This window comes from Streptomyces sp. NPDC003248 (genome assembly GCF_055563235.1).
Map to the genome: position 1 here is coordinate 55,824 of NZ_JBVHDT010000019.1, position 56,368 is coordinate 112,191.

At 74.2% G+C, this 56,368-nt stretch carries 45 protein-coding genes, 2 tRNA genes and 2 pseudogenes (1 of these 49 running past the window's edge); 17 read left to right on the top strand and 32 right to left on the bottom strand.

All coding sequences use genetic code 11. From position 1 onward, the window contains the following. Window positions 1–27: 27 nt before the first annotated feature. Window positions 28–591, bottom strand: coding sequence for a carboxymuconolactone decarboxylase family protein (locus tag ACZ3KJ_RS31510; protein WP_401694377.1), 564 nt, complete (start codon window positions 589–591; stop codon window positions 28–30). Between the two features lie 242 nt (window positions 592–833). Between ACZ3KJ_RS31510 and ACZ3KJ_RS31515 the strand changes: the two genes are divergently transcribed. Beyond that, window positions 834–1,247 carry a cupin domain-containing protein gene (locus ACZ3KJ_RS31515; protein ID WP_467531975.1) on the top strand — a complete coding sequence of 138 codons (414 nt, stop codon included), beginning with the start codon at window positions 834–836 and terminating at the stop codon, window positions 1,245–1,247. A gap of 1,330 nt (window positions 1,248–2,577) precedes the next feature. Here ACZ3KJ_RS31515 and ACZ3KJ_RS31520 read toward each other — a convergent pair. The 6 genes from ACZ3KJ_RS31520 to ACZ3KJ_RS31545 all read right to left on the bottom strand — a co-directional run bounded on the left by ACZ3KJ_RS31520 (window position 2,578) and on the right by ACZ3KJ_RS31545 (window position 8,220). Then, window positions 2,578–3,906: an MFS transporter gene (locus tag ACZ3KJ_RS31520; RefSeq protein ID WP_467531976.1), complete on the bottom strand. Its 1,329-nt coding sequence runs from the start codon at window positions 3,904–3,906 to the stop codon at window positions 2,578–2,580. A gap of 249 nt (window positions 3,907–4,155) precedes the next feature. Next, window positions 4,156–5,106 carry a catechol 2,3-dioxygenase gene (locus tag ACZ3KJ_RS31525; RefSeq protein WP_389521935.1) on the bottom strand — a complete coding sequence of 317 codons (951 nt, stop codon included), beginning with the start codon at window positions 5,104–5,106 and terminating at the stop codon, window positions 4,156–4,158. After that, window positions 5,103–6,179, bottom strand: coding sequence for a 4-oxalomesaconate tautomerase (locus tag ACZ3KJ_RS31530; RefSeq protein WP_467532070.1), 1,077 nt, complete (start codon window positions 6,177–6,179; stop codon window positions 5,103–5,105). Before ACZ3KJ_RS31530 ends, ACZ3KJ_RS31525 begins: the two co-directional genes overlap by 4 nt. Before the next feature lie 32 nt (window positions 6,180–6,211). Next, entirely contained in the window at window positions 6,212–6,916 is a 705-nt protein-coding gene (locus tag ACZ3KJ_RS31535; RefSeq protein ID WP_467531978.1) for a 4-carboxy-4-hydroxy-2-oxoadipate aldolase/oxaloacetate decarboxylase, read from the bottom strand. Beyond that, the gene (locus tag ACZ3KJ_RS31540; RefSeq protein ID WP_467531980.1) at window positions 6,913–7,326 is read right to left on the bottom strand and encodes a PIG-L family deacetylase; all 414 of its coding nucleotides are present in this window, start codon (window positions 7,324–7,326) and stop codon (window positions 6,913–6,915) included. Before ACZ3KJ_RS31540 ends, ACZ3KJ_RS31535 begins: the two co-directional genes overlap by 4 nt. 243 nt (window positions 7,327–7,569) lie before the next feature. After that, window positions 7,570–8,220 carry a GntR family transcriptional regulator gene (locus ACZ3KJ_RS31545; RefSeq protein WP_467531982.1) on the bottom strand — a complete coding sequence of 217 codons (651 nt, stop codon included), beginning with the start codon at window positions 8,218–8,220 and terminating at the stop codon, window positions 7,570–7,572. Window positions 8,221–8,344: 124 nt separating this feature from the next. Here ACZ3KJ_RS31545 and ACZ3KJ_RS31550 point away from each other — a divergent pair. Together ACZ3KJ_RS31550 and ACZ3KJ_RS31555 are read left to right on the top strand one after the other, a co-directional pair. Beyond that, window positions 8,345–8,608: pseudogene (locus tag ACZ3KJ_RS31550) on the top strand (cupin domain-containing protein); the annotation flags it as partial. Between the two features lie 157 nt (window positions 8,609–8,765). After that, on the top strand, window positions 8,766–9,929 hold the full coding sequence (locus tag ACZ3KJ_RS31555; protein ID WP_467531983.1) for a Gfo/Idh/MocA family protein: 1,164 nt from the start codon (window positions 8,766–8,768) through the stop codon (window positions 9,927–9,929). Window positions 9,930–10,091: 162 nt separating this feature from the next. Here the strand turns inward: ACZ3KJ_RS31555 and ACZ3KJ_RS31560 are convergent, their stop codons facing one another. Next, window positions 10,092–11,126 carry a LacI family DNA-binding transcriptional regulator gene (locus ACZ3KJ_RS31560; protein WP_467531984.1) on the bottom strand — a complete coding sequence of 345 codons (1,035 nt, stop codon included), beginning with the start codon at window positions 11,124–11,126 and terminating at the stop codon, window positions 10,092–10,094. Between the two features lie 172 nt (window positions 11,127–11,298). On the opposite strand from ACZ3KJ_RS31560, the gene ACZ3KJ_RS31565 reads away from it, so the two are divergent. The 3 genes from ACZ3KJ_RS31565 to ACZ3KJ_RS31575 all read left to right on the top strand — a co-directional run bounded on the left by ACZ3KJ_RS31565 (window position 11,299) and on the right by ACZ3KJ_RS31575 (window position 14,631). Next, window positions 11,299–12,462, top strand: coding sequence for a phytanoyl-CoA dioxygenase family protein (locus tag ACZ3KJ_RS31565; RefSeq protein ID WP_467532072.1), 1,164 nt, complete (start codon window positions 11,299–11,301; stop codon window positions 12,460–12,462). A gap of 155 nt (window positions 12,463–12,617) precedes the next feature. After that, on the top strand, window positions 12,618–13,394 hold the full coding sequence (locus tag ACZ3KJ_RS31570) for an SDR family oxidoreductase (protein WP_467531986.1): 777 nt from the start codon (window positions 12,618–12,620) through the stop codon (window positions 13,392–13,394). A 232-nt stretch (window positions 13,395–13,626) separates the two neighbouring features. Beyond that, complete coding sequence (locus ACZ3KJ_RS31575) at window positions 13,627–14,631, top strand: Gfo/Idh/MocA family protein (RefSeq protein WP_467531988.1); 1,005 nt, start codon at window positions 13,627–13,629, stop codon at window positions 14,629–14,631. A gap of 49 nt (window positions 14,632–14,680) precedes the next feature. On the opposite strand, the gene ACZ3KJ_RS31580 is transcribed toward ACZ3KJ_RS31575, so the two are convergent. The 8 genes from ACZ3KJ_RS31580 to ACZ3KJ_RS31615 all read right to left on the bottom strand — a co-directional run bounded on the left by ACZ3KJ_RS31580 (window position 14,681) and on the right by ACZ3KJ_RS31615 (window position 22,889). After that, on the bottom strand, window positions 14,681–15,913 hold the full coding sequence (locus ACZ3KJ_RS31580; protein WP_467531990.1) for a serine hydrolase domain-containing protein: 1,233 nt from the start codon (window positions 15,911–15,913) through the stop codon (window positions 14,681–14,683). Window positions 15,914–16,221: 308 nt separating this feature from the next. After that, window positions 16,222–16,779, bottom strand: coding sequence for a GNAT family N-acetyltransferase (locus ACZ3KJ_RS31585; RefSeq protein WP_467531991.1), 558 nt, complete (start codon window positions 16,777–16,779; stop codon window positions 16,222–16,224). 103 nt (window positions 16,780–16,882) lie between these two features. Continuing rightward, window positions 16,883–17,797 (bottom strand): ATP-binding cassette domain-containing protein, encoded by a 915-nt coding sequence (locus ACZ3KJ_RS31590; RefSeq protein ID WP_467531992.1) that lies wholly within the window; start codon window positions 17,795–17,797, stop codon window positions 16,883–16,885. 5 nt (window positions 17,798–17,802) lie between these two features. Further along, window positions 17,803–18,879: an ABC transporter permease gene (locus tag ACZ3KJ_RS31595; RefSeq protein ID WP_467531994.1), complete on the bottom strand. Its 1,077-nt coding sequence runs from the start codon at window positions 18,877–18,879 to the stop codon at window positions 17,803–17,805. Then, window positions 18,879–19,898, bottom strand: a complete 1,020-nt coding sequence (locus ACZ3KJ_RS31600; protein ID WP_467531995.1) for a sugar ABC transporter substrate-binding protein — start codon at window positions 19,896–19,898, stop codon at window positions 18,879–18,881. Before ACZ3KJ_RS31600 ends, ACZ3KJ_RS31595 begins: the two co-directional genes overlap by 1 nt. A gap of 273 nt (window positions 19,899–20,171) precedes the next feature. After that, window positions 20,172–20,930, bottom strand: coding sequence for an SDR family NAD(P)-dependent oxidoreductase (locus tag ACZ3KJ_RS31605; protein WP_467532074.1), 759 nt, complete (start codon window positions 20,928–20,930; stop codon window positions 20,172–20,174). A gap of 2 nt (window positions 20,931–20,932) precedes the next feature. After that, window positions 20,933–22,111: an acyl-CoA dehydrogenase family protein gene (locus ACZ3KJ_RS31610; protein WP_467531996.1), complete on the bottom strand. Its 1,179-nt coding sequence runs from the start codon at window positions 22,109–22,111 to the stop codon at window positions 20,933–20,935. A gap of 205 nt (window positions 22,112–22,316) precedes the next feature. After that, complete coding sequence (locus ACZ3KJ_RS31615; RefSeq protein WP_467531997.1) at window positions 22,317–22,889, bottom strand: TetR/AcrR family transcriptional regulator; 573 nt, start codon at window positions 22,887–22,889, stop codon at window positions 22,317–22,319. 150 nt (window positions 22,890–23,039) lie between these two features. Between ACZ3KJ_RS31615 and ACZ3KJ_RS31620 the strand changes: the two genes are divergently transcribed. Together ACZ3KJ_RS31620 and ACZ3KJ_RS31625 are read left to right on the top strand one after the other, a co-directional pair. Beyond that, window positions 23,040–23,417 (top strand): trypco2 family protein, encoded by a 378-nt coding sequence (locus tag ACZ3KJ_RS31620; RefSeq protein WP_467531998.1) that lies wholly within the window; start codon window positions 23,040–23,042, stop codon window positions 23,415–23,417. Between the two features lie 31 nt (window positions 23,418–23,448). Beyond that, window positions 23,449–27,066 carry a tetratricopeptide repeat protein gene (locus ACZ3KJ_RS31625; RefSeq protein ID WP_467531999.1) on the top strand — a complete coding sequence of 1,206 codons (3,618 nt, stop codon included), beginning with the start codon at window positions 23,449–23,451 and terminating at the stop codon, window positions 27,064–27,066. A gap of 96 nt (window positions 27,067–27,162) precedes the next feature. Here the strand turns inward: ACZ3KJ_RS31625 and ACZ3KJ_RS31630 are convergent, their stop codons facing one another. The 7 genes from ACZ3KJ_RS31630 to ACZ3KJ_RS31660 form a co-directional block, all read right to left on the bottom strand. After that, window positions 27,163–28,383 (bottom strand): PucR family transcriptional regulator, encoded by a 1,221-nt coding sequence (locus tag ACZ3KJ_RS31630; RefSeq protein ID WP_467532001.1) that lies wholly within the window; start codon window positions 28,381–28,383, stop codon window positions 27,163–27,165. Between the two features lie 49 nt (window positions 28,384–28,432). Beyond that, on the bottom strand, window positions 28,433–29,398 hold the full coding sequence (locus ACZ3KJ_RS31635) for an alpha/beta hydrolase (RefSeq protein ID WP_467532002.1): 966 nt from the start codon (window positions 29,396–29,398) through the stop codon (window positions 28,433–28,435). Between the two features lie 94 nt (window positions 29,399–29,492). Further along, the gene (locus ACZ3KJ_RS31640) at window positions 29,493–31,073 is read right to left on the bottom strand and encodes an acyl-CoA carboxylase subunit beta (RefSeq protein ID WP_467532004.1); all 1,581 of its coding nucleotides are present in this window, start codon (window positions 31,071–31,073) and stop codon (window positions 29,493–29,495) included. Beyond that, the gene (locus tag ACZ3KJ_RS31645; RefSeq protein ID WP_467532005.1) at window positions 31,066–38,010 is read right to left on the bottom strand and encodes an SDR family NAD(P)-dependent oxidoreductase; all 6,945 of its coding nucleotides are present in this window, start codon (window positions 38,008–38,010) and stop codon (window positions 31,066–31,068) included. The genes ACZ3KJ_RS31640 and ACZ3KJ_RS31645 overlap by 8 nt, the downstream gene beginning before the upstream one ends. Then, window positions 38,007–39,794: a fatty acyl-AMP ligase gene (locus ACZ3KJ_RS31650; RefSeq protein ID WP_467532006.1), complete on the bottom strand. Its 1,788-nt coding sequence runs from the start codon at window positions 39,792–39,794 to the stop codon at window positions 38,007–38,009. The genes ACZ3KJ_RS31645 and ACZ3KJ_RS31650 overlap by 4 nt, the downstream gene beginning before the upstream one ends. Window positions 39,795–39,847: 53 nt before the next feature. After that, window positions 39,848–41,209 (bottom strand): MFS transporter, encoded by a 1,362-nt coding sequence (locus tag ACZ3KJ_RS31655; protein WP_467532007.1) that lies wholly within the window; start codon window positions 41,207–41,209, stop codon window positions 39,848–39,850. A 719-nt stretch (window positions 41,210–41,928) separates the two neighbouring features. Further along, window positions 41,929–42,002, bottom strand: a tRNA-Pro gene (locus ACZ3KJ_RS31660). 98 nt (window positions 42,003–42,100) lie between these two features. On the opposite strand from ACZ3KJ_RS31660, the gene ACZ3KJ_RS31665 reads away from it, so the two are divergent. Continuing rightward, the gene (locus ACZ3KJ_RS31665) at window positions 42,101–42,622 is read left to right on the top strand and encodes a DUF309 domain-containing protein (RefSeq protein ID WP_467532008.1); all 522 of its coding nucleotides are present in this window, start codon (window positions 42,101–42,103) and stop codon (window positions 42,620–42,622) included. Window positions 42,623–42,804: 182 nt separating this feature from the next. Further along, a complete protein-coding gene (cobF, locus tag ACZ3KJ_RS31670; protein WP_467532009.1) occupies window positions 42,805–43,578 on the top strand; it encodes a precorrin-6A synthase (deacetylating) in 774 nt (257 codons plus the stop codon). Between the two features lie 45 nt (window positions 43,579–43,623). Here cobF and ACZ3KJ_RS31675 read toward each other — a convergent pair whose 3' ends face one another. Next, window positions 43,624–44,397, bottom strand: a complete 774-nt coding sequence (locus ACZ3KJ_RS31675) for a sulfite exporter TauE/SafE family protein (RefSeq protein WP_467532010.1) — start codon at window positions 44,395–44,397, stop codon at window positions 43,624–43,626. 143 nt (window positions 44,398–44,540) lie between these two features. Beyond that, window positions 44,541–45,728, bottom strand: a complete 1,188-nt coding sequence (locus ACZ3KJ_RS31680) for a thiolase family protein (RefSeq protein WP_467532012.1) — start codon at window positions 45,726–45,728, stop codon at window positions 44,541–44,543. Between the two features lie 170 nt (window positions 45,729–45,898). Between ACZ3KJ_RS31680 and ACZ3KJ_RS31685 the strand changes: the two genes are divergently transcribed. From ACZ3KJ_RS31685 to ACZ3KJ_RS31695, 3 genes are all read left to right on the top strand, one after another. Next, window positions 45,899–46,720 (top strand): alpha/beta hydrolase, encoded by an 822-nt coding sequence (locus ACZ3KJ_RS31685; protein WP_467532014.1) that lies wholly within the window; start codon window positions 45,899–45,901, stop codon window positions 46,718–46,720. Window positions 46,721–47,130: 410 nt separating this feature from the next. Beyond that, the gene (locus ACZ3KJ_RS31690; RefSeq protein ID WP_467532015.1) at window positions 47,131–47,613 is read left to right on the top strand and encodes a Dps family protein; all 483 of its coding nucleotides are present in this window, start codon (window positions 47,131–47,133) and stop codon (window positions 47,611–47,613) included. A gap of 59 nt (window positions 47,614–47,672) precedes the next feature. Further along, on the top strand, window positions 47,673–48,014 hold the full coding sequence (locus ACZ3KJ_RS31695; RefSeq protein ID WP_467532016.1) for a DUF3140 domain-containing protein: 342 nt from the start codon (window positions 47,673–47,675) through the stop codon (window positions 48,012–48,014). A gap of 200 nt (window positions 48,015–48,214) precedes the next feature. Here the strand turns inward: ACZ3KJ_RS31695 and ACZ3KJ_RS31700 are convergent, their stop codons facing one another. Next, window positions 48,215–49,456 carry an amidohydrolase gene (locus tag ACZ3KJ_RS31700; protein WP_467532017.1) on the bottom strand — a complete coding sequence of 414 codons (1,242 nt, stop codon included), beginning with the start codon at window positions 49,454–49,456 and terminating at the stop codon, window positions 48,215–48,217. 64 nt (window positions 49,457–49,520) lie between these two features. Further along, entirely contained in the window at window positions 49,521–50,390 is an 870-nt protein-coding gene (locus ACZ3KJ_RS31705) for a Cof-type HAD-IIB family hydrolase (RefSeq protein ID WP_467532018.1), read from the bottom strand. A gap of 348 nt (window positions 50,391–50,738) precedes the next feature. Here ACZ3KJ_RS31705 and ACZ3KJ_RS31710 point away from each other — a divergent pair, with 348 nt between their 5' ends. The 4 genes from ACZ3KJ_RS31710 to ACZ3KJ_RS31725 are packed head-to-tail and all read left to right on the top strand — an operon-like array spanning window position 50,739 to window position 54,341. Beyond that, complete coding sequence (locus ACZ3KJ_RS31710) at window positions 50,739–52,142, top strand: type I glutamate--ammonia ligase (protein WP_467532019.1); 1,404 nt, start codon at window positions 50,739–50,741, stop codon at window positions 52,140–52,142. 34 nt (window positions 52,143–52,176) lie between these two features. Continuing rightward, window positions 52,177–53,346 carry an amidohydrolase family protein gene (locus ACZ3KJ_RS31715; RefSeq protein WP_467532020.1) on the top strand — a complete coding sequence of 390 codons (1,170 nt, stop codon included), beginning with the start codon at window positions 52,177–52,179 and terminating at the stop codon, window positions 53,344–53,346. 24 nt (window positions 53,347–53,370) lie between these two features. Then, window positions 53,371–53,901: an NUDIX hydrolase family protein gene (locus tag ACZ3KJ_RS31720; RefSeq protein WP_385068863.1), complete on the top strand. Its 531-nt coding sequence runs from the start codon at window positions 53,371–53,373 to the stop codon at window positions 53,899–53,901. Between the two features lie 47 nt (window positions 53,902–53,948). Then, window positions 53,949–54,341, top strand: a complete 393-nt coding sequence (locus ACZ3KJ_RS31725; protein ID WP_467532076.1) for a (2Fe-2S) ferredoxin domain-containing protein — start codon at window positions 53,949–53,951, stop codon at window positions 54,339–54,341. Between the two features lie 127 nt (window positions 54,342–54,468). Here ACZ3KJ_RS31725 and ACZ3KJ_RS31730 read toward each other — a convergent pair. The 5 genes and pseudogenes from ACZ3KJ_RS31730 to ACZ3KJ_RS31750 all read right to left on the bottom strand — a co-directional run. Next, window positions 54,469–54,545, bottom strand: a tRNA-Pro gene (locus ACZ3KJ_RS31730). A 90-nt stretch (window positions 54,546–54,635) separates the two neighbouring features. Further along, window positions 54,636–54,995, bottom strand: a complete 360-nt coding sequence (locus ACZ3KJ_RS31735) for an MmcQ/YjbR family DNA-binding protein (protein ID WP_467532022.1) — start codon at window positions 54,993–54,995, stop codon at window positions 54,636–54,638. Window positions 54,996–55,025: 30 nt separating this feature from the next. Further along, window positions 55,026–55,547: a GNAT family N-acetyltransferase gene (locus ACZ3KJ_RS31740; RefSeq protein WP_467532024.1), complete on the bottom strand. Its 522-nt coding sequence runs from the start codon at window positions 55,545–55,547 to the stop codon at window positions 55,026–55,028. After that, window positions 55,544–56,122, bottom strand: coding sequence for a helix-turn-helix domain-containing protein (locus ACZ3KJ_RS31745; RefSeq protein WP_467532025.1), 579 nt, complete (start codon window positions 56,120–56,122; stop codon window positions 55,544–55,546). Before ACZ3KJ_RS31745 ends, ACZ3KJ_RS31740 begins: the two co-directional genes overlap by 4 nt. Window positions 56,123–56,181: 59 nt before the next feature. Further along, window positions 56,182–56,368 (bottom strand): annotated as a pseudogene (locus ACZ3KJ_RS31750) (LysR substrate-binding domain-containing protein); its annotated part runs 356 nt beyond the window's last position; the annotation flags it as partial.

The following is a 56,368-nucleotide window of genomic DNA, read 5'->3' on the forward strand; positions in this document are numbered from 1 at the left end:
CCGGTGCGTCCGGGTCGGTCAGCGGACTCACGGCTGGGAGGAGTCCGTGGCGGGGGCGACCCGGCCGTAGCCGCGGACGTCCGGGAACGGGGGCTCCTTGTCGGCCTGGAGGTCCACCTGGAAGGTGTTCAGGCACATGCCGAGCATGGTGAAGTTGCCGAGCGCGCCGATGGTGTCCACCAGGCCCTTGGAGCCGAAGTGCTCGTGGGCGCGGGCGAAGGTCTCGTCGGTGACGAAGTGCTCCTCCAGGATCTCCCGGCAGAACTGGTAGAAGGCCTGGTCGGCCTCGTTGTCGAAGACCGCCTCCCGCTTCTCGGCGATCGCCTTGACGGCGGCCTCCGGAATACCGGCCTCGATCGCCTGGTGGACGTGGGCGTTCCAGGAGTACTGCGCGTCCCAGTTGCGGGCGGCCATCAGCAGGGTCAGCTCCCGCAGGTGCTTGGGGAGGCTGCAGTCGAAGCGGGCGAAGGCGCCGAGGGACTCGGCCCGCTCGCACATCTCCGGGCTGTGCAGCCAGACCCGGAAGGGACCGCGGACGGCACCCCGGCGGCCGGCGATGCGGGCGGCCAGCTCCTGCTGCCGCGCGTCCATGTGATTCTCGTCGAGTACGGGGAGCCTCATCTGGCCGATACCTGCCTTTTCTTTCCAGCGCATTACGGGCACGGGTCCGAAAGCCGTGCGGTGCCAGGTGAAGGTACAGCCGTGTCCGAGCGGCTCACCCATCTCGGAGCGCAAGGTAAAGCTGCACGGCGGAGGCCCCCCATTCACGGGACGGCGACCTAACGTCGTTCGACGCAATGCCTTGCGAAGTGGAGAGGAACGAGGAACTCCGGATGACCACCATCATCAAGGTCGCGTCGGTGCCGCTGCTCGACCGCGGCGGCGCCGTGGTGACGACGCCGCTGATCACCACCCCGTCGGCGAACGGGGAGAACCGGATCACCAGCGGGATGAGCGTCTACCCGGTCGGCTCCGGGGCGCCCCTGCACTCCCACAACTGCGACGAGCACGTCACGATCCTCGACGGCGAGGCGGAGGTGTGGGTCGACGGCGAGGTGACCAAGCTGGAGCAGTACGACACGACCTACATCCCCTCCCCCATCCCCCACCTCTTCCGCAACATCGGCGACCGCCCGCTGCGCATCCTGTGGGTGTACTCGTCGGGGCACGTCACCCGCACGTTCACCGAGACGGGGAAGACGGTGGAGCACCTGTCGGCGGAGGACCAGATGGGGTCGGACGACTAGGCGCGGGCCCGTCCGCGTCCGCCCGCGCGGCTTCTCGCCGCCTTCCCGGGCGGGCACGCGCACCGGTCCGCCGGCCGCCGCCGAGGGCGACCGCCGGACGCCCTGCGCCGTGCCGCCGGACGGTCCCGCCGAGCCGGCGGCGGCCCGCCGCGCGCCCTGCCCCGCGGGCCCACCGGCCCCGCCCCCGCACCACCGCCGCCCGCCTCACCGCGGGCGGCTTCGGCATGCCCGGCTGCGGGCCCGCCCCGAACCCGCCCGAACGCCGTCGGTACGACGGCGCAGGGCAGCCGTACGAGCCCCCTGAGGGCGGCAGGCGCGCGACGACGGCCCGCAGCACGCGACGGCCCACCGGACGCGGTCCGGCCGTACGGGCGCGCGGCGGCGGACGCGAAGCGCCTGGCTGTCCGTCCAGGCGTGCCCGAGGCCGGTAGGGCCTGTTGCAAAAGTCCCGCCTGCCCGACGACGCCATGCACGCACTCTCGCCGCACCGGCCCCTGACCCAAGTACATCCAGTACGAGGGCCAGGGGCCGGCACGCCGAGAGCACGCACCTGACGCCGCCAGGCCCGCCCTCCGGGCGGACGACGGGACTTTCGCAACAGGCCCTAACCGGGGCCGGCGGCAGGCGGCAGGCAGCCGGGGCCCGGCGGCAAGCGGCAAGCAGCCAGCAGCCGGGACCCGGCGACAAGCGGCAGGCAACTGGGGCCTGGTGGCGGGCGGCAGGCAACCGGGACCCGGCGGCAAGCGGCAAGCAGCCGGAGCCCGGCAGCGGGCAGCGAGCGGCAAGCAGCAGGCGGCAAGCAGCCGGAGCCGGGCAGCGAGCGGCAGGCGGCAGGCGCCAAGCAGCCGGAGCCCGGCAGCGGGCAGCGAGCGGCAGGCAGCGGGAGCCCGGCAGCGGGCAGCGGGCGGCAAGCAGCGGGCGGGGCGGCGAGCCCGGGGCGTGCTGGTTGCGTCCCGCCGGTCCACAGGGCCCAGGGCACGCTGCCTGCGTCCCGCGGGCCCACAGGGCCCAGGGCGGCCAGGACCACCGCCCGCCGGCACCGGCCCGTCCCGACCAGCCACCGCTCACCGCCCACTGCCCACCGGCCACCGCCCACTGCCCACCGCCCACTGCCCACCGGCCACCGGCCAACGCCCAGGAGACCGGCCCGGGGACCGCGGCCCCCGTCACCGGCACTGGGACCGGGACCGGCACCAGCACCGGCACCGGCGACGGCACCGGCACCGGCACCGGCAACGCCGAACGCCGGCCTCCGCACCTCGCTCGTGCGGTGGCCGGCGTTCGTCCGATCCCCCGGTGGCCGGGCAGCCCCTGACCGCTGCCCGGTCGCTCAGTGTGCGGCCACCAGCTCGTCCTTGCGGTCGTCCTCGCCGGCCGGCTTGGAGCTGCGGAGGGCGGCGATGCCGATGAACACCATGGAGGAGAGACCGGCGATCGCGAACGCGGTGAAGCCCCATTCGCCCTGGCCGGAGGCGAGCAGCTGGCCGCCGAGCCACGGGCCGAAGACGGCGCCGAAGCGGCCCATGCCGGAGGTCCAGCCGACGGCGGTGGCGCGGGTGCCGGGGTTGGAGCGGATGGAGACCGTCGCGTAGATCATGGTCTGGGCGCTGTTGAGGAAGAGGCCCGCGAAGAAGACGACGATCATGGTCACGGTCATCGGCATGTGGACGCTGAGCAGGAAGACGCCGGCGGCGGTCAGCGCGAACCACAGGGCCGAGATGCGCGGGGCGCCGAAGCGGTCGGCGGCGCGGCCGGCGACCAGCATGCCCACGATGCCGCCGAGGTTGAAGACGACCACGAAGGACAGCGCGGAGCCGAGCTCGTAGCCCTCGGCGCGCATCAGGGTGGGCAGCCAGGTGGCGACGCCGTAGACGAGGAGCAGGCCGCCGAAGGAGGCCAGCCAGTACAGCAGGGTCTGGACCCACTCGCCGCCGCGGAAGAGGTTGGCCAGGTTGGTCCAGCGGTCGCCCGCGCCGGCCTTGCCGGACTTGGCGGCGGGCAGCTCGACGTCGTAGCGGGTGGCCAGCTCGCGGGCCTCCTCGGTGCGGCCCTTGGCGACGAGGAAGCTCAGCGACTCGGGCAGGAACTTGGCGAGGACCGGCGCGAACAGCAGCGGCAGCACGCAGACCCAGAACGCGGCGCGCCAGCCGACGGGGTCGATGAGCCACTTGGCGACGTAGGCGGAGAGGATGCCGCCGACGTGGTGGGCGGTCATCAGCAGGCCGATGACGATCGCGCCGCGGCCTCGCGGGGCGTAGTCGGAGACCATGCTGATCGCGGTGGGCAGCAGACCGCCGAGACCGATGCCCGCCACGGTGCGGCCGAGGCCGAAGACGGCGACGCTGTCCGCTATCGCGCACACGGCGGAGGCCAGCGAGAAGACGATCACGCAGACGACCATCAGCTTCTTGCGGCCGATCCGGTCGGCGACGGTGCCCGCGGTCAGCGCGCCGACGAGCATGCCGAAGGTGGCGTAGCTGCCGAGGTCGCCGGCCTGGTCCGGGGTGATGCCGAAGGTCTTCGTCTCCAGCAGGTGCGGCAGCACCGAGCCGTAGATGAACATGTCCAGGCCGTCGAAGAGGACGGCCAGCCAGCACAGACCGACGACCAGAAAGGCCAGTCTGCTGCCGCGGGCGGACAGAGCGGGGGAGGAGGACATCGTCGTTTTCCTCTCGTCCAGGAGGCGTTCCCTGGAGGGGGACTCATGTGGCGGGGTTCCCCCGCTCGATGCGAGGCGAGGGGCGGGGGAGGGGTGACGCGGCTCGTGCGGCTTACCCCGTGTGCGCTAGACGCTAAGGATCCGTTCCCCTGAGTGTCAACGCTTTTGTCAACAATCTTTTCAACGATATGGAACGGAAAGGGGGTGGACCCGCACCGCAGTGCGCGCCCACCCCCCGTGGTGCCGGTGCTAGGCGACCGGCGGGGTGCCGTGGGTGTGGAAGGACTCGATGGTCTTCAGGCCCCAGGCCTGGCCCTTCTTCCGCTCCTCCTCGGTCCACGTGATCAGCGGCCAGTCGGGCGCGAGCACGAGCCGGGTGAGCGGGTTGCACAGCTCGATCCGGTTGCCGCCGGGCTCGTAGACGTACAGGAAGAACGTCTGCTGGATGGCGTGCTTGTGCGGGCCCGTCTCGATGAAGACACCGCTGTCGATGGCGAGGTCGGCGGCGCGCAGGACGTCCTCGCGGGTGTCGGTCGCGAAGGCGATGTGGTGCAGCCGCCCGGCGGAACCGGTCCAGTCGGAGGTGTAGACCACGTCATAGGACTTGTTCGTGAACGTCAGCCAGCGGGCCGCTATCTTGCCGCTGTCGAGCTGGATCTGCTCCGTCGGCCGGGCGCCGAGGACGTTCTGCTGGAACTCGGCGTTGGCGAGGACGTCGGCGGCGAGGAAGTTGATGTGGTCCAGCCGCCGTACGCCCACGCCCCGGTTGGGCTTGGCCTGCGGCTGGTTCTTCAGCGCGGGCCTGAGCTCGTCGGGGGCCCGGTAGTGCTCGCTCTCCCAGTAGAGGGCGTGCTCGTGGCCGTCCGGGTCGGTGGTGACGTAGAGCTTCCCGAGGCCGGGTTCGTCCTCGACCCAGTGGCCGGTGCCGCCGGCCTCCTCGACGGCCTTCACCCGGCGCTGGAGCGCCTCCTCGCTGGAGGTGCGCAGGGCCAGCCGGCCGAGGCCGGGCTGCTCACGGGCGGTGAGGACCAGGCTGTGGTGCTCGTAGTCGTCGAAGGTGCGCAGGTAGACCGTGTCGCCGTCCTGCCCGCAGACGGTGAGCCCCAGGTAGTCGGTGAAGAAGCCGACGCTGGCGTCCAGGTCCGGGGTGAAGAGCTGGGCGTGGCCGATGTGGGCGATGTCGCCGAGCGGCGGAGTCATCGTTGACCTCCTTGGGGGTGCGGGGTGAGCGGCGCCGTTCCGGCGGAGCGGGGGAACACGGTGCCGTCGAAGATCTTGCGGGCCGTGCGGACCACGGCGGTGCGGCGGGCCGAGGGCAGGCCGTCGGCGGTGGCTCCGAGACTACTTTCGATGTCCAGGAACCCAGTGGGATGTTCTATGCGAATTCGGTCACTACCGGGAGTGAGTCGCGCCAGGTCCGCACCGACGCCGCCTTCGATCTGAAGGCCCGCGGCGACACTGGCCGCGCCGAGCACTCCGATCGAGGTGTGGCAACGCACCGGAATGAAGGTACGGGTGGTGACCGCGCCGCCCGCGCGGGGCGCGGCGAGCAGTGTGAGCTTGGGCACGGTGGCGTCCGAGACGTCCCCGAGGCCCATCAGACGGCCCGCCTGGAGCCGGATCGAACGGAGCCGGTCGGCGAGCGCGAGGTCCTCCTCCAGGTCCCGGGGCGACTCGTAGCCGGTGACCTTCAGGGAGGTGGCCGTCATGAGCACGGTCGGCATGCCGTTGTCCACGCAGGTCAACTGGACGCCGTCGATCTCGTCCCGGACGTTGCCGGTCGGCAGCAGCGGGTTCGCGCTCGGCGGGAACTCGATGACCACGGGGGCCGCGGTGCCCGGTACGCCGGAGATCTCGGCGTCCCCGGTGTAGTCCACGCGTCCGCCGGGGGTCGGGAAGGTCGCCGTCGCGAGGTCACCGCTGTTGACCATGCGGATCCGGACGGACGTCTCCTCCTCCCCCGCCGTGACCAGTCCGCGCTCGACGGCGAACGGGCCGACGCCGGCGAGGATGTTGCCGCAGTTCTGGCGGTCGCTCACCTCGGGCCGGTCCACGACCACCTGGAGGAACAGGTAGTCGACGTCGGCGTCCGGGTCGGCCGACGGCGAGACCACGGCGACCTTGCTGGTGAGCGGGTGGGCGCCGCCGAGGCCGTCGATCTGGCGGTCGTCGGGGCTGCCCATGATCCGCAGCAGCAGATCGTCGCGCTCGGCGGGATCGGCGGGCAGGTCGTCGGCGAGGAAGAAGGCGCCCTTGGACGTGCCGCCCCGCATCAGCAGGCAGGGCACCTCCTCGGGCAGGCGGCTCACGACCGCTCTCCCGCGTACTCCTCGTACGTCTTGTACTCGACCCCGAGCCGCTCGAGGGTGCCGCGCAGGCCGTAGCGGTCCAGGCCGAGTTCGCCGTCGATGAACGCGGCGCGGGCCTTGGCCTCCTTGACCTCGCGGGCCTCGGACGCCTCGACGGTGGCGCGGACGCGCTCGCGCGGGACGACCACGACGCCGTCGTCGTCGGCGAGGATCACGTCACCGGCGCGGATCACCTGGCCGTCGATCGCGACCGGGACGTTCACCGAGCCGCCGGTGGCCTTCACCGTGCCCTGCGCGGAGACCGCCCGCGACCAGGCCGGGAAGTCCATCTCGCGCAGTTCCTGCGTGTCGCGGATGCCCGCGTTGATGATCAGTCCGCGGACGCCCCGCTGCTGGAGCGCGGTGGCGAACAGCTCGCCGAACATGCCGTCGGTGGACGGGGAGGTGGTGGTGACGACCAGGATGTCGCCCTCGCCGCACTGCTCGACGGCCGCGTGGATCATGAGGTTGTCGCCGGGCCAGCTGAGCACGGTGACGGCGGTGCCGGCGACCCGTACGCCCTGCTGGATCGGACGGATGTCCGGGCCCAGCAGGCCGGTGCGGCCCATCGCCTCGCTGACGGTGGCCACGCCGTAGCCGGCCAGCGCGTCGACGTCCTTCAGGTCCGCCTTCGGCGGGTTGGTGACGATCACGCCGCTCATGCCGGCTCCTTAACGGTGTGCGAGTGGGGGCGCGGGTGCGCCTCGGCCATGGTCTGGTGCGCCGGGCCCCGGTGGGGGCCGGCGGGGTGCGAGAGCCGGACGCCGCGGCGGGCGGCCAGGCCGGTGTGGTGGTCCCACGGGTGCCGCTGGGCGCGGGCGCCGAGGGGGGCGGCGGCACGCTCGGCCTCGTCCCGGCGGATCACCTTGATCCCCTCGGGCTTCCCGCCCTCGCGCCGCGCCCCGGCGGACTCGCCGCGCTCACCGGAGGTCGGGCACGCGAGGGTGACCTTCTCCCCCCGGGCGGCCGTCACGGCGAAGGCGCCGCCCGCGCGCCCCACGCCGTCCCCGGCGGGCGCGGCGGTGACGACGAGGGCCGACCGTGGGGGGGCGGGCCCGTTGGCCTGGGTCATTGCTGAAATCTCCTTGGTGACAGGTGGGCGCCCGCCTCGGACGGCTCGAGGGCTGCTGCGCACGTCGGCCCGCTCGGCCGGCCGGCGACGGCTCCGCCGGCTGCGGCTCCGCGATCACGGGTCCGCGATCACGACTCCGTCCGCCGCCGCGGCTGTGCGGCCCTGCGGCGTCGTGACGGCGGCTCCGCGGCCGCGGCTCCATGACGGCAGCCGTGCCGGCTGCGGCTGCACCGACCGCGGCTCTCAGTCGAGCAGCGCCTCGATCACGCTGGTGAGGTGGGCACGGACGGCCGTCTCGGCCGCCTGCGGGTCCCTGGCCCGGATCGCTTCGATCATGGTCAGGTGCTCGTTCAGGGATTGCTGCGGGCGTCCCGGCCTCAGTGCCAGCTGGAAGCGGTGGCGCACCAGTTGGGCGTTGAGCCGCTCCAGCAGTTCCTGCGCGGTCCGCTGGTCGGAGAACTCCCGGATGCGGACGTGCAGTTCGTGGTTGAGGTCGGAGTAGGTGACCGGTTCGCCGTCGGCGACCGCCTTGGTCATGGCGGTGCCGAGATCGGTGAGCTCGATCAGCTGGTCGTCGCTGGCCGCGACGGCCGCCTTCGCCGCGCACAGTCCTTCGAGGACCATGCGGCACTCGGTGATGGCGACCGCTTCCTCCACGGTCACCACCCGCACGCGCGAACCGCGGTTGCGGATCCGCTCGACGAGCCCCTGGGACTCCAGGTCGATGAGTGCCGCGCGGATGCTGGCCCGCGTCACACCGAACTGCTCGGCGAGCTCGTTCTCCACCAGCCGCTGCGCCGGTGCCATCTCGCCGTGCAGGATCGCCTGCCTCAGCTGCGCGAACGCGTGCTGTTTGGCTTGCTCCCCGGTGCTCGGACGGGCTTCTTTCGGCATCGTGCCCTCCCTGAGTGAGTGCCTGTCGAACCTAAATCTAGCCAAACAAGATTGTCAACAATTTTGTCTGCCGTATTGCGTGCAGGAGCGGAGGCGGAAAAGGGGCGTCGCGCGGGGCGCGACAACGCCCGAGGCGACCGGCAGGGTGGTGTGGGAGTCGGCGGACGGCAGGCAGGTCCGCGGCGTCTGGCAGATCACACCCGGAATCGTCACCGACACCGAGGCGGACGAGGTGTTCGTCGTCGTCGGCGGCTCGGCGACGATCGAGGTCGAGGACGGGCCCACCCTGACGGTCGGCCCCGGGGACATGGCGGTGCTGCGCGCGGGCGACCGGACGACGTGGACCGTGCACGAGACGCTGCGCAAGGCGTACGCCATCTCCCTCTGACCGGCTCCGGCCGGCGACCGACGACCGACGCCGTCGGGGCCGTCCCCGGGGAGGCGTGGGGCGTGGTTGACAGGGGTGGAGAGGGACCACAGGGTGGCTCCGAGGACGGGTCCGGAACGGCTGTGGACCGGTCCGGCACCGGCTGAGAGGGGCCGTCATGGTGCGGACGCTGGGGGTCGCGGTCGTCGGGTTCGGCTGGATGGGCCGGGTGCACACGCAGGCGTACGCGCGCGTGCACCATCACTTCCCGCGGCTGACCGTACGGCCGGAGCTGGTCTCGGTCGCCGAGGAGGTGCCGGGGAGGGCCGAGGAGGCCGCCGCCCGGTACGGCTTCGCCGCCACGACGCGCGACTGGCGCGAGGTCGCCGCCGACCCGCGGGTGGAGGCGGTCAGCGTCACCGCGCCGAACTTCCTGCACCGCGAGATCGGCGTCGCGATGGCCCGGGCGGGCAAGCACCTGTGGATCGAGAAGCCGGTGGGCCTCACCGCCGACGACGCCCGCGCGGTCGCGGACGCGGTCGCCGCGGCGGGCGTACAGGGGACGGTCGGCTTCAACTACCGGGGCGCGCCCGCCGTGGAGTCGGCCCGCGAGCTGATCGCCTCCGGCGAGATCGGCTCGGTCACGCATGTCCGCATCCGTCTGTTCAGCGACTACGCGGCCCATCCCGACGCTGCTCTGACCTGGCGCTACGAGCGGGAACGCGGCGGCAGCGGGGTGCTCGGCGACCTCGCCTCGCACGGTGCCGACCTGGCCCGTTTCCTGCTCGGCGACATCACCTCGCTCACCGCCGACACCGCGGTCTTCCTCCCCCGGCGCGCCCGGCCCGCCGGCGCGACCGCCGGCCACGCCCTGGCCACCGGCGGCGACCTCGGGGCCGTCGAGAACGAGGACTACGTCAACTGCCTGCTCCGCTTCGCCTCCGGCGCCCGCGGCGTCCTGGAGGCGTGCCGCGTGTCGGTCGGCGAGCAGAACAACTACGGCTTCGAGGTGCACGGCACCCGCGGCGCCGTCTTCTGGGACTTCCGCCGGATGAACGAGCTGGCCGTCAGCCGCGGCACGACGTACCAGGACCAGCCGGTCAGCACCGTGTACGTCGGCCCGGGTGCCGGCGAGTTCGGCGCGTTCCAGCCCGGCGCGGCCAACGCCATGGGCTACGACGACCTTAAGGTGATCGAGGCCTACCGGTTCCTGCGCTCGGTCGCCGAGGGCAGGCCGTACGGCGCGACCCTCACGGACGCGGTGCGCAGCGCGGCCGTCCTGGACGCGATGTCCCGCTCGGCGGCGAGCGGGACATGGGTCGGCGTCGCCCCGCCGACGTGACACCCGGCCCACGGGAACATCCCGCCGGAGGCACCCCGCCGGACCCGTAGGGAAACCCACCGGTGCACCCCGCCGGACCCGTAGGAAAACCCACCGGTGCGCCCCGCCCAACCCCCGCCGTGAACCCCCGAGGCCCCCACGACAGCCCCGCGCGGACGCCCTTCACCCGGTCACCGTCTGCGGCGGCATGTTGTACGGCGTCACCACCTGGATCGCCGACGGCAGGACCCGTCCGGCGGGTGGCAGGGCGCCGTGGGCGCGCATCACGGCGTGGCAGGCCTCGCGCACGTCCTGGCGCAGGTCGTGGTGGAGGACGGCGGACAGGCGGTGCTCGCGCAGCAGCCGGGTGTTGTCCTGGTCGAGGTCGTGCGCGACGAACACCGCGCACTCACGGCCGGCGTCGGCGAAGGCGCGCAGGGTGGCGATGTTGCCGCCGCCGATGGAGTAGACGGCGCGGATGCCGGGGTCACGGGCGAGGGCGGCGCGGACGAGGTCGTACTGGGTGGCGTCCAGGCCCTGGCCCTCGGCGATCTCGACGAGGGCCCGCTCGGGGTGGCGGGCGCGCATGGCGCCGCGGAACCCCATCTCGCGCTCCTCCTCGTTGCGGAAGAAGCCGCTGCTGAGGCTGGTCAGCACATTGCCGGGCCGGTCACCGAGCCACTGGCCCATGAGGTAGGCGGCGGTGGCGCCGGCGGCCCGGTCGTCGATGCCGACGTAGGCGAGGCGGGCGCTGGCGGGCAGGTCGGTGACGAGGGTGACGACCGGGACGCCGGCGGCGACGAGCCGCCCGACCGCCGCCGTGACCTCGGGGACGTCCGGCGCCTTGAGGAGCACCCCCTGCGAGCCGCGCCGGGCGATCCGGTCCAGCGTCGCGACCAGCTCCGCCACGGGGCCGGTCTCGCGGAAGTGGAAGCGGGAGCGCAGGACGGCCGGGTGCAGGGACGGCAGCTCCGCCTCCAGGGCGGCGCGTACGGCGGTGGTGAACCGTTCGGGCGCCTGCACGACGACGTCGACCATGAAGGTGCGGCCGACGAGCCGGACCTGGGTGCGCTGCCGGTCGAGGTCGGCGATGGCCCGGTGCACCTCCTGCGCGGTGGACGCGCGCACGCCTCCGCGGCCGTTGAGGACCCGGTCCACGGTGGCCTCGCTCAGGCCCGCCTGACGTGCGATCTCCCGGATCGGGAAGGGATGGCCCACAGCAGGCTCCTGGGAGGGGTGTCGAGGCGGGCCCTGAGGGGTTTTTGATGGCTCGCCGCCGGTTGTTCGAGGGGTTTGTACTGACAAGAATGACAGGGCCGCCCGGCTCCCCGGACCGCGCCCGGCCCCGTACCGCCCGGCTTCCCGTACCGAAGGAACGACGATGTCCTCGATGTCCTCCACCTCGGCACCGCCCTCCGTCCGGCTGAGCGAGCGGGACTGCGACCTCGACGCGTTCCGTACGCTCGTCGAGCGCGCCACGGACCTGGCCGACCACCCGCACGCCGCGTCCGTGGCGGGCAACGCCCTGGTCTACGACGGTGACCGGCTGCGGGCCGCCGACGGACCGGCGGTGCGGGAGGAACTGGTCCGCGCGCTCGCCGACGGCCCCGGCGTCGTCGTCCTGCGCGGCGCGTTCCCCGACCTGTCGGTCGTCGACCGGCTCACCGCCGTGTTCGACGCCCTGATCGCCGCGCAGCGCGCCTCGGGCGCCACCGCGGGCGACCACTTCGCCCGGCCGGGCGCCAACGACCGGGTCTGGAACGCCCTGGAGAAGGCCGCCCGGCACGACCCCGAGGCGTTCGCCGACTACTACGCCAACGATCTCCTCGCCCTGGTCTCCACCGCCTGGCTCGGCCCCGGCTACCAGGTCACCTCGCAGGTCAACGTGGTCAACCCGGGCGGCGCCGCCCAGAGCCCGCACCGCGACTACCACCTGGGGTTCCTCTCGAACGAGGCCGCGGCCGCCTACCCGGCGCACGTCCACCGCCTCTCCCCCGTGCTCACCCTCCAGGGCGCGGTCGCGCACTGCGACATGCCCGTCGAGTCCGGCCCCACCATGTACCTGCCGCACTCGCAGAAGTTCGAGCCGGGCTACCTGGCGTGGCGGCTGCCGGAGTTCCGGGAGTACTTCGACGCCCACCACGTCCAGCTCCCGCTGGCGAAGGGCGACGCCGTGTTCTTCAACCCGGCCCTCTTCCACGCCGCCGGGACCAACCGCTCCGCCGGCATCCGCCGTACGGCCAACCTCCTCCAGGTGTCCTCCGCGTTCGGGCGGGCCATGGAGACCGTCGACCGCGAGGCCGTGGTGAACGCGGTCTATCCGGTGCTGCTCAAGCGGGCGGCCGACGGCGCCGACCCGGCCGGGCTGGAGCGGGTGATCGCCGCGAGCGCCGAGGGCTACCCCTTCCCCACCAACCTGGACAGCGACCCGCCGGTCGACGGCCTGGCCCCGCCCTCGCAGGCGGACACGGTACGGCGGGCGCTGCGCGAGGCGTGGACACCGCGGACGCTGCGGGACGAGCTGCGGGCCGGCGCCGAGCGGCGCGCGAGCTGACGGACGACCGGGCACCGAGCGACCGGGGCACCGGGTGACCGGCGTACCGGAATGAGCGGGTGACCGGAATGACCAGGTGACCGGGAGGACCGGGTGACCGGGAGGACCGGGTGACCGGGAGGACCGGGCGCCGGAGTGGAAAGGACTCCCCGATCATGGGACTTCTCGACGACAAGGTCGTCCTCGTCAACGGCGGCAGCCAGGGCGTGGGCGCCGCCGTCGCGCGGGCCGCCGTCCGCGAGGGCGCGGTGGTGGCGGTCACCGGGCGGCGCCCGGAGCCGGGCGAGGCCCTGGTGGCGGAGCTGGCCGGGGCCGGCGGCGAGGCGATGTTCGTGCGGGCCGACCTGGCGGACGCCGAGCAGGCGAGGGCCTCCGTCACCCGGGTGGTGGAGGCGTACGGCCGGATCGACTGCCTGGTGAACTCCGCCGGCCTGACCGCGCGGGGCACGCTGCTGGACACCACGCCCGACCTGTTCGACCAGCACGTCGCGATCAACCTCAGGGCGCCGTTCTTCGCCATGCAGGCGGCGGTCGCGGACATGGTGGGCCGCGGGGCGCCCGGCACGGTCGTCAACGTCATCACGTCCTCGGCGCACGGCGGGCAGCCCTTCCTCGCCCCGTACGTCGCCGCCAAGGCGGGGCTGATGGGCCTGACCCGGAACGCGGCGCACGCTCACCGCTGCGACCGGGTCCGCATCAACGGCCTGAACATCGGCTGGACGGCCACCGAGGGCGAGGACGCGACCCAGCGGGCGTACCACGGGGCCGGGGACGACTGGCGCGAGCGGGCGGCGGAGCGGCTGCCGATGGGCAGGCTCGGGCAGCCGGACGAGATCGCCGACTTCGTGGTGTTCCTGCTGTCCGAGCGGTCCGGCGTGGTCACCGGTTCGGTGATCGACTGGGACCAGAACGTGCTCGGCGGCCTGGACTAGGGCCTGTTGCGAAAGTCCCGTCGTCCGCCCGGAGGGCGGGCCTGGCGGCGTCAGGTGCGTGCTCTCGGCGTGCCGGCCCCTGGCCCTCGTACTGGATGTACTTGGGTCAGGGGCCGGTGCGGCGAGAGTGCGTGCATGGCGTCGTCGGGCAGGCGGGACTTTCGCAACAGGCCCTAGTTCCCCTCCCTTCCCCCTGGTGGCGCTGGACCCTCTCGTAAGGAGCTGCAACCCCATGCGTATCGGAATCCTCGGCCTCGGCCGCATCGGCGCCTTCCACGCCGAGACCCTCTCCGGCCTCGACGCCGTCGAGTCGCTCGTCGTCGCCGACCCGTTCGCGGAGGCCGCCAAGGCCGCCGCGGAGCGGTTCGGCGCCGAGGTGGCGGACTCGCCGGGGGCGGTGCTGGCCTCGGGCGTGGACGGGGTGGTGATCGCCGCGGCGACGGACGCCCATCCGGGTCTCGTCCTCGCGGCCGTCGAGGCCGGCGTCCCCGTCTTCTGCGAGAAGCCCGTCGCCAGGACCATGCGGGAGGGCGTCGCGGTGCTCGACGCCGTCGAGGGCACGGGCGTGCCCGTCCAGATCGGCTACAACCGTCGCTTCGACGCGGGCTTCGCCGCCGCCCGGGCCGCCGTACGGGCGGGGGAGCTGGGCGCGCTGCACACCGTGCGCTCGACCACCCTGGACCCGGCGCCGCCGCCCGCCGCGTACGTCGCCGCCTCCGGGGGCATCTTCCGGGACTGCTCGGTGCACGACTTCGACATCATCCGCTGGGTGACGGGCCGTGAGGTGGCCGAGGTGTACGCGGCCGGCGGGAACCGGGGCGCCGACTACATCGAGGCGGCGGGCGACGCCGACACCACGGGCGCGCTCCTCACCCTCGACGACGGCACGCTCGCGGTGGTCTCCAACTCCCGTCACAACGCGCGGGGTTACGACGTCCGCATGGAACTGCACGGCTTCCGGGACTCCATCGCGGTCGGTCTGGAGGACAAGCTGCCGCTGCGGTCGGTGGAGCCCGGCGCGACCTTCCCGTCCGGCACGCCCCACGACTTCTTCATGGACCGCTTCGCGGCCGCCTACCGCGCCGAACTCACCGCGTTCACCGAGGTGGTGGCCGGCACCCGGCCGTCCCCCTGCACGATCGGGGACGCCCTGGAGGCCGGCTGGGTCGCGGAGGCGTGCACGCTGTCGCTGCGCGAGCACCGGCCGGTGACCCTCGCGGAGGTGCGCGCCGGGTGACGGTGACGGCCAGGGAGTGCGCCCGTGGCCGCGGGCGGGCGCACGGCCGTCATCTCGCCGCGGGCTGGGCCGGCAGGTCGAAGACGTGGTCCGGGGAGATGATCGTCGTGATGGCGTCGCCGAACAGGGTGCTGGGCTCCTCGCCGTCGTGGTCGATGTCGGTGTTCAGCACCACGACGAGGGTCGTGTCGGCCGACGGCAGGTAGACGGTCAGGGACTCGTAGCCCGGCAGGGAGCCGTTGTGGCCGATCCACCCCTGCACGTCGAAGATGCCGAGCCCGTAGCCGGCGCCGGGGATGGTGGTCGGCGGGGTGGTCAGCCGCTCCTTCTGCGTGGCGGGGCTGATCATCCGCTTCCCGTCGGGCAGTCGGCCCGTGGCCACCGTGCGCGCCCACACCCGCAGGTCCTCCAGGGTGGAGATCATGGCCCCGGCGGCCCAGCCCCAGGAGGGGTTCCAGTCGGTCGCGTTCTCGACCTCGCCGGTCGCGGTCTGGTCGGTGTAGCCCTGGGCGTGCGGCTCGGGGAACTCGTTGCCCTCGGGGAAGAGCGTGTCGTCCAGGCCGGCCGGTGTGAGGACGTGCTCATGGACGTAGTCCGCGAGCGGCCGGCCGCTGACCTTCTCGACGACCAGGCCCAGCAGGATCAGGTTGGTGTTGCAGTAGGAGAACTCCTTGCCCGGTGCGAAGAGCACGGGGTGCTTGAAGGAGTAGCCGAGCAGTTGCCGCGGGGTGAACGGGCGCTGCGGGTCGGACGTCAGCGCCTTGGTGAAGGCGTCGTCCTCCGAGTAGTTGAACAGCCCGCTGCGCATGCCGGCCAGTTGGCGCAGGGTGATCTCGTCGCCGCCCGGCACACCGTCGACGTAGGTGCCGATGGTGTCGTCGAGGCCGATCTCGCCCTCGTCGACCAGTTCGAGGAGCGCGGTGACGGTGAACGTCTTGGTCTCGCTGCCGATCCGCGTGTACAGGTCCGGCCGCATGTCCTCGCCGGTGCTCTTGTCGGCGACGCCGAAGGACTTCACGTACCGGCCCTTGTCGGGCGTCCAGATGCCGACGCTCACACCGGGTACGGCCGCCTCCTCCATGACGCGTCGGACGGCCCGGTCGATCTGCCGCTGCACGGCGGGGGTGAGCTCGCGGACGTCGTCCCCCGACGGCGACGGCGAGGGTGCCTGGGCGGCGGCCGGGGGCGGCGCCGCGGTGCCGGCGCCGGCCGGTGCCATCAGCGCGCCCACCGCCGTGGCGACGACGGCCCCGCTGCGCAGTCGATGACGCAGGTGGGTCATGGGCTCACTCCTCCACGAGGAGACGTTCGCCGCAGGCCACGGCCGCACCAGGGGCACGGGCCGCATGCGGCCCATCGGCACCAGGATAGGAGCGGTCCCGGACCGCTGCCCGTCGGCACCTCCGCCGACGGGCAGCGGTCCGGGCCCGTGGGCGGCGCCCGGCAGAGCCCCGCCGCCGGCCCGGGTGTCCCGCCCCCGCCGGGGACCGGCGCGCAGCCTGTGTGCGGGGACCGGCGCGCACCCTGCGCGCTCGTCATCTCCCGCCCTCGGCCGACGGGTTCTCCCCGGCCGGTCGCCCGCCCGGCTCGTCAGGTCCGGCGCTCGCGTACGTGCACATGGGCGTCGAGCGGGAACTCCGGCGGTGCGGCGAGCAGCAGGCCGTCGAGCCCGTAGCCGGTCTTCCGCGCCACCCGGCAGGACGCGGTGTTGTCGGCCTGGTGGAGCAGGGTGAGGCGGGTGAGCCCGGCGAAGGCGGTGAACGCCCAGTCCGTCAGGGCGCCCAGTGCCCGGGGGGCGACGCCCCGGCCGCGGGCGTGGGCGGCGGTCCAGTACCCGACCTCCGGGGCGGCTCCGTGCGGGGTCTTGAGGACGACGTTCCCGGCCAGCCGGCCGTCGTCGTCGCCGGGGCGGACCTCCAGCACGGCGAAGGCGAGGCGGCGCCCCGTCCGCCAGCCCCGCCGCTGCTCCCCCACCCAGCGCACCGCGTCCGCCTCGTCCGCCACGGTCACGCCGGACCAGCGGCGCATGGCCGGATCCGCGTACACCCCGGCCAGTGGGGCCGCGTCCCGCGGGCGCCAGGGGCGCAGCAGCAGGGCGGGGGCCGACGCGGTGGCGCCCGCGGTCAGACGTACCGGTTCGTCGTCCATGCGGCCGAGCGTACGTGACGGGTGTTCAGGCTCTCCCTTTCCATGACGGGGGCGGGGCGGATCAGGGCGTTCAGTCGCTCCGTTCCCATGGCGGGGCGGGCGGTCAGGGCGTCCCGTCACCGGGTTCCGCGACGGGCGCGGTGAGGTCCTCCGCCTCCGGGAGCTCCTCGACGTCCACGCCCCGTACCTGGGCCAGTTCGTGCTTGAGCGCGGCGAGTTCGGCGCCGCCAGCCATGTGGTGGGTGAGTTCCTCCAGGCCTACCTCGCTGCGGTCGGCGGAGAGTTCCAGGGTGCCCAGGCGCAGCACGCTGAAGTGGTCGCCGACCATGTAGGCGTGGTGGGGGTTGTGGGTGATGAAGATGACGCCGAGGCCGCGGTCGCGGGCGGCGGCGATGTACTTCAGGACCACGCCGGACTGCTTGACGCCGAGGGCGGCGGTCGGCTCGTCCAGGATCAGCACGCGGGCGCCGAAGTGGACGGCGCGGGCGATGGCGACGCACTGGCGCTGGCCGCCGGAGAGGGTGCCGATGGGCTGTTCCAGGTCGTCGAGGACGATGCCCATGGTGCGCAGTTCCTCGTCCGCGATCCTCTTCATGCGGTCGATGTCGAGGCGGCGGACCGGCCAGGGCCCCTTGGTGATCTCCGAGCCGAGGAAGAAGTTGCGCCAGACCGGCATGAGGGGGACGGTGGCGAGGTCCTGGTAGACGGTGGCGATACCGCGGGCGAGGGCGTCACGGGGGGTGGTGAAGCGGACGTTTTCGCCGTCGACGAGGAAGTCGCCCTCGGTGTGCTGGTGCAGCCCCGAGACGATCTTGATGAGGGTGGATTTGCCGGCGCCGTTGTCGCCCAGGACACAGGTGACCCGGCCGGGACGGACGACGAGGCTCACCCCGTGCAGGGCGCGGACGTTGCCGTAGGACTTGCCGGCGCCCCGCAGTTCGACCAGCGGGCGTTCGCCGCCCGGGGGCGGGGGGTCCGCGAGGGCGGCGCCGTGCGGGCCGGTGTTGTCGGTCGTCATGGGGGTCACCTCCGGGTCGCCGTGCGCTGGACCCACAGATTGATGAGGACGGCGCCGAGGAGCATCACGCCGAGGAAGGCCTTGAACCAGTCGGGGTTCCAGCCGGCGTAGACGATGCCCTGCTGCACCATGCCGAACATGAACGCGCCGAAGACCGGCCCGATCGCCGAGCCGTAGCCGCCGGTCAGCAGACAGCCGCCGATCACGGCCGCGGCGATGTAGATCAGCTCCTGGCCGACGCCCTCGCCGGACTGCACGGTGTTGAAGGAGAACAGCTGGTGCATGCCGACGAACCAGGCGCCGAAGCCGACCAGCATGAACAGCGAGATCTTGGTGAAGGTGACCGGCACGCCGACGGCGCGGGCGCTCTCCCGGTCGCCGCCGACGGCGTAGATCCAGTTGCCGTACCGGGTGCGCAGCAGCACCCAGGTGGCGAGCGCGGCGAAGACGAGCCACCACACGACGGTGATCTTCACCTGGACGCCGCCGACGTCGAACGACGAGGCGAAGACCGCCCTGGCCTGGTCGAAGCCGTCCATGTCGCTGATGTCGTCGGTGGCGACGTCGCCGGTGACCAGCCGGGTCACGGCGAGGTTGACGCCCTGGAGGATCAGGAAGGTGCCGAGGGTGACCAGGAAGCTCGGCAGGCCGGTCCTGATCAGAAGCCAGCCGTTGAACAGGCCCACGGCGAGCGAGAAGACCAGGGCGAGGACGACGCCCGTCCACACGTTCAGGGTCAGCTGGTAGCTGAGCATGGCCGCGGTGAGCGCCGAGCTGATCACGGCGACACCGGCCGACAGGTCGAACTCGCCGCCGATCATCAGCAGGGCGACCGGCAGGGCCATGATCCCGATGGTCGACGACTGGTAGAGGATGTTGGCCATCGAGCTGCCGTCGCGCACGGGCGGGGCGGTGGCGAGGAAGAACAGGTACACCGCGACCGCGCCGAGGAAGACGCCGACCTCGGGGCGGGCCAGCAGCCTGCGGACCAGGGGGCGGCGCGCGGTCCGTCCGTCGGTCCCCTGCGGGCCGGGGGCCGGCGGTGTGCCCACCGCCGGCCCGGCGTGCGGGGCCCCGCTCATCACCGGGTGCCCTTCTCCGCGAAGCCGGCGACGGTATCGACGTTGGACTTGTCGACGAAGGCCGGGCCGGTCAGCACCGGCTGCTCGCCGCCGCCCAGGTAGTTGCCGTTGTTCTTGTAGAGCCACAGCGAGTCGACCGCCAGGTAGCCCTGGAGGTAGGGCTGCTGGTCGACGGCGAACTCGATGGTGCCCTCGCTGATGGCGCCGGTCAGTTCCTTGTTCAGGTCGAAGGTGGCGATCTTCGCCTTGCTGCCCGTCTCGGACACCGACTGCGCGGCCGTCATCGCGATCGGCGCGCCGAGGGTGACGACGTGGTCGATGGAGGCGTCCTGCTTGAGCTTGGCGGTGATCGTGGACTTCACGGACGGCATGTCGGTGCCGTTGACGAAGAGGTTCTCGACGGTGCCGGAGAACGTCTTCTTCACGCCGTCGCAGCGCTGGGTGAGGCCGACGTTGCCCTGCTCCTGGATGACGCAGACGGCGTTCTTCGCGCCGAGCGAGTTCAGCTTCTCCCCGAGGGCCTCGCCGGCCACCGTCTCGTCCTGGCCGAAGAACTCCAGCAGGCCGAGCCGCTGCCAGTCGCTCACCCCCGAGTTCAGGCCGACGACGGGGATCTTCGCGGCCGTCGCCTTGGCGATGACGGCCTTGAGGGCGTCGGGCTTGGCGAGGGTGACGGCGATGCCGTCGACCTTCTGGTCGATGGCGTTCTGGATCAGGTTGGCCTGGTTGCCGGCGTTGGGGTCGCGGGAGTAGACCAGCTTGACGTTGTCCTTCGCGGCGGCGGCCTCGGCGCCCTTGCGGACGATGTCCCAGAAGGTGTCGCCGGGCGCCTGGTGGGTGATCAGGGCGACCGTCATCGCCGGTGTGCCGGCCTTGCCCGCGGCGGCGCCGCTCCCGCTTTCCTCGGCCTTCTTGCCACCTGAACCGCTGGAGCAGCCCGCGAGGGTCAGGGCCACCGCCGCGGCGAAGGCCACGGCCGGGGCGAGTCTGCGGGATCGGGAGGGGGAAGAGCTGTCCATTTTTCCAGCACCTCACTGTGCGACGGGGACGACGGGGAACGAGGATCCGATCGCGGCCGGGAGCCTCACACCCGGCGACGACGCGCCCGACGGTGACGCACCCGACGGTCACGATCTACCCCGTGCGCACCGCCGTCACCCTCCGCCCCGGGAGACGGCGTCCCCGGGGCGGCATGCCCGGAGGGGGCGGCCCCGGGGCGGGCATGCCCGGCGCGGGCGGCCCCGGGGCGGGCATGCCCGGCGCGGGCGGCCCCGGGGCGGGCGGTCGCGGGCTCAGCGGGGCGCCATGCGCAGCGCGCCGTCCATGCGGATCGTCTCGCCGTTGAGGTAGTCGTGGTCGACGATCGCCAGGGCGAGCCGGGCGTACTCCTCCGGCCGGGCCAGACGGTGCGGGAAGGGCACGCCGGCGGCGAGCGAGGTGCGGATCTCCTCCGACACCGTGGCCAGCATCGGTGTCTCCACGACGCCGGGGGCGATGGTGCACACCCGGATGCCGTACTGCGCCAGGTCGCGGGCGGCGGGCAGGGTCAGGCCGACGACACCGCCCTTGGAGGAGGAGTAGGCGGCCTGGCCGATCTGGCCGTCGTAGGCGGCGATGGAGGCGGTGTTGACGATCACGCCGCGCTGTCCGTCGCCGTCGGCCTCGGTGCCGGCGATGGCCTCCGAGGCGAGCGCGAGCACGTTGAAGGTGCCGATCAGGTTGATCTGGATCACCTTGGCGTACAGGGCGAGGTCGTGGACACCCTTCCTGCCGAGGATCCGCATCGACGGGCCGATGCCGGCGCAGTTGACCACCGTGCGCAGCGGGACGCCGGCGCCCGCGGCGGTGGCGACGGCGGCGCGCACCTGCTCCGGGTCGGTGACGTCGGCGGCGACATAGGTGACGCCGGCGACGTCCGGGGCCCGGTCGATGCCGTCCTTCAGGTCGAGGGCGAAGACCGTGGCGCCGCGCTCGGCGAGCGCCCTCGCGGTGGCCGCGCCGAGGCCGGACGCACCGCCGGTGACGAGGGCGGCGGTGTTCTCGAGCTGCATCATCACTCCTTGCCGAGGACGGTGAGCACACCGCCCTCGCTCCGGTCCAGCGCACGGGAGATGATCATGCGCTGGATCTGGTTGGTCCCTTCGAAGATCTGCATGACCTTCGCCTCGCGCATGTAGCGCTCGACGGGGAAGTCGCGGGTGTATCCGTACCCGCCGAGGACCTGCACCGCGTCCGTGGTCACCTTCATGGCGTTGTCGGTGGCCACGAGTTTGGCGATGGAGGCCTCCCGGGTGAAGGGCAGGCCGAGGTCCTTCAGCCGGGCGGCGGCCAGGGCGGTGGCGCGCGCCGACTCGATCGCGGCGCCCATGTCGGCGAGGACGAACGCCAGCCCCTGGTGCTCGATGATCGGCTTGCCGAACGTCTCCCGCTCCCGCGCGTAGCGCACGGCGTGGTCGAGGGCTCCCTGGGCGAGGCCGGTGGCGACGGCGGCGATGCCGAGGCGGCCGCAGTCCAGGGAGGCCAGCGCGATCCTCAGCCCCGCCCCCTCCTCCCCGATCCGGCGGCCGACCGGCACCCGCACGCCGTCGAGGCGCATGGTGGCGGTGGCCGACCCGGTCAGCCCCATCTTCCGTTCCGGCGGGTCGGCGCTCAGCCCCGGGGCGTCCGCCGGGACCAGGAAGCAGGAGATGCCGTGGGCGCGGTCGTCGGAGGTGCGGGCCATGACCGTGTAGAAGTCGGCGTACCCCCCGTGGGTGGTCCACGCCTTGGCTCCGTCGAGGACGTACGCGTCGCCGTCGCGGACCGCGCGCGTGAGCATGGCCGCCGGGTCGGAGCCGGCGTGCGGCTCGGACAGGCAGTAGGCGCCGAGGAGTTCCCCGCCCAGCATGTCCGGCAGCCAGGCGCGCCGCTGCGCCCCGGTGCCGAACCGGGCCAGCGGGAAGCAGGACAGGGCGTGCACGGAGAGTCCCACGGCGACGCTCGACCAGACCGCGGCGATCTCCTCCAGCACCTGGAGGTACACCTCGTACGGCTGGCCCGCCCCGCCGTCCTCCTCGGCGAACGGCAGCCCGAGCAGCCCGCTGCGGCCCAGGGTGCGGAAGACGTCGCGGGGGAACGCCCCGTCCGCCTCCGCGTCGGCGACCCGGGGTGCGAGTTCCTTGGCGGCGAGGATGCGGGTGAGCTGGATGAGCTCGACGGCTTCCTCGGTCGGCAGGGCGCGGGTGGCAGGCATGGTGACCTCCACTGAGTAGTGCTCCGAGTGGTGCTCCGAGTGGTGCTCTAGTATCACTCCGAGTGGTACTCCGAGTGATACTGGAGTGCGTACGAACGTATCAATCACAGTACGGCACGGGAGGGTGGAAAGGCACCCGTTCGCGAGGGGAGATCGCCGCCGGAGGCGGCGGGAGCGGCCGCGGGCGGCAGCGGGGAAGCGGGCGTCAGGGGGAGACGGCGTGCACGATCAGCGACGCGAGCTGCTCGTAGGCCTCCGCGTCGCTCAGCCCGGTGCGCGCCTTGAGCTCGCCCTGCTGGATCTGCCGCATGGTCGCGGCGGCGACCTCGCCGACGAACGCGGCGTGCACGTCGCGGAACGCGCCGTCGGAGACGCCCTCCGCGATCAGCCGGCGGACCCGCTCCGCGGCCATCCGCGTGTTCGCCTCGTAGACCTCCCGGGCGGGCGGGAAGTCCGCCACGTCGTCGAGGAAGCGGCGGGAGAGCGGACGCAGCTGCTCGGCGACGGCCGTCAGGTACGCACGGACCCGGTCCGAGGGGTCCACGGTCTGCGCCACCCGCTTCTCGACGACCTCGGTCGCCCCCCGGAAGTAGTGCTTGACCGCCTCCACGACCAGCCCCTGCTTGCTGCGGGCCAGCTGGTACAGCGTCGTCTTCGAACAGCGCAGCCGCACGGCGAGGTCGTCGAGGGTGAGGTCCGAGAACCCCTCCGCCGTGAGCAGCGCGACGAGTCGTTCCAGCAGGTCGGCCTGTCGGGCGGTACGGCGGGTGGACGGCATGATCCCAGCGTAACCGCGCCGCGCCCGGCCGCCGCCGCCCGGCCGCCGAAAGCCCCGGGTCCGCCCGCGTTGGTCCTCCCCCCACCCCGTCTGGCACTCTGTCACCTCAGGACCACGGCGCTCTCTGTCCGCGCCGGCGAGGGGGACACGATGCCCGAGGAGCTGGAACTGACGGCCGCGGTACGGCTGGTGCGCGACGCGTTGCTGAGCGCCGCCGCCGACACGCACGACGACCTGCGCTTCGAGGTGGGCCCGGTCGGCATGGAGTTCACGGTCGAACTGCGGCGGGACGTCGCCGCGAAGACCGGCTTCCGGGCCTGGGTCCTGTCCGGCGACGCGGAGGCGAGGGCCGGCCGGACCCGTACCCACAAGGTCTCGCTGACCCTCACGCCGAAGCGGGCCGACGGCCGGGCGGTGGAGATCTCCCGGAACCTGGCGGACGGGCACCCGGCGGACGGAGGCCTGCCGGGCGACGACGCCGGGGCCGACGACGGCTCCGCCCTCTTCCTGGCGCCCGACGCCTCCTGACCGCCCGTCCCGCGCGAAGGGTACGGACGCCATGAACAGGAGTCGGCTGGTCGCCGTGCGCGCCGACGGGGAGAGCGGCGGCGGCCGGGTCGGTTCGGGGTGCGTGATCGCGCCCCGCCTGGTGCTGACGGCGGGCCACGCGCTGCCCCCGCGGGAGACCGCCGGGTCGGCCGCCGGTGCGCGGGTGCGGGTGCGGGTGCAGTTGTTCACCGCCCGGCGGCTCGTACCCGCCGCCGTCGTCTGGGACGGCCGGCCGGCGGGCCTCGACGCGGCCCTGCTGGAGGTGGCGCCGGAGGACTGGCCGCCCGACGTCGCGGACTCCCCGGTGCGGTTCGGCCGGTTCGTGACCCTGCGGGCGGGGCAGCCCGCCGACGCCCTGGGGTTCGCCCGGGTCCAGGCCTCCTCCCCCGCCGGTCTGGAGACCGCCCAGGTCTCCGGCACGGTGAGCCCCGGGGACCGGATGATCGCCGACCGCTGGGAACTCGGTGTCGACCGCGCCCCCGCCGACCTCGGCGACTCCCCGTGGAGCGGGATGTCGGGGGCGGCGCTGTGGAGCGGCCCGCTGCTGTGCGGCGTGGTGGTGGTGGACTCGGCGCACTGGAACCACGGCAAGCTCCAGGCGGTACCGGCTCACCGGCTGCTGGCCGAGGAGGAGTTCCGGTCGCTGCTGGCCCGGCGCACGGGGTACGTGCCGTCGGCCGAGGCGGTGGAACTGGAGGCGCTGTGCGAACCGGCCGTGCCCAGCCGCGCCCCGCGGCTGCCGTCCGAGTTGCTGCGCCCGCAGGCCGAAGCGGTGCCCTTCACCGGCCGGGACCGGGAGCTGCGGGACTTCGAGGACTGGTGCGTCGAGGGCGGCGGGCTCGCCACCCGGCTGATCACCGGGCTGGGCGGCCAGGGCAAGTCCCGTTTCGCCCGGGAGCTGTCGGCGCGCATGGCGACCCGCGGCTGGGTCGCCGCGCTGCTGCGCGAGTCCGCCGCCGAACGGGACGGCCTGGTCCGGGGGTTGCGGGCGCTGACCGCCGTCGACCAGCGGATGCTGCTGGTCATGGACTACGCCGAGACCAGTCCCGAGCTGATCGGCGACGTACTGGAGGTGCTGGAGGCGCGCGGCGGCCACCATCCCGTACGGATCGTGCTGATCGCGCGCAGCGCGGGCGAGTGGTGGGAGCGGCTCCCGGGTGCCACCGCGCGCAGCGCCGGGACGCTGAGCGGGGCGCACACCGTCGAACTCCGCGACGTCGCCACGACGCCCGCGCGGCGCGCCCTGATGTACGAGGAGGCGGTGCGGGCGCTGGCCCGGCGGCTGCCCGGGCTGGGGGCGCTGACGGAGTACGCGCGCGTCGACTGGGCCGCGGTCGAGCGGGCGGTCCTGTCGCGGCCCTACCGGGACTTCGACAACGGCTCCGCCCTGCATCTGCACATGCGGGCCCTTCTGCACCTCCTCACGGAGGCCGACCTCCGGGCGGACCGGCCGGCGGACGGCCGTCCGGACGGCCGTGCGGACACGCGTGGGGGCACCCGTGCGGACCCCCGTGACCCGGCCGGCTCCGGCCCGGCCGCGCCGCGGATCCCCCGCCCGGGCCGGGAGCCGGACGTCCGGGCGCAGCTCCTCGGGCACGAACGGCGGTACTGGAAGCGGACCGCCGGCGCCTGGTCCGAACTCGACGGCGTCGGCCACGACGTGCTGGCCGACGCGGTGGCGACGGCCACGCTGACCAGGACCGCCGATCCGCAGCGCGCCACCGAACTGCTGGGACTGCTCCCGGGCCTGGCCGGCGAGGAGCGGACCAGGGCCGCGGCGGAATGGCTCCACCGGCTGTATCCGCCGACCGAGGCGTCGTACTGGGGCGCCCTGGAGCCCGATCTGCTGGGCGAGTACCACGTGGCCCTGCGGTGCCGCGGGAACAGGGCCCTGCTGGGTTCGCTGCTGCCCCGGCTGGGCGGCCGCGAGGCCGAGCGGGCGCTGACCGTGCTGGCCCGGGCCGAGGCCCAGCCCGGCTGCCCCTGCCCGGATCTGGCGGAGCAGGTGGCGGACCTGATCGTCGGCCACCCCGACGCCCTGGCCGTCCCGGCGGTGGTGGTCGCCGGGCGGTCGGAGAACCCGGGCTTCCTGCTGCACGCGCTGCACCGGCTGGTGGAGCGGCCGGACCTGCCGCTCGACCTGCTGGAGGTGCTGCACGCGGCGGTGCCGGACCGCAGCCGTCTGCTGGGCGAGCAGGCGCTGGACATCGCCCGGCGACTCGTCCACGCGCACCGCCGCCGGGCCCGCCTCGCGGGCGGCGTCCTCGCCCCGGCCCCGGTGCGGGCCGACCTGGCGGGGGCGGAGCACAACCTCGCGGTCCGGCTGAGCTCCGTACGGCGCTGGACGGACGCCGTGGAACGCGGCGGCCGCGCGGTACGGCTGTACCGCGGGCTGGCCCGCAGCGACCCGGGCGCGTACCTCCCGCTGCTCGCCGAGTCCATCGGGGTGCGCTGGGGCGCGCTGTTCGAACTGGGCCGGTACCGCGAGGCGCTGGCGGACTGCACGGAGGCGGTGCGGGTCGGCCGGCGGCTGGTGGCGGGCGGGTCCGGGACGCGGACGGCGGCCGCCTCGATGCCGCACCGGGCCCGGCTGGCGCAGGCGCTGAGCAGCCTCTCCGTGGTGCTGGCCGCGCGGAACCTGCGCGCGGAGGCGCTCAGCGCCGGTGAGGAGGCCGTGGAGATCCTGGAGGAACTGGTCCGCGACCGGCCCACCCGCCAGCACCTCGCCCTGCTCGCCGGCGCGCTGCACAACCTCGCCAACCGGCGCTCACCGGGTCAGGACGCCCTGGAGACGGTGACCCACGCCGTGCTGATCCGGCGCCGGCTCGCGCAGGTCCATCCGGACGCCTATCTGCCCGCCCTGGTGGAGTCCCTGCACAACCAGGCGCTGGAGCTGACCGCGCTGAACCGCTACTCGGCGGCGGTGCGGGTCATCGACGAATGCCTGCGGGTGACGCTGCACCTGGTGGAGGACCAGCCCACCATCCACCGTCCCACGCTGGCCCGGGTGCTCGGGACCCGGGCCGGGGCGCTCAGCGGGGCCGGCGCGCACACCCAGGCGGTCCGTACGGCGGTGCGGGCGCTGCTGCTCCTCCAGGATCTCGGGCGCGAGCGGCCCGCCGAGTACGAGCAGGCCATCGAGGCCATGACACGGCACACGGCGAACGTGGCCTGGGACGCGTACGCCGGCTGGGACGAGGCGGCCGGCGCCGCGTGGTGGCTGCGGCTGCACCAGGAGGCCAACCGCCGGGCCGCCGTGCGCCGTGACCGGGAGCGGCGGGAGCGGTGGCGCGCGACCCGGTGGCGCCGGGTCCCGGAATGGCTGGGCCGGTGGGCCGGGATCCGGCTGACGGTGTCACGCCGGCACGATCCGGCGCGGCCCGCGGCGCGGATCCCCCGTTTCGGGGTGGACCTCACCGTGCCGCCCGTCCCCGGCACCCCGGACGGCGACGAGAGGATCCGTGACCAGCGGGAGTTCCGCAGGCTGCTGGACCAGGGAGACCTGATCCGGGTGGACACCCCGAAGCCGGACACGATGCGCGGGCTGTCCGAACTCGAACAGGCGCTGGCGCGCGCCTACGAGATGGAGGTGGCCCTGGAGTCGTACCTGCCGGACCAGGCGCGGTAGCGCCCGGGGGCGGGCGACCGCCCCCGACCGCGGGCGCACGCCGGAGCCGGTGAGCCGTGGCCGCCGCGCCCGGTACGGTCACCGTCGCCGCGCCCCTCACGCGTCGGCTGCTCCGCCCCGTCCGCACGACGTGTCCCGGAGGCGGAGCGCCAGCTCGGCGTCGAACCGGAAGTCGGCGTCGCCGAGGCGGTCTCCGAAGAGTTCCCTCAGCTGACGCAGCCGGTTGCGGGCCGTCTGGGGATGGATGCCCAGCGCCGTGGCGACCTCGGGCGCGGACCGGCTCCAGGAGGAGAGCAGGGCGCGCAGCGTCTCCTCCAGGCGTTTGGCCTTGCCCAGTGACAGTCCCTCCAGGGGATCGGCCAGCCGCTCGGCCACCAGGGCGCTGACGGGCTCGCCCGCCAGCAGGATGAGGTCGGTCAGATGAGTCTCGGCCTTCACCAGCGACGTGTCGCCCGGGATGCGCCCCCGGCGGATGTGGTGCACCGTCAGGCGGGCGCAGTGCAGCGACAGCCACGCCTCCGCCAGGGGGACCGCCGGTCCCACGACCAGGCGCCGGCCGGGGAACGCGGCCCGCAGGCGCTGCTCCCCTTCCGGTCCGGCCCGGACCGGGAGGACCGCGCGCAGCTCGGTGCCGCGGGGGACGAACAGAGCGTCGGGGAGGTGCCCGAGCGGTGGCGTGGTCTGGTTCTCGACGACACAGCACGCGACCTGGTCGGGCAGTGGCCACCGCGCCTTGTCGGCCAGGACCTCCAGTGCGGCGCCTCCGTCGAGGTCGCGTTGCAGCAGACGTTCGGCCAGCGCGCGGCGGTGGTCGGCGATCTCGTCGGTGCCCAGCGCTTTGGCCTCGGCATAGCCCTTGGTCGACTCGTTGGCCAAGGCGTTGATGTGGACCAGTACGGCCTCGCCCAGGCGCAGCACCGCCGAGAGCGGCAGATCGGCCTGACGGGCGGAGTCGACGTAGCAGCGGCAGGCGACCTGCGCCCCGATGCGGTACGCCTCCTGCAAGTGGTCGAGGTCGCGACCGGCGAAGAACTCGGTGCGGCCCAGTCTGCGGAAATAGGCGGTGACCTGGTCCTGGGGCCGGCCGGGGTCCTCGATGAGTTCCACGAACTGGTAGACGGCGCGCCGGACCGCGCCGACCAGGTCGCGCCCGACGGGGGACTCCAGCGAGCCGCGGTAGCTGGCCACGCTGCGCTGGATGACCTGGATCATCTCGGTGGCGATGGTGTCCGCCCGGGGCCGCAGCACGTGGGCCATCTCGACCGGCAACTCGAACCAAGGTCCGTGGATCGGGGCCGTGACGTTGTTGCTTCCCACTCCGAGCACCTCCGGCCGGCACGGTGTGAACTGCTGCTGACAACTTGTCTCACATGCCGAGCCCTTGGGCAAGAGTGGGCCAGGACCGGTGCAGCGCGCGTTCCCAGTAGGGCCAGTCGTGCGTGCCGTTTCCGTAGAAATCGCTGGTCACCGGCAGCCCGTTGGCCTGGAGCTTCGCCACGAACTGCTGCGAGGTGCCCAGGGCGGCGGGTTCGAGGGCGTCCGCGCCCTCGTCCGGCGCGAGATCACTGGGCAGGCCGTTTCCGGACGAGACGTAGAGCGCCTTTCCGCGGAGTGCCTCGACGTTGTCGTACGGATTGTGGGACCGCCACAATCCATTCGTCAGGAGCTCTTCGCCCCACAGGGCCGTCCAGTTCCAGATTCCCTCCCGGACGAGGATGCTCTTTATCAGCGCGGGAACACCGAAGGACAGCGTATTGAGCATTCCGCTGTAGGATGCGGCGGCCCCGAACAGCTCCGGGTGCCGGAACGCGTAGTGCATGGCGCCGAATCCGCCGATGGACAGGCCGGCCACGGACCGCTGGGTGCCCGCCCGGTAATTGCGTTCGAGGATCTGCCGCACCTCGGTGACGTGGAAGGTCTCCCAGTCCGGTTTCGCACTGAGGCCGAAGTTCCACCAGGCCGAGTACATTCCGGCCGGCCCGTCGGAAGGCATGACGACCATCACGTCCTTGTCGGCGGTGAACTCCTCGACGTCGGTGAACTGGGTCCACGCGCGGTAGTCGGCCGTGTCGCAGCAGCCGTGCAGCAGCCACAGGGCCGGCCAGGTCCGGTCGGTCCGGCTGTCCCAGTTCGCGGGGAGGAGGACCCGGACCATCGCGCGCCGGCCGAGCGCGGGGGAATCGATCTCCAGATCGACGGTGCGGTCGTCGATCCGGGTCTCGCTCACGACGCTCGCGCCGTCGTCGGCGGGCACGGACAGGGACGCGGCGACGGCGGGCGTGGCCGCGGGGGTGAGGGGGGTCACGGTCAGCGCGGCGGCCAGCAGGGTCACGGCAGCCGCACGGTATCCGCCTGGAATTCTCATGCGCTTTCCTTTCCTGACGCGGGGCGAGGACGGGCCGACGAGGGGCGACGAGGGGCGGAACTCACAGCGGGATGTTCCCGTGTTTGCGCGCGGGGAGTTGTTTTCGTTTCGAGCGGAGCGAGCGAAAGGCCCGCGCCACCTCGATGCGCGTCGCCGCGGGGCGTATGACGCGATCCACGTAGCCCCGCTCGGCGGCCGGATACGGTGACGCCGTTCTCGCCCGGTAGTCGTCCACCAGGGCTTGCCTGATCCGGTCGCGGTCGCCCGCGTCGGTCTCCCGCAGAGTGCGCCGGTGCAGGACGGCGACCGCGCCCTCGGCGCCCATGACCGCGATCTCCGCCGACGGCCAGGCGAGGTTGACGTCGGCCCCGAGGTGTTTGGAGCCCATGACCGCGTAGCCACCGCCGTAGGCCTTGCGGACCACGACGGTCACCTTGGGGACGGTCGCCTCCGCGTACGCGTAGAGGAGTTTCGCTCCGCGCCGGATGATGCCCGCCCGTTCCTGGGCCACTCCCGGCAGGTATCCGGGGACGTCGGCCAGGGTGAGCAGCGGGATGCCGAAGGCATCGCAGAACCGGACGAATCGAGCCGCCTTCTCGGAGGCGTCGATGTCGATGACTCCGGCGAGGTGGCGGGGCTGGTTCGCCACCACGCCGACCGTGCCGCCCTCGATCCGGGCGAACGCGCAGAGCATGTTGGGCGCGAACCCGTCGTGCACCTCCAGGAATTCGTCGTCGTCGGCGAGGGCGGCGACGAGTTCCCGCATGTCGTACGACCGGTCGGGGTCGCCGGGGACGAGGGAGTCCAGCGCCCGGTCGGTGGGGGTGATCTCGTCACCGGAGGCGGACGGGTAGATGGGAACGGGGTCCATGTTGTTGGCCGGGAGGTACCCCAGGAGGGTCCGGACCCAGTCGACGGCGTCGGGCTCGTCGCCGGCCCGGTAGTGGGCGTTGCCGGACACCGCGCTGTTGACGGCGGCGCCGCCGAGGTCGGCGGCGCTGACGCGTTCGCCGGTGACGGCGGCGACGACGTCCGGTCCGGTGACGAACATGTGCGCCGTCCCGTCGACCATCACGGTGAAATCGGTGAGGGCCGGCGTGTAGACCGCACCGCCCGCGCAGGGCCCGAGGACCAGGGAGATCTGCGGCACCACCCCGGAAGCGGCGACGTTGCGCATGGCGATCTCGGCGTAGTACGCCAGTGACGTCACGCCCTCCTGGATGCGGGCCCCGCCGGAGTCGTTGATGCCCACGATCGGGCACCCGATGTCGAGGGCCCGGTCCATGATCTTGAGAACCTTCTCGCCGAAGACCTCGCCGAGACTGCCGCCCAGGACGCTGAAGTCCTGGGAGAACAGGCAGACGGGGCGTCCGTCCACGGTGGCCTGGCCGGTCACCACGCCGTCGCCGTAGGGACGGTGGTCCGACATGCCGAAGTCGGTGCAGCGGTGCCGGGCGAAGCGGTCGAACTCGGTGAAGGAGCCGGGATCGACGAGCAGGTCGATCCGCTCACGAGCGGTCAGCTTGCCCTTGGCGTGCTGGCGTTCGCCCGCGCTCTTCTCGTTGACCCGCAGGACTTCGTCGTCGCGTGCGAGCAGGTCGGCGATGTCCACGGCGGTGCCGTCGGAGGGGCGGTCAGCCACGGTGGCCTCCTGGGGCGTGTGTCGTGGACTCCAGTTCCTTGAGCAGCCGATGTGCCACGACGTCGATGTGGGGCGGATCGATCACGGAGATGTGGTCTCCGGGGACGGGCACGACGTCGAGGCCGGGGCACAGGACGTCCCAGCCCAGGGCGGTGTCGGTGCGCAGGTAGCGCGGGTCCAGCGACGTGGTGAGAGGGTGCGGCTCGGCGGCGCGGAAGAGCAGGACCGGGCCGCCGTACGGCCGCGGCCGGTAGGCCTCGGCGATGCGTGCGTCGAGGTAGGAGGTGTACTGGTGGTGCAGGGCGGCCGGCCCCATCCGCGGGACCCGCTCGCGGATGCGCGCGATGACCCGGTCGAACAGGTCGAGGTCGGTTTCCCTGCCGCGGACCGGGACGTCCAGGCCGAGCGGCACGCCGTAGGTGTGCTCTATGTGCTCGGCGAAACGCGCGACGCGGGCGAGGCGGGCCCGGTCGACGTCGTCGGTGGGCAGGGGGAGGATGGCGTCGATCAGGAAGAGCAGGTCGACCTCGGCACCGGCGGCGGTCAGCTGCCGCGCGACCTCGTACGCCAGGCAGCCGCCGAAGGACCAGCCTCCGAGCCGGTAGGGCCCGTGGGGGCGCAGCCGGCGGATCTCGGCGATGTAGGCGGCGGCCTTGGCCTCCACGGTGTCGAGGGCGTCGAGCCGTTCCAGCCCGTAGCAGTTCGCCGCCCCGCCGATCCGGTCGGCGAGCGGCCGGTAGACCGCGGTGGGTCCGCCCGCGGGGTGGAACAGGAAGAGCGCCGTCTCCCGTCCGTGGTCGGCGAGCACCCGCACCGGCCCGTCGGCGCCGCCCTCGATCCGGTGGCGCAGCAGATCGGCGACGGTGGCAATGGTGTCCGTGCCGGTGAGCCGGACGGGTTCGTCCCCGGGCAGGGCGGCGTTCATCTCGTGCGCCAGGCGGACCCGGTCCGCGTCCGTGGCACCCGCGGCGTCCAGCGTGACGTCGACGGCACGGCCGTGGGCGCCGAGCACCCCGCGCCAGTGCCGGGCGACCCAGCGCTCGGCGGTGTCGCGCGGTTCCGGGCCCGGGGCGCTGCCGGTGCCCGGCCGCCGCCGGGGCACCGCTGTCGTCCCGGTGGCGAGCCGTTCGGCCAGCGCGGCGGCGAGTTCGTTGGCCGACGCGCCGCGCAACAGCAACGGGAGCGGCAGCGGCACCCCGATGTCGCGTTCGACGGTGGAGCGTGCCCGCATGGCGGTGAGCGAGTCCAGTCCCAGTGCCGTCAGCGGCGCGTCGGGGTCGAGGGATGACGGGTCGGCACGGAGCAGTTCGCCGAACACGGCGAGCAGGTGGGCGGTGATCGCCTCCGGCGTGGTGCCGACGGCCGCCCGCGCCGAGGCCGGCGCCGGTGCCGCGGACTCCGCGAAGTAGGCCCGGCCCACGGCGTCGGGGAACGTGTCCCGCACGGAGTTCATGTCGAGTCGGAACACACCGGCCTGGGACGGTCCCGAGGCCAGGAGCTCCCCCAGGGCGGCGAACCCTTCGTCGGGGCCGAGGCGCGCGGCCGCGGACTCCGCCGTCGCGACGGCGGCGCCGATCCCGGACCAGGCACCCCAGTGGACGGTGACCACCGGGACGCCCCGCGCGCGCCGGTGGGCGCCGAAGGCGTCGAGCCAGGCGTTCGCGGTGGCGTAGGCGGCCTGCCCCGGGGAACCCAGCAGGGCCGCGGCCGAGGAGTAGTCCACCCACCAGTCCAGATCGAGCCCCGCCGTCGCCTCGTGCAGCCGCAGGGCGCCGTCGGCCTTGGCCCGCCAGACGGTGTCGAGCTGGCCGTCGGTCATGGCCACCACGGCCGCGTCGTCGAGGACGCCCGCGGCGTGGATCACGCCGCGGACCGGGACGCCGTCCGCGCCGCCCGCGACGACCATGCGGTCCGCGGTGCCGGCGTCGGCGATGTCACCGGTGACCACGGCCACCTCGACGCCCGTCGAACGCATCCGGTCGATGCTCTCGGCGGCGGCGGACGCGGGCGGCCGGCGTCCGGCGAGCACCAGCCGGGTCGCGCCCCGCTCGGCGAGCCACTCGGCGGAGGCCAGACCGAGGCCGGTGAGACCGCCGGTGATCAGGTAGGAGCCCGGCCGTACGACCGGGGTGCGTGGGGTGCGCGGGGTGTGCGGGGTGTGCGGGGTGTGCGGGGTGTGCGGGGTGTGCGGGGTGTGCCGGGGTGGTGCCCCGCCCCGCAGTCTGCGCACGTAGCGGACGCCGCCGCGCCACGCGACCTCGTCGTCCGGCGGGGACGCGAGGATCTCGGCGGCCGCCTCCGCCACGGACCGCTCGTCGGGCGCCGGGTCGAGGTCCACGAGGGTGGCGCGCAGCTCCGGGTGTTCGAAGGCGAGGACGCGGACCAGCGCGCGCAGTGCCGCCCGACCCGGGTGTCCGGGCTCGTCGTCGGTGACCGGGACGGCGCCCCGGGTCACCAGCCACAGCCGTGGCGGGGCGTCGAGCTCGGCCAGGGTGCGGACGGTGTCCGCGACGGCGGCGACGAGCCGGCGGGCCGCTCGCGGATCGAGCGGTGCGGAAGGGCCGCCGACGGCCAGGACCACGCTGTCGCGGCCGGCTGCGTGGGCGGCGGCCTGGTGCGCCGGGGCCAGGTGCACCCGTCCCCCGTGCGCGGTGATCTCCTCGGCGAGCTCGGCCGTCCAGGTGGCTCCGTGGTCGAGCAGCACCTGCGTGCCACGAGGTCCCGTGGGCCGGGGCGGCCCGTCGAGCGGCAGGGGTGTCCAGACGGCGTGATGGCCGAGCCGGTCGAGGCCCAGGGGGAGGTCTCCACCGCTCAGGGGGGCGCACTCGACGGACGCGAACGTCGCCACCACCTCGTCACGGGCGTCGAGGAGCTGTACGTCCCCGCGGCGGACGGCTCCCTCTCCCGTCGGCGCGAGCCTGGCCCGGACCCGCACGCCCGCGGCGGCGTCGCCGCTCACATGGACGCTGCCGAAGCGGACCGGCATCCAGGCCGTACGTGCGGCCTCGTCGGCGTCGACCGCCGCGGCCAGCGCGTGCAGACAGGCGTCGGCCTGGGCGGGGTGCAGGTGGAAGCGGCGCGGGCGCAGGTGCGCGGGCACGACGAGCTCGGCCCGGGCGGTGCCCGCCGACGCCGTGACCGCCCGCAGCGCCCGGAACGCCGGCCCGTAGCGCTGGCCGACGCCGTCGAGACGCCGGTAGAGGTCGACCGGGGCGCCGTCGGGGACGGCGAAGGGGGCGGCGGGGTCGCCGTCGGGCACGGCGGAGACGTCGGCGGGGTCGCCGTCGGGCACGGCGGGGACGTCGACCGGGGCGCCGTCGGACGCGGCGAAGGGGTCGGCCGGGTCGCCTTCGGACGCGGCGAAGGGGTCGGCCGGGTCGCCGTCGGACACGGCGAAGGGGGCGGCCGGGTCGCCGTCGGGGACGGCGAAGGGGGCGGCGGGGTCGCCGTCGGACACGGCGGGGACGTCGGCGGGGTCGCCGTCGGGCACGGCGGGGACGTCGACCGGGGCGCCGTCGGGCACGGCGAAGGCGTCGGCGGGGTCGCCGTCAGGCATGGCGGAGGCGTCGACCGGGTGGCTCCGGGTCGGCACGGCGGAGGCTTCGGCCATGCGACCCCGGGTCGGCACGGCGGAGGCTTCGGCCATGCGACCCCGGGTCGGCACGGCGGAGGCTTCGGCCATGCGACCCCGGGTCGGTACGGCGGTGGCGTCGGCCAGCAGGACGTGCCGGTCCCCCACGGGTCCGTACACGCGTACGGCCAGTCCCGTACCGGTCCGGCGTCCGCGCAGGCACACCCGGGTCCGCTCGGCCAGCGGAAGCATGCGGTGCAGCACCAGGTCGCGCACCGCGACCGGACCGAGCACCGACTGCCCGGCGGCGAGCACCAGCTCCAGGTGGGCGGTGGCCGGCAGGACCGGTACGCCGTCGACGGCGTGATCGGCCAGCCACGGGTGGTCGGCGAGCCCGACGTCGCCGAACCAGACGTGCCCGTCGCCCTCGGGCAGTTCGTCTCCCTCTCCCAGCAGGGGGTGGCCCCCGGCGGGCCGGCCCGCCGGCGCCGGCGGGACCCAGTACTCGCGGTGCTCCCAGCCCGGCGCGGGCAGGTCGAGCACCACTCGGTCGGGGTGCCGGGCGAGCAGGACACCCGGGTGTCCCAGGACGTGGGCGCGCGCCACCGCGGCGGCGAATCCCCCGGTCGAGCGGTCCGGGTCGCGGCGTACGGTCGCCAGAACCTGTGCGGCGGGCTCCCGGCCGGCCGCGGTCTGTTCGACGGCGATCGTCGCGACGGGGTGCGGGGACACCTCGACGAAGCCGTGGTGGCCGTCGTCGAGGGCGGCGGCCACGGCCTGGGTGAACCGGACCGGACGGCGCAGGTTGGCCGCCCAGTAAGCGGCGTCGAAGGCGGCCGCTCCGCGGGGGTCGTCGGTGACGGTGGAGTACACGGGGATCGTGGGCGTGGCGGGACGGACCGGCCCCAGGTCGGCGCGGAACCGGCCCAGCAGGGGGTCCACCGCGGCCGAGTGGCCGGCGCCGCCCACCTTCAGCATCCGTGCCATGCCGCCGCCCGCGCCGACGTGGGCGACCAGCGCGGCTACCTGGTCGCGCGGTCCGCTGACGGTGCACTGGGTCGGGGAGGCGTGGACGGCGACGGTGACCGACGGGAACGCCTCGCGCAGCTCGGCGAGGCCGTCCGCCGACAGTTCGACCGCGGCCATCGCCCCCGCGCCCGCACCGTCGACCTCGGCCAGCAGGGCGGTGCGGGCGAGCACCACCCGCAGGCCGTCCCGAGCGGTCAGCGCCCCCGCCACGACGGCGGCGGCGATCTCGCCGATCGAGTGGCCGATCACCGCGCCGGGTGTCACGCCGTGGGCGCGCCACAGCTCGGCCAGTGCGAGCTGCATGCCGAACAGTGCGGGCTGGTGGACCCGGAAGTCCTGGGCCGCCGCGTTCTCGCCCAGGGCTGCCGAGAGCGCGAACCCCGCCAGGTCGGCGTAGTGGCCGTCCAGTGCGGACACCGCGCGGGCGAACGCCGGTTCCTCCTGGAGGAGCCTGGCGCCCATCGCCGGCCACTGCGACCCGTAGCCGGAGAACACGAAGACCGGTGCCTCGTCGAGCGCCGGGGACGGCCGCGCGGTGTCGAGCAGTTCGTGGGGGCGGCCGGCGGCGAGGGCCCTCAGCGCGGCGAGGACGCCGGACCGGTCGGTGGCGACGATCGCCGCGCGGCAGACGCCGTGGTCGCGGCCGTGGGCCAGCGCGGCGGCCAGCCGGTGCGGCGGCACGTCCCGCTCGGTCAGCCAGTCGGCGAGTGCCCGGGCGTCGCGCGCGAGCCGCTCGGTGGTCGGGGCTCCGAGGCCGATCACGGCCGGGCGCCCGGGCGGCTGCTGCCCCGGCGGTGGCGCGGAGCGCGGCCACTCCTCGAGGACGAGGTGGGCGTTGGTGCCGCCGAACCCGAACGCGGACACTCCCGCGCGGGCCTGGCCCGAGTGGCGGGGCCATACGGTGCTCTCGGTGACGACCCGCAGCCGGGACATGTCGATGTGGGGGTTGGGTCGGGTGTGGTTGCGGCTGGCCGGGATGCGGCCGTGGTGCAGGGCCAGCACGGTCTTGATCAGGCCGGCGATGCCCGCGGCGCCCTCCAGGTGGCCGATGTTGCTCTTGACCGAGCCGATGAGCAGCGGTCGGTCGTCGGGCCGGTCGGCGGCGAGGGCCTCCGACAGGGCGGCCGCCTCGATGGGATCGCCCAGCAGGGTGCCGGTGCCGTGCGCCTCCACGTAGTCGACGGTGGACGGCGGGACCCCGGCCGAGGCGTACGCCTGACGCAGCAGTCGCCGCTGGGCCAGCGGATTGGGGGCCGGCAGGCCGTTGGAGCGGCCGTCGGAGTTCACGGCCCCGCCACGGATCACGGCGAGGACCCGGTCCCCCGCCCGGCGGGCGTCGGCGAGGCGCTTGAGGACGACCACACCGCAGCCCTCGCCGCGGACGATGCCGTCCGCGGCCGCGTCGAACGGTTTGCACCGCCCGTCGGGGGCCAGCGCGCCGGCGGCGGCGAACGACGCGCTCACCCCTGGCGTGAGGAGCAGATTGACGCCGCAGGCCAGGGCGGTGTCCGCCTCGCGGAGCGCCAGCGCGCGCACCGCCTGGTGCACGGCCACCAGGGACGACGAGCACGCGGTGTCGATGGTCATGCTGGGGCCGTGGACGCCCAGGGCGTACGACAGCCGGTTGGCCGCGATCGAGCCCGCCGCGCCCTGGCTCGACCACGCGTCTGCCCTGGCCGGGTCGGCGAGGGTGAGCAGCGAGTACTCGGTGGCCGACAGTCCGACCCAGACGCCCGTGTCCGTGCCGCGCAATCGCCCCGGCGGGATCCCCGCGTGGGCCAGCGCCTCCCAGGTGACCTCCAGCAGCAGCCGCTGCTGCGGGTCCATCAGAGCGGCCTCCTCGGGAGAGATGCCGAAGAACTCGGCGTCGAAGGAGGCGATGCCGGCGAGCACGCCCGCCTGCCGCGGCACGTCGTCGCCCGCCTGTGGCCAGCGCTGTGCGGGGACCTCGCAGACCGCGTCCCGGCTCTCCCGCAGGAGGGACCAGTACGCCTCGGCCGTGGCGGCGCCGGGGACCCGGCACGCGAGGCCCACCACCGCGACCGGCGGGAAGGCGGCCGTGTGCGCCTCCACCGTTTCTTCCGGGCCGGCGGCTTCGGCGAGCACCTTCGCCAGGTCGGTGACCGTGGGCGCGCTCCACAGCAGGGTGGGAGGCAGGTCGCGGCCGGCCCGGCGGGCGACCGCCGCGGCGACGGCGACCGTCTGCCGCGAGGACAGCCCGCACTCGCGCAGCGGGCGGGACAGGTCGGCGTCGGTGAGGTCGTGCCCCAACTCGGTGCCCACCAGGGCGCGTAACCAGAGCAGCCATGCGCGCTCGTCGCGCGGCGTGGCCGTCACGACGCGTCCCGCAGGAAGCGGGCCCGGGCGCCGGACCGGCTGATCTTCCCGCTGGAGGTGCGCGGGACCTCTCCCGGCCCCAGCAGCACCATCGCGTGCAGTCCGACGCCGTGCACGTCGGTCAGCGCCGTCCGCACCGCGGCGATGATCTCGCTGTCGGGGACGGCGTCCGGGTCGACGCCCTTGGCCCGCTCGGCCAGCAGGACCAGCCGTTCGCCGTCGTCGGTCGGGACGCCGAAGGCGGCCACGGCGTGCCTGCGGACGCCGGGGTGCGCCCGCTCGGCGGTGATCTCCATGTCCTGCGGGTAGTGGTTGCGCCCGTCCAGGATCACGAGGTCCTTGATGCGCCCGGTGATGCAGAGGTGGCCGTCGACGATCACGCCGAGGTCGCCGGTGCGCAGCCAGCGGCCCTCCCCGTCCTCGACGAAGACGGCCGCCGTCTCCTGCGGCCGGCCCCAGTAGCCCAGGCCCACGTTGTCGCCGCTGACCCAGATCTCTCCCACGTGTCCCCCGGCCAGCGGCACGGCCGTGACCGGGTCGGTGATCCGTATCCGCTGGCCGGCGGGGAGACCGCAACCGACCAGCGTGGCCACTCCGGTCACCTCTGCCGCTCCCGCCGCTCCTTCGGCTCCCGCCGCTCCTTCCGCTCCTTCCGCCCCTTCCGCTTCGACGGCGTGTCCGGCCGCGAGGGCGTCCCGGTCCAGGCGGATCAGCCGCGGTTCCTCCCCGGCGGGGGAGGCCGACACCAGTACGGTCGCCTCGGCCAGCCCGTAGGCGGGGCGGTGGGCCTGGGGCGGCAGGCCGCAGTCGGTGAACGCCTCCCGGAACAGCGCGATGTTCGCGGGCAGGATCGGTTCGCTGCCGTCGATCAGTGCGACGACGTGGGCGAGGTTCAGCAGGGCGCGCTCGGCCTCGGTGACACGCGCCGCGGCATAGGCGTAGGCGAAGCTCGGTGCGGCGGTGATCGCGCCCGGGTTGGCCGACATCGCGCGCAGCCACCGGGCCGGGTCGGCGAGGAACGCCTCCGGGTCCATCAGCACCGACCGGGTCGCCGACACCACGGGGGCGGCGAGTCCGATCACCAGTCCCATGTCGTGGAAGAGCGGCAGCCAGGACACGTTGACGGTGTGTCCGGGCCGCATGCCGAAGGTGTCGAGGACCTGGCGGCAGTTCACGAGGACGTTGCGGTGGCTCACCATGACGCCGGCCGGGGCTCTGGTGGACCCGGAGGTGTATTGCAGGTAGGCGATGTCGTCGGGGTCGGTCCGGACGGGTTCGGCGATGCGTTCGCCGGCGGCGGGCAGGGCGTCGACCGCCACCACCTGGCCCTCGGCGAAGCCCTGGGCGCCGGCGAACTCCTGCACGGCGTGGACCTCACGCCAGGTGGTGAGCAGCAGGGCCGGCGCGCAGTCGGCGAGCACGCCGGACAGCCGCTGCCACTGCCGGGTGTCGCCCGGAGGGAACAGGGGCACCGCGATCAGCCCCGCGCGGATCGCCCCGAGGAACGACGCGAGGTAGTCGATCGACTGGGCGCACATCACCGCGGCCCGGTCGCCCGCGGACGCCCGGGGCCGGATCCAGGCGGCCACGGCGTCGGCTCGTTCGTCGAGTTCTCGCCAGGTGACGGTGGTGGCCACGCCGTCACGGACCCGGGAGTGGTCGAGGTAGGTGACGGCGGGTTCGTCGCCGCGGCGGTCGGCACATCGGCGCAGCAGGCCGGACAGCGTCCGCGGGGACGCCGCTTCGGAGGTGGGGGTGTCGGGTTCGGCTCGTTGCACGCGCATGGGGTTCTCGGCAATCGTGGAGGGAACGGGACGGGGAACGTGAGGGGGAAAGGTCAGGGGGGCGCCTGCTCGGGCGGGCGCAGCAGCGCCAGCGCGGCGGTCGCGGCGACGGCTTGGAGCGCGGCCGCCACCACCAGCGCCGTGGCGTAGCCGTGCGCGAGGTCCGTCACCGCGTTCCGGGCCAGCACCAGGCCGAGCAGGGCGACGCCCAGTGCGGCGGCCATCTCGCGTGCCGCGGTCAGCAGTGCCGCGACCGTGCCGGAGTCCCGGCCGGCGACCGTGTCCAGTGGATGGGCCGTCAGAGGCGCGGTGCACGCTGCCCCGAGGCCGAGCAGCACCAGACCGGGGACCCGCGACAGCAGGTCGGGCGCATGAGCGGTGCCCGCCAGCGCCAGGAACCCGCCGCCGCCCACCAGGCAGCCGGCCGCGACGGTCGCACGCACCCCGAACCACCTCGTCATGCGCACCACGGCGGGTGTGGCGGCCACCACCGCGATCGCGATGACGACGAGCGGCAGACTCGCCGCCACAGGGCCTTGGGCGAAGGCGTCCTGATGCACCATCGGGGTGAAGTAGACGGCCCCGCTGACCCCGATCCCCCAGGGCAGCAGCACCCCGACCGAACCGAGCACGGCGGAGTTCCGCACGACCTCGCGGGGGAACAGCGGTGTCGCGCTGCGCAGTTCGTGGCGTACGAGCGTTGTCAGCGCGGCCGCGCCCACGGCCACGGGCAGCCAGGACCAGTCCTGGCCCCACCCGACGATGGCCGCCGTCAACGCCGTGCTCGCGGCGACCGCCAGCAGTGCGGGGCCGACGGGGACCGCGGTGCGTACCGGATCGGCCCCGTCGTGCGCCGGCCTGCCGAGCAGGATCGCCGCGGCGGCCAGTGGCGGCAGGTGGGCCAGGAAGATCCATGACCAGTGGCCGTGCTGGGTGAGCACACCGCCCAGCCACGGTCCCAGCGCGAGCGCGGCGGCCAGGGCCGCGGTCCAGACCGCGGCCCCCAGGGGCCGGTGACGGGCCGGCAGCCCGGTGCGCACCAGCCGCAGGGTGCCGGGGACCACGATCGCGGCCCCTGCGCCCTGCCCCACCCGGGCGGCCACGAGAACGGCGGCGTGGGACGCCGTCGCGGCGGCCAGCGACGCCGAGGCGAAGAGCGCCAGCCCCGCCCGCAGTCCCGCCGGCCCCCAGCGGTCGAGCAGCGGTCCCGTGGCCGGGAGCAGCCCGGCGAAGGCCAGCATGTAGGCGATGCCGAGCCACTGGGCGCCCGCCATCCCCAGACCGAGGTCGGTCCGAATGGACGTCAGGGCCGCGACGAGGACCGCGTTGTCCGCGGTGCTCACGAACGCGACCAGCGCGATGACGGTCAGCAGCCGGCCGGAGGACGGCCGAGGGCCGGGCGGCCGGGCCGTCATGGCGACACCGGACAGGCCGGTGTGCCCGGTGAGACCGCGGGAGGGGCGACCGAACCGGACCGGTCGTCCGGGTCGGCGTACAGCACGCAGGAACAGCCGCCACATCTGCCTTCGCCACCACTTCCGATAACGAGCGCGCTTGATCGCCGGCCGGGGCTTATACGGCGCCGGCGCCCCCGGACGACGGCTCCGGCCGGGCCGGGCAGGTGCCGCGGTGTTCCGGACTCCGGCTCCTGAGGTTCCGGAACCTCGGCGCCGGCGTAGCACTCACCTCCGTGTCAGCGGCGAAGACCGCCGGCCTCGGAACGTATGCACGGCGCACGTCGGACTCCTCTATCCACGGCGGAAAAGCGGAGTGCACAAACTAGGTGGGCCGTCGCGGCGACGAGAACGGCCCCGGGAAAAGATCGCCGCCCCATGCCACGCGCACCCGAGCGGACTGTCATGTTCATGAGCGTCCCGGCTTGGGGTGGGGGTCGTGCGCGCAACGACGACCGGAACCGGCGGCGGACCCGGCGGCGGACCCGGTGCGCAGTGCCGTCGAGGTGTGCCGGGAGCGGCGCTTCGACGGCCGCGACCCGTGTCCGTGTGATCCCTTGGACGCCGTTCCAGGACGCCGGTCCCCACCGGCCCCCACAGGTCCCCACCGGTCCCCGAAAATGATCGAGGGCCGTTTTCGGATGCCTCCGAAAACGGCCCTGACCTGCGACTCCTACGAGTCGGGACGACAGGATTTGAACCTGCGACCCCTTGACCCCCAGTCAAGTGCGCTACCAAGCTGCGCCACGTCCCGGTGCGGTTCCCGCGGAGTTCCGCGTGATCGCGCGAACAGCACTTTACCCCACACCGGGCGCTGCGCCGAAGGGGGCACCGGCGCGGGACAATCGCCCCATGGGCAGCACAGGAGACAACGACGACGGCCGGCCCGCCGGCGTACGGGACCGGGACGCGGAGGGGCGGGCGCGCAACGCCCGGCCCCGGGACGGACTGGGACGGCCGCTGCCGTACGGCGCGCCCGGGGTGGCACGGCAACCCGAGGGAGTGGTGCGCACACCGCGGGAGACGGTCGCGGAGGCGCAGGCCCTGCTGGACGCGGGCAAGCCGTTCCACGCGCACGAGGTGTTCGAGGACGCCTGGAAGTCGGGCCCCGAGGCGGAGCGCGCCCTGTGGCGGGGCCTGGCGCAGCTCGCGGTGGGACTCACGCACGCGGCGCGCGGGAACGTCACGGGCGGCGCCCGGCTGCTGCGGCGTGGCGCCGGGGCACTGGAGGAGTGGGCCCGGGACGCGGGCCAGTGGCGGCCGCACGGGATCGACGTCGCCGGGCTGGCCGACTGGGCGCGGGGGCTCGCCGGGGCCGTGGAGGGCGCACACCCCGTGGTGGACGCGCGGGAGGCGGCGCCCCGGCTGCGGTGACGGGCGGCCGGAGGCGGCGCCCGGACCGCGGCGACGGTGATCGTCAAGCGGCGACCCGGCCGGGATGACGGCGGCCGGAGGGGACGGCCGGAGGGGACGGCCGGAGGCGGCGGCCCGGCCGCGGGGGCGGCCGGTGGGATCCGGTGCCGTCACTGTCAGTGGCGTACGGCAGACTCGTGGTCGTGCGAGAGATTCATGTCATCGGTATCGGCGCGGGCGACCCCGACCAGCTCACCCTCCAGGCGGTCAGGGCGCTGCGGAGCACGGACGTGTTCTTCGTCCTGGACAAGGGCGAGGTGAAGAGCGACCTCACGCGGCTGCGCCGGGACATGCTGGACGCGCACGTGCCGGAGGGGACGTACCGGATCGTGGAGGCGCGCGACCCGGAGCGGGACCGCCGGGCGGGCGGCGCGGCCTACTCCCCCGCCGTCGGCGACTGGCGCACCGCCCGCGCCGACATCTACGAGCGGCTGATCGCCGAGGAACTGGGCGAGGACGACCGGGGCGCGTTCCTGGTGTGGGGGGACCCGGCGCTCTACGACAGCACGCTGGGCATCCTGGAGGAGGTGCTGGCCCGGGGCGCGGTGGCGTTCACGTACGACGTGGTGCCGGGGATCAGCAGTGTCTCCGCGCTCGTCGCCCGGCACCGGACGGGGCTGAACCGGGTGGCGCGGCCGGTGCAGATCACCACGGGGCGGCGGCTGGCCGAGGGCTTCCCCGAGGGGGTGGACGACGTGGTGGTGATGCTCGACGCCCACCAGACCTTCCGGCGGTACGCGCGGGAGGACATCGACATCTACTGGGGCGCCTACATCGGCACCCCGGACGAGATACTCGTCTCCGGCCCCCTCGCCGAGGCCGGTCCCCGCATCGAGCGGCTGCGGGCCGAGGCACGCGAGCGCAAGGGCTGGATCATGGACACGTACCTGCTGCGCCGCAACCCCGGGGACGCCTGAGGAAGGCACGCGGGGCGGTGTCGCGGGCGGGTGCGCCCGCACGGTCTACCGCAGCAGCAGTTGGAGACCGCCGGCCACGGTGGCCGCGATGACGAGCCGCTCGAACAGCTTCTGGTCGATGCGGTGCACGGCCCACTTGCCGAGCAGCGCCCCGGGCACGACGAACACGGCGAGCGCCGCGTCCAGGAGCAGGGAAGGGCCGTCGATCAGGCCGAGGCCCACGCTGAACGGCACCTTCGAGACGTTCACGATGAGGAAGAAGAACGCGGAGGTGCCGAGGAAGCCGAGCTTGCGGAAGCCCGCCGACAGCAGGTACATCGACATCACGGGGCCGCCCGCGTTGGCGACCATCGTGGTGAAGCCGCCGAGGACGCCGTAGGAGCGGGCCTTGACGCGGCCCGCCCGGGTGGCCACGGCGTCGGGGTCGTCGGCCGCCTCGGCCGTGCGGCGCCGCCAGACCGTGACCCCCGCCATGAACAGCAGGATCGCGCCGATCGACGTCCGGACGATCGCGTCGTCGGCCCACATCAGGAAGAGGGTGCCGACGACGACACCGGCCGCGACCGCGGGGAACAGCCGCCAGAGCGTGGGCCAGTGGGCGTGCCGCCGGTAGGTGAGGACGGCCAGGACGTCGCCGGCGATCAGGATCGGCAGCAGGACGCCGGTGGAGGCGCGGGCGGGCAGGACCGCGGCGAAGATCGCCAGGCTCACCGTGTTGGCCCCGCTCACGGCCGTCTTGGAGAAGCCGACCAGCAGGGCGGCGAGGGCGAGGGCGGCGAACTCCCAGCCGGTGAGGTGCCACAAGGTCATCATGTTCATTGCAGGAACAGATGCTATGCGCACCTAACGGGCGGCGGTGAGCGGCGTCTCGCCCGACGGCTCATTCCCGCGTGGGCCGGGCGTCTCCACGGGCGGACGGGAGGTGCGGCTAGGGCGTCTCCACGGGCGGACGGGAGGTGCGGCTAGTGCCTCTCGACCAGTACCGCGCTCCCCTGTCCCACGCCCACGCACATCGTCGCCAGCCCCCGCGCGGCACCCGTGCGCCGCATCCGGTGGAGCAGTGTGGTGAGGATGCGGGCCCCCGAGCAGCCGAGCGGATGGCCCAGGGCGATGGCGCCGCCGCTGGGGTTGACCAGGCCGGGGTCGATGCCCAGCCGGTCCACGCACGCCAGCGCCTGGGCGGCGAACGCCTCGTTGAACTCGGCCTCCTGCACGTCGTCGACGCTCCAGCCGGCGCGGGCGAGCGCCTTGCGGGTGGCGGGCACCGGGCCGATGCCCATCACGTCGGGGTGCACCCCCGCGGAGGCTCCGGCGACGTAGCGGCCCAGGGACTCCAGCCCCAGGTCGTTCAGCGCCTCCTCGCTGACCAGGAGGAGGCCCGCGGCGCCGTCGTTCATCGGTGAGGCGTTGCCCGCGGTGACCGTGCCTCCGGGCCGGAAGACCGGCCGGAGCCCGGCGAGCCTCTCGTACGAGGTGTCCTCGCGGATGCCCTCGTCGGCGTCGACGACCACGCCGTCCGGGCGCCGGACCGGGATGAGTTCGTCGTCGAAGTGGCCGTTCTTGCGCGCCTCGGCGGCCCGCCGGTGGCTGCGCAGGGCGAACTCGTCCTGGCGCTCGCGCGGGACGCCGTACCGCGTGGCGACCTCTTCGGCCGTCTCCCCCATGGCCAGCAGGCCGTGCAGGTCCTTCATCGCGGGGTTGACCAGACGCCAGCCGAGCCGGGTGTCGACGGTCTCGACGCGGTGCGGGAGGGCGTCGTCGGGACGGGCCAGGACGAAGGGGGCGCGGCTCATCGACTCGGAGCCGCCCGCGAGCACGATGTCGGCCTCGCCGGCGGCGATCGTGCGGGCGGCGGCGGTGACGGCCTCCATCCCGGAGGCGCACAGCCGGTTGACGGTGGCGCCGGGCACGGTCTCGGGGAGACCGGCGAGCAGCGCGGCCATGCGGGCCACGTTGCGGTTGTCCTCACCGGACTGGTTGGCGGCGCCCCAGTACACGTCGTCGATGCGGGCCGGGTCGAGCGCGGGCACCTCGGCGACCAGCGCCCGGATCACCCCGGCGGCGAGGTCGTCGGGACGCACGGTGGACAGGGCGCCGCGCAGTTTTCCGATGGGGGTGCGGCGGGCGGCCGCGAAATGGACGGGTCGCACGACTGGCCTCCTGACCGACGGCGCCGCGGACGACGACGCCGGGTGATCGGCTCGGCGTCGGCGCCGTGGCACGGCACATTTAATTAGCACTGCTAGTTTCGGACTATAGACCGGTGCCCCGCCCCCTGGGAAGATCCCCGGGAACCCGCACCCACCCAGCCGGAGGAGACATGGCCGAGCACGTCCTCACGGGCACCCGGGGCCCGCTCACCGCCTACGAGTGGCCGCATCCCCGGCCGCGCTACGTCGCCCTGCTGGTGCACGGCTACGGCGAGCACGCCGGGCGCTACGAGGGCCCGGCCCGCGCCCTGGCCGGCCACGGCGCCGCCGTGTTCGCCGTCGACCACGTCGGCCACGGCCGGTCGGCCGGCGAACGTGTGGTGATCGAGGACTTCGAGGACGTGGTCGCCGACGTGCACACCGCGGCCCGGCTCGCGCGGGCCGCCCACCCGGAGCTGCCGGTGGTCGTGATCGGCCACTCGATGGGCGGGCTGGTCGCCGCCCGCTACGCCCAGCGGCACGGCGACGGGCTCGCCGCGCTCGTGCTGTCCGGTCCGGTCATCGGCACCTGGGAGCTCCCCGGGCGCCTGCTCGCCCTCCCCGAGCTCCCGGACACCCCGGTCAGCCCGGCCGCGCTCTCCCGCGACCCCGCGGTGGGCGCCGCGTACGCGGACGATCCGCTGGTGTGGCACGGGCCGATGAGACGGCCGACGCTGGAGGCGTTCGTACGGGCCCTGGAGGCCGTCGCCCGGGGCGGCGACGTCGGTACGCTCCCCGTGCTGTGGCTGCACGGCGAGGACGACCGGCTGGTCCCGCTCGACGGCAGCCGGGTCGGCGTCGAGCGGCTCAACGGGGGCCGTCTGACCGAACGGATCTACCCCGGAGCCCGGCACGAGGTGTTCCACGAGACGAACCGGGCCGAGGTGTTCGCCGACCTGACCCACTTCCTCGACGGCGTGCTCGCCCGGGAGGCCGGCCTGCTCGCCCCGTGAGGACCGGCTGCCTCCCCACGGACCGGGAAGCCGGACCGCTCACCCCGCGAGCGCCGACGGCCGCCCCGCGAGCCCGGACGGACGCCGCACGGCATCGGCCTCACCGCACGCCGTGTTTGCGCGGTTTCGCCCTGGGCACCCGTGCCCCCATGGAGTGGTGGCGCGGCGCCGTCGGCGGGCGCGAGACTCCGGGCCGTCGTTCCCCATGGGCACGTCCTGACGGGTCCCGCACGATGTCGCGGACGCCCGGAGCGTCCGCGCCCGCCGCCGCCCCCGTGGCCGCCGGCCGTCCGGCCCACGCTTTCGGGCGTCGGACGGACGCCGGGCGTACGGGGGACGGCGTGGCCCGTGGCGGAACGCGTCGCACCGCTCCGTCCGCACGGAACGACGCGACTAGGAGAAACCTCGGTATGACTGTCGTGAACAGCCCGCTTCCCGAACCGGCCCGTCAGATCACCTTCGACGCGTTGCAGAGCACCCTCGTCGATCTGCTGGGGCTCTCCCTGATCGGGAAGCAGGCCCACTGGAACATCGTGGGCCCCCGCTTCCGCTCGATCCACCTCCAGCTGGACGAGGTCGTCTCGGCGGCCCGTTCCCACGCGGACACCGTCGCCGAACGGGCCGCCGCCCTCGGCCTGCCCCCGGACGGCCGCCCGGAGACGATCGCCTCGGCGTTCACGCTGCCGTCCCCGAAGGACGGCTGGCTGCGCGACGAGGAAGTCGTCCGGGTGATCGCGGAGAGCCTGGGGACCGCCATCGGGCGGCTGCGGGAGCGGATCGAGGCCACGGAGAAGCCGGACCCCGTCACCCAGGACCTGCTCATCGGCATCACCGCCGAGCTGGAGAAGCAACGGTGGATGTTCGAGGCGGAGAACTGGCCGCGCGACCACTGACCCACCCGGCCCGGGGCGCCCGTCCGGCGACGGGGCCCCACCCGACGAAGGGGTAGACCATGACCGACGCCCTCGAACTCGACGCGCTGTGGGAGGAGTTCCACCGCGTGGTGAACATGACCTCGCAGGAACTGGCCGCCTGGCTGCGGGTGCGGGACGCCGGCGAGAACACGGAGTCCCTGCCCGACGAGGCGGGCACCCCGACCGGGCAGCACGTGCTGGCCATCCTCCAGAAGCGGCGCACCGACCTGACCGACGACGACATCCGGGTGATGCACCGGGTCGTGGACACGGTGACCGCGCAGACCGATCCGGAGAGCGAGCCCGAGACCGAGTCGGCGGACGACACCCGCCGGCGTCACCGCCTGATGACGATCGGCCACGACCCGCTCAAGCCGTGAACACCGCGGACGGACCGCCGACCCCCACCCGACCGCCGCCCCTCACCCGCCCGGCGGGCCCCACCCGCCCGGCGGGCCCCACCTGACGGGCGGCCCGCAGCCGGCCGTCGAGCCGCGTCCGCGACCGTCCCCGTGCCGCCCGCGACCGGCGAACCGCACCCGCGCCCGCCCCGGCGCCGCCCGCGGATCCGGCCCCGCCGTCACGCCAGACGGCTCAGCGCGGCCGAGACCAGCGTCTGCACGCCGGGGACGACCACGGAGAGGTCCGGGGCGAACGACGGGCTGTGGTTGCCGGGCACGGCGGCCAGCTTCTCCGCCAGTTCCTCGCCCGGCGCCGCCTCCCACACCGCGGCCGGCGTCGTCGTGACGTACCAGTAGTCGTACGGCACGCCGTCCGGAGCGAGCAGGGAGAAGTCCTCGCTGCCCATCGCCCGGCCGAAGTCGAACACGGTGTGCGCGCCGAAGAGTTCCCGGTGGACGGCGGCGATCTCCTCGTCCAGGGCCGCGTCGTTGACCGTGACCGGATATCCGGGGATCACATCGATCTCGGGCGGCACCGGACAGCCGGCCGCCCGGCACTCCCCCTCCACGACGCGCCGGACCGCGCCGAGGACCCGCTCGCGCACCCGGGTGTCCTGGGTGCGCACGTTCAGCGAGAGCCGCGCCTCGGCCGGAATGATGTTGGGCTTGGTCCCGGCGTGGAACCGGCCCACCGTCAGCACCACGGACTCGGCGGCGGACACCTCGCGCGAGACCACGGTCTGCAACCGGGTGACGATGTACGCGGCCGTCACCACCGGGTCCACCGTGGACTCCGGGCGTGAGCCGTGCCCGCCGACACCGTGGATGACGACCTCCAGGTCGTCGGAGGCCGACAGGGTCAGCCCCGGGGTGTGCGGGAAGAAGCCGGCGGGCCCGGGCGTGGCGTGCTGGCCGAGGAGCACGTCGGGGCGCGGGAAGCGCCGGTGCACCCCGTCCGCGAGCATCGCCGCCGCCCCGCCCTCCGCCTCCTCCGCAGGCTGCCCGACCACCACGAGCGTGCCGGACCAGAGTTCGCGGGCCCCGGCGAGCGCCTCGGCCGCACCGGCCAGCCAGGTGACGTGGAGGTCGTGGCCGCAGGCGTGCATCACGCCGTCGACGGTGGAGGCGTAGGCGAGGCCGGTCGCCTCCCGCACGGGCAGCGCGTCCATGTCCCCGCGCAGCCACACCACCGGCCCGTCCCCGTTGGCCAGCACCCCCACCACCCCGGTACGGGCGACGCCCTCGGTCACCTCGAACCCGGCCGCGCGCAGCCGTGCCGCGAGGCGTGCGGCCGTGCGGTGCTCCTGGAAGGACAGCTCGGGGTGGCGGTGCAGGTCCCGGTAGAACTCCTCCAGTTCCGCCGCCTTCAGCCCCGAGGTCACCTCGCGGGCCCGACGCGCGACGACGGCCGGCTCACTCATACCGTTCCCTCCCCTTCGAGGTACCGATGTCCCGCGTACCGACGCGGTGCGAGGCCCGGGGCGGTCAGAGACCGCTCACCGGCAGGTCGAGCAAGCGTACGACCGTCTTGAGGACGCCGTTGTCGTTGTTGGAGGGGGCCAGGTGGCGGGCCCGGCGGACGACCTCGGGATGGGCGTTGGCCATCGCGAAGGACCAGTCGGCGGCGTCCAGCATCTCCAGGTCGTTGAGGTAGTCGCCGAACACCATGGTCTGCGCGGGTGTGACGCCCAGGTCGCGCTGGAGGCGGCGCAGGGCCGCGCCCTTGTCGGCGGTGCGGTTCATGACGTCCACCCAGTGCTCGCCGGAGACCACGACCTGGTGGGTGCCGGCGAAGCGCGCGAGGGCGGGTGCGGTGGTCCGCTCGGCCGGCCCGAAGTCGAACAGCGCGACCTTGATGACGTCGTCGTCGACGGCGGTGACGTCCTCGACGACCTCGTGCCGGACGTAGTAGCGCGCCACCTCGGCCAGGAAGGCCTCGTCGGCCCGCTCGACGTAGGCCGACCGCTTCCCGCACACGACCGCCCCGACGTCGACGCCGTCGGCCGCGAGGCGCCGTACGGCCGCCACGACGTCCGCGACCACACCCGGCGCCATCGGGTCGGAACTCACCTCCGCGCCGTCCCGGACGACGTAGGTGCCGTTCTCCGCGATGAAGACCATCCCCTCGGCGACCTCGGCGAACTCCCGCGCCAGCGTCGCGTACTGCCGTCCGCTCGCCGGGACGAACAGCACGCCGCGCTCGCGCAGCCGGGCCAGCACCTCCCACAGCCCCCGCGGCACCCGCTTGTCGTCGTCGAGGAGGGTTCCGTCCATGTCGGTCACGATCAGACGGATGTCGGCGGCGGCGGCCGACGGCTCGGGGACGGACAGTCGGGGGGCGTGAGAGTAGGGCATGTCCTGCTTCCTGTACGGGGGCGACCGGAATGTCACCCTACCGGGGGACCCCGCGCGTCCCGCGGGAGCGGTCTCCGCCGCACCGGTTGCCGGGACGGCGTCGATCACCCGGCGGCTCCGTGGCGTACGGACCGCACGCCACGGGAAGGAACGGTGACGTGAGCGGGGCGGACACGCGGCGGACGGGCCGGCGCGGCCGGACACCGCGGCGGCGCACGACGCGCCGGTGTCCTGCTCACGGTGACGGGCCGGGGGCCGGACTCCGCCGCCGTGGTGCCGCGGTCCGGCGCGCCGGCCGTGCGACCCTGACCGGCGACCGCCCGTGCGGGCCATGACCGTGGAGGCCGTATGACCACCCTTGCCGACCCGCTGCCCGGCGGACGCCCCGGTGACGTGGAACGGGCCAGAGCCCTGAGCGGGGAGCTGTCGGGGCGCGGCGTGCACGGGGTCGTCCTGTCCTACGTCGACACCGCGGGCGTCGGCCGGGTCAAGACGGTCCCGGTCGCCGGCCTGGCGTCGGCGGCGGCCTGGGGCGTCGGCATGTCCCCCGTCTTCGACACCTTCCTGTCGGACGACAGCGTCGTCACCACCGACGTGCTGGGCTCCCCGGACGGCGACCTGCGCCTCTTCCCCGACCTCGACCGGCTGGTGGTGCTGGCCGGGCAGCCCGGCTGGGCCTGGGCACCGGTCGACCGCATCACCCAGGACGGCGACCGGCATCCCGGCTGCTCCCGCACGTTCCTGCGCCGGATCGTCGCCGACGCGGCCCGCGCGCACGGCCTGTCCTTCCGGGCGGCCGTCGAGATCGAGTGGGTGATCGGCCTGGACTCCGCGCCCGCCGGCGCGTTCGTCCCGGCGGCCACGGGACCGGCGTACGGCGCGATCCGGCAGCTGGAGGTGAGCGACTGCGCCGCGGACCTGCTGGCGGCGTGCGCGGCGCAGGGCGTGGACGTCGAACAGGTCCATCCCGAGTACGCGCCCGGCCAGTTCGAGATCTCCGTCGGCGCCCTCGACCCGGTGGCGGCGGCCGACCGCAGCGTGCTCGTGCGCCAGACGATCCGCGCGGTGGCCCGGCGGCACGGCCTGCGCGTCTCCTTCTCCCCCGCCGTCGAGGCGCGGGGGGTCGGCAACGGCGGCCACGTCCACCTCTCCGCCTGGCGCGACGGCGTGAACCTGCACGCCGGCGGCGACCGCCGCCACGGCATGACGGCCGACGCGGAGGCCTTCACGGCCGGTGTGCTGAACCGCCTGCCGGCTCTGACGGCGGTGACCGCGCCGAGCCCGGCCAGCTATCTGCGGCTCAGGCCGTCCCAGTGGGCGGGGGTGTTCACCGCCTGGGGCCTGGAGACCCGGGAGGCGGCGCTGCGGCTGGTGCGGGGCACCGCGGGCCGGCGCGCGGAACAGGCGAACCTGGAGGTCAAGCCCGTGGACCTGGCCGCCAACCCCTATCTCGCCCTCGGCTGTCTGATCGCCGCGGGCCTCGACGGGCTCGCGTCGGGCGCCACCCTGCCCGAGGAGACCTCCGGCGACCCGGTGGGCCTCGACACCGACCGGGCCGCGGCCCGCGGTGTGCGCCGGCTGCCGGTCTCGCTGGAGGAGGCGGTGGCGGAGTTCCGCGCGGACGACGTGCTGCGGGCCGCGCTGGGCCCGGTCCTCGCCGACGCCGTGACCGCTGTGCGCCGCGGGGAGATCGCGGCCGTGGAGGGGCTGGACGACGAGCGGGTCGCCGCCGCCTACCGCTGGAGGTACTGACATGGGTGCCCGGCCTGCCGCTGGAGGTACTGACATGGGCGCCCGGCCTACCGCTGGAGGTACCGGCGTGGGCGCCCGCGGGCCGGTCCACGAGGCGCTCGACGAGCTGGAGCTGGTGGACCACCACTGCCACGGGGTGGTCACCGGCCCCCTGGACCGGGCGGGTTTCGAGTCGCTGCTGACCGAGGGCGACCGCTGGCCGGGCGTCTCGCCGTTCGACACCCCGGCCGGGGTGGCGGTACGGCGCCACTGCGCGCCCGTCCTCGGCCTGGAGCGGCACGCGCCCGCCGACGCGTACCTGGCCCGGCGGGCCGAGCTGGGCCCGGAGGAGGTCAACCGGCGCTTCCTGCGGGCCGCCCGTACCGGCGTGCTCTGCGTGGACACCGGGTTCGACGCGCACCGGCTCACCACCCCCGCCGAACTCGCCGGGGCGGCGGACGCGGTCGCCCACGAGGTCGTCCGGCTGGAGCCGGTCGCCGAGGAGGTGGCCGCGCGGGGCGTCGGGGCGGGCGGCTACGCCGACGCGTTCCGGGCGGCGGCGCTGGACGCGGTGCGCCGCCCGGGGGTGGTCGCGGTGAAGTCGGTGGCCGCCTACCGCACCGGTTTCGTGCTGGACCCGGCCCGCCCCTCGGACGCCGAGGTGACGCGGGCGGCCCGGCGCTGGCTGGCGCGCGGCGGCCGGCTGGACGAGCCCGTCCTCGTCCGCCACCTGCTGTGGACCGCCGTCGACCTGGGCCTGCCGCTCCAGCTGCACACGGGCTTCGGCGACCGCGACATCCGCCTGCACGACGTGGATCCCAGCCATCTCACGGAGTGGCTGCGCCTGACCGCGGGCACGATCCCGGTGCTGCTCCTGCACTGCTGGCCCTACCAGCGGCAGGCCGCCTACCTGGCCGCCGTGCACGAGCAGGTGTACCTGGACGTGGGGCTCACCCTGCACCACGTCGGCCCGGCCCGGGCCCGGGCGGTCCTGGAGGAGGCGCTGGAGATCACACCGTTCCGCAAACTGCTGTACAGCTCCGACGCCTACGGTGTCGCCGAGTTCTACGGGCTCGGCGCGCTGGCGTTCCGCCGGGGCCTGGGCGACCTCCTCCAGGACCGGGTGGACGCGGACGAACTGGACCTGGCCGACGCGCTGCGGCTGGCCCGGTGGGCCGGAGCGGACAACGCCCGCCGGGTGTACCGGCTCCCCGACGCACACTGAAAGTATGATCAAGCAATGTCTGACATGACCGAGACCACACCCGGATGGCTGAGCGCCGACGAGCTCGAGCTGGCGCGCGCCCGCATGCCGATCCTGTACGTCGAGGCCGTGCCCGTGCGCGTCGACGACAGCGGTGAAGTGACGAGCATCGGCCTGCTGTTGCGGATCGGACCGGACGGCAATGTCAGCCGGACCCTGGTCTCCGGCCGGGTCCTGCACCACGAGCGGGTCCGCGACGCCCTGCTGCGGCACCTGGAGAAGGACCTCGGCCCGGTGGCCCTGCCCCGCGTGCCGGCCTCGCTCCAGCCCTTCACCGTCGCCGAGTACTTCCCGACGCAGGGCATCACCCCGTACCACGACCCGCGCCAGCACGCGGTGTCGCTCGCCTACATCGTGCCGGTGACCGGCGACTGCCGCCCCCGGCAGGACGCCCTGGACCTGGTGTGGTTCGACCCGCAGGAGGCGGCCTCCCCCGCGGTGCAGAGCGAGATGCCGGGCGGGCACGGCTTCCTGCTGCGGCAGGCGCTGGCCCACGTCGGCCTGTCGGCCTCCTGACCGGCGTGGGAACGGACTCCGCCCTGCCGGGCCGGCGCGCGGTGGCGATCGGTGCCGCCGCGCGCCGCCCCTGCACGCTCGTCGTGTGCCGGGGCTGCTGCTGCGGTGACGGCCGCAAGCACCCCGGCTACGACCACGTCTGGCAGTTGGACCGGCTGCGCGCGGCGGCCGCCGCGTCGGACGGCGCCTTCCAGGTCCGTACGACGGACTGCCTCGGGCCGTGCGACCAGGCCAACGTCATCGTCGTGCAGCCCTCCGCCGCCGGTCGCCGGGCCGGCGGCCGGGCCGCCTGGGTCGGGTTCGCGATGGACGACGACTGCACGGAGGAGATCCTGGACTGGGCGGCCGCGGGCGGACCGGGCGTCACCGAGCCGCCGGTCGCGCTGGAGCTCCAGTTCATCAGCCCGCCCCGGGAGAAGCGGACGCGCGGCCGCCGGTGAGGAGTCCCCGGAACATGGCGCGGTGAGCCCCGAAACCAACCCGGGCACCGTCCGGACGCAACCCGAACACCACAAAAGGCCGTTCTCCCATGTGATGGGAAAACGGCCTTCCGACCTGCGATGAAGCTGGTCGGGACGACAGGATTTGAACCTGCGACCCCTTGACCCCCAGTCAAGTGCGCTACCAAGCTGCGCCACGTCCCGTGGCCCGTCTGACCTGGGGTTTCCCCCGGCCGAACGTGCAGGAAAACCATACCGCACTCGGATCGGTGGTCGTGCACCCATTGAGTGCCGTCACTCGTCCCGCGCCACTCCCAGCTCGGGATACGCCTCCAGCAGACGGGGCGGGGCGGCCTGCCGCCAGGAGTCCGCGAGGATGTCCAGCAGTTCGCCCTCGTCCTCCAGGGCGGCCAGCCGGACCCGGACCCAGGCGAACTGCGCCTCATGGGCGGCGATCCAGAACTTCCCGGGTTCGGCGAGGGCCAGTTCGTCCCGCTCCTCCTTGGGGCAGCGCACGGCGAGGGAGGTCTCGTCCTCGGGCAGCGTGGCGAACATCTTCCCGGCGACCCGGAAGGTGGGCATGCTCCAGGCGGTCTTCTCCGTGGTGTCCGGCAGGGACAGGGCGATACGGCGTACGTCTTCGGCGTCGGGCATGTCCCGCACCGTAGCCGCTGCCACTGACACTCAGCCGGTGGTGAGGTGCTTGTAGTACAGGGTGGTGGGTCGCAGGATCCCGGCGGGGTCCGCCGCGTAGTCGGGGATCACCCCGGCCCTGGCCCAGCCGGCGGTGCGGTACAGGTGCTCGGCGGGGCTGTCGGTCTCGGTGTCCAGGTGGAGCAGGGTGATCCCGGCGGCGCGGGCGGCCTGCTCGGCGGTGGCGAGGAGGGCGCGGCCGAGGCCCCGGCCGCGGGTGTCGCGGTGGACCATGAGCTTGACGAGTTCGGCGCGGTGGCGACTGTTGGGCTTGTCGGCCGGGGCGAGGCTCACCGTGCCGACGACGCGGTCGCGGTCGTGGGCCGTCCAGACCAGGAGGTGTCCGGCGGCCACGGCCGCCTGGCGCTCCTTCCACCAGGCCACGGCCTCCGCCCGGTCGAGCGGGGCGAGGAAGCCCACCGAGGCGCCGCCGTCCACGGTGTCCACCAGCAGGTCGGCCAGGCCCTCGATGTGTTCGGGCAGCCGGGCGGCGTCGAGAGGGGCCGGCGTCACGGCAGCACCACCGCCAGCACGTACCGCGCCTCCGCGTCGCCGGCGCACCGGAAGCGCGTCGGCCCCCACACCCGCAGCCGCAGGCAGTCGCCGGCGCCGAGGCGGTGCACGACGTCCTGCGCGGTCACGTCGAGGGCGCCCGCCAGGACCCAGATGTGCTGCTCCAGGCCGGGGACGGGCGGCCGGTCGTAGGCGATGTCGGCGCCCGGGGCGAGCCGGCCCTCGACCAGTTCGCCGCGCAGTCCGGGGTGCGGCGGCGAGACGGAGCGGCGGACGAAGCCGGAGTCGCGGTCCTCCCACACGGGCTGCTCGGCGGCCCGCAGCAGCGTCGCGGGCTCCGCCTCGACCTCGCTGAGGAGCCGGGACATGGTCCGCCCGTAGACGTGGCACAGGCGGTTCAGCAGTGAGGCGGTGGGGCTGATCTCCGCGCGCTCGGCACGGGACAGGGTCGACCGGCTCACCCCGCTGCGCTCGGCCAGCTCCCCCAGCGACCAGCCGCGTTCGGCGCGCAACTGGGCGAGACGGGCGGCGAGGCGGGCGTCGACCGCCTCCGCGACCTCGAGTGACTGTCTCATATCCGGGACTGTATCCCAGATGCGGGACACCCGATACGGGAAACCCATGCGGGGTCGGCTCAGCTCGTGGCGGCCGGGGTGACCTCCGCGCGCGCGTCCAGCACCTGGCGGATGAGCGGGTGGCCCTCCGCGCCGCGCCGCACCGCCGCGAAGACCCGGCGGGTCGGGGCGGCCCCGTCGACCGGGCGGACCACCACGCCCGTCGGCTCCATGCCGTGCGGCGCCGAGCGCGGGACTGGGGCGCTT

Bases quoted from the DNA above. Each gene is read 5' to 3' on its own strand.
- ACZ3KJ_RS31565 (WP_467532072.1), top strand. From the start codon at position 11,299: ATGTCCTCCACCTCGGCACCGCCCTCCGTCCGGCTGAGCGAGCGGGAC.
- ACZ3KJ_RS31530 (WP_467532070.1), bottom strand. From the start codon at position 6,179: ATGCGGGGCGGCACGTCCAAGGGCGCCTTCTTCCTCGCCGACGACCTG.
- ACZ3KJ_RS31690 (WP_467532015.1), top strand. From the start codon at position 47,131: ATGACTGTCGTGAACAGCCCGCTTCCCGAACCGGCCCGTCAGATCACC.
- ACZ3KJ_RS31600 (WP_467531995.1), bottom strand. From the start codon at position 19,898: ATGGACAGCTCTTCCCCCTCCCGATCCCGCAGACTCGCCCCGGCCGTG.
- ACZ3KJ_RS31555 (WP_467531983.1), top strand. From the start codon at position 8,766: ATGGTGCGGACGCTGGGGGTCGCGGTCGTCGGGTTCGGCTGGATGGGC.
- ACZ3KJ_RS31675 (WP_467532010.1), bottom strand. From the start codon at position 44,397: ATGAACATGATGACCTTGTGGCACCTCACCGGCTGGGAGTTCGCCGCC.
- ACZ3KJ_RS31715 (WP_467532020.1), top strand. From the start codon at position 52,177: ATGGGCGCCCGGCCTACCGCTGGAGGTACCGGCGTGGGCGCCCGCGGG.
- ACZ3KJ_RS31695 (WP_467532016.1), top strand. From the start codon at position 47,673: ATGACCGACGCCCTCGAACTCGACGCGCTGTGGGAGGAGTTCCACCGC.
- ACZ3KJ_RS31605 (WP_467532074.1), bottom strand. From the start codon at position 20,930: ATGCAGCTCGAGAACACCGCCGCCCTCGTCACCGGCGGTGCGTCCGGC.
- ACZ3KJ_RS31610 (WP_467531996.1), bottom strand. From the start codon at position 22,111: ATGCCTGCCACCCGCGCCCTGCCGACCGAGGAAGCCGTCGAGCTCATC.
- ACZ3KJ_RS31510 (WP_401694377.1), bottom strand. From the start codon at position 591: ATGGACGCGCGGCAGCAGGAGCTGGCCGCCCGCATCGCCGGCCGCCGG.
- ACZ3KJ_RS31570 (WP_467531986.1), top strand. From the start codon at position 12,618: ATGGGACTTCTCGACGACAAGGTCGTCCTCGTCAACGGCGGCAGCCAG.
- ACZ3KJ_RS31710 (WP_467532019.1), top strand. From the start codon at position 50,739: ATGACCACCCTTGCCGACCCGCTGCCCGGCGGACGCCCCGGTGACGTG.
- ACZ3KJ_RS31720 (WP_385068863.1), top strand. From the start codon at position 53,371: ATGACCGAGACCACACCCGGATGGCTGAGCGCCGACGAGCTCGAGCTG.
- ACZ3KJ_RS31575 (WP_467531988.1), top strand. From the start codon at position 13,627: ATGCGTATCGGAATCCTCGGCCTCGGCCGCATCGGCGCCTTCCACGCC.
- ACZ3KJ_RS31585 (WP_467531991.1), bottom strand. From the start codon at position 16,779: ATGGACGACGAACCGGTACGTCTGACCGCGGGCGCCACCGCGTCGGCC.
- ACZ3KJ_RS31545 (WP_467531982.1), bottom strand. From the start codon at position 8,220: ATGCCGAAAGAAGCCCGTCCGAGCACCGGGGAGCAAGCCAAACAGCAC.
- ACZ3KJ_RS31540 (WP_467531980.1), bottom strand. From the start codon at position 7,326: ATGACCCAGGCCAACGGGCCCGCCCCCCCACGGTCGGCCCTCGTCGTC.
- ACZ3KJ_RS31580 (WP_467531990.1), bottom strand. From the start codon at position 15,913: ATGACCCACCTGCGTCATCGACTGCGCAGCGGGGCCGTCGTCGCCACG.
- ACZ3KJ_RS31515 (WP_467531975.1), top strand. From the start codon at position 834: ATGACCACCATCATCAAGGTCGCGTCGGTGCCGCTGCTCGACCGCGGC.
- ACZ3KJ_RS31520 (WP_467531976.1), bottom strand. From the start codon at position 3,906: ATGTCCTCCTCCCCCGCTCTGTCCGCCCGCGGCAGCAGACTGGCCTTT.
- ACZ3KJ_RS31655 (WP_467532007.1), bottom strand. From the start codon at position 41,209: ATGACGGCCCGGCCGCCCGGCCCTCGGCCGTCCTCCGGCCGGCTGCTG.
- ACZ3KJ_RS31615 (WP_467531997.1), bottom strand. From the start codon at position 22,889: ATGCCGTCCACCCGCCGTACCGCCCGACAGGCCGACCTGCTGGAACGA.
- ACZ3KJ_RS31625 (WP_467531999.1), top strand. From the start codon at position 23,449: ATGAACAGGAGTCGGCTGGTCGCCGTGCGCGCCGACGGGGAGAGCGGC.
- ACZ3KJ_RS31525 (WP_389521935.1), bottom strand. From the start codon at position 5,106: ATGACTCCGCCGCTCGGCGACATCGCCCACATCGGCCACGCCCAGCTC.
- ACZ3KJ_RS31745 (WP_467532025.1), bottom strand. From the start codon at position 56,122: ATGAGACAGTCACTCGAGGTCGCGGAGGCGGTCGACGCCCGCCTCGCC.
- ACZ3KJ_RS31650 (WP_467532006.1), bottom strand. From the start codon at position 39,794: ATGCGCGTGCAACGAGCCGAACCCGACACCCCCACCTCCGAAGCGGCG.
- ACZ3KJ_RS31665 (WP_467532008.1), top strand. From the start codon at position 42,101: ATGGGCAGCACAGGAGACAACGACGACGGCCGGCCCGCCGGCGTACGG.
- ACZ3KJ_RS31705 (WP_467532018.1), bottom strand. From the start codon at position 50,390: ATGCCCTACTCTCACGCCCCCCGACTGTCCGTCCCCGAGCCGTCGGCC.
- ACZ3KJ_RS31735 (WP_467532022.1), bottom strand. From the start codon at position 54,995: ATGCCCGACGCCGAAGACGTACGCCGTATCGCCCTGTCCCTGCCGGAC.
- ACZ3KJ_RS31700 (WP_467532017.1), bottom strand. From the start codon at position 49,456: ATGAGTGAGCCGGCCGTCGTCGCGCGTCGGGCCCGCGAGGTGACCTCG.
- ACZ3KJ_RS31595 (WP_467531994.1), bottom strand. From the start codon at position 18,879: ATGAGCGGGGCCCCGCACGCCGGGCCGGCGGTGGGCACACCGCCGGCC.
- ACZ3KJ_RS31590 (WP_467531992.1), bottom strand. From the start codon at position 17,797: ATGACGACCGACAACACCGGCCCGCACGGCGCCGCCCTCGCGGACCCC.
- ACZ3KJ_RS31535 (WP_467531978.1), bottom strand. From the start codon at position 6,916: ATGAGCGGCGTGATCGTCACCAACCCGCCGAAGGCGGACCTGAAGGAC.
- ACZ3KJ_RS31685 (WP_467532014.1), top strand. From the start codon at position 45,899: ATGGCCGAGCACGTCCTCACGGGCACCCGGGGCCCGCTCACCGCCTAC.
- ACZ3KJ_RS31620 (WP_467531998.1), top strand. From the start codon at position 23,040: ATGCCCGAGGAGCTGGAACTGACGGCCGCGGTACGGCTGGTGCGCGAC.